The 52,697-nt window shown below is 27.7% G+C and carries 48 protein-coding genes and 1 pseudogene; 42 read left to right on the forward strand and 7 right to left on the reverse strand.

What is annotated here, in order from left to right:
- Positions 1–269: 269 nt before the first annotated feature.
- Positions 270–1,148, reverse strand: a complete 879-nt coding sequence (locus KGF39_RS00815) for a LysR family transcriptional regulator (RefSeq protein WP_227820822.1) — start codon at positions 1,146–1,148, stop codon at positions 270–272.
- A 122-nt stretch (positions 1,149–1,270) separates the two neighbouring features.
- Here KGF39_RS00815 and KGF39_RS00820 point away from each other — a divergent pair, with 122 nt between their 5' ends.
- Positions 1,271–1,615 carry a cupin domain-containing protein gene (locus tag KGF39_RS00820; protein ID WP_227820823.1) on the forward strand — a complete coding sequence of 115 codons (345 nt, stop codon included), beginning with the start codon at positions 1,271–1,273 and terminating at the stop codon, positions 1,613–1,615.
- Positions 1,616–1,845: 230 nt separating this feature from the next.
- Entirely contained in the window at positions 1,846–2,349 is a 504-nt protein-coding gene (locus KGF39_RS00825) for a hypothetical protein (RefSeq protein ID WP_227820824.1), read from the forward strand.
- 374 nt (positions 2,350–2,723) lie between these two features.
- Here KGF39_RS00825 and KGF39_RS00830 read toward each other — a convergent pair whose 3' ends face one another.
- On the reverse strand, positions 2,724–4,379 hold the full coding sequence (locus tag KGF39_RS00830) for an AAA family ATPase (RefSeq protein WP_227820825.1): 1,656 nt from the start codon (positions 4,377–4,379) through the stop codon (positions 2,724–2,726).
- 158 nt (positions 4,380–4,537) lie between these two features.
- On the reverse strand, positions 4,538–4,678 hold the full coding sequence (locus tag KGF39_RS00835; protein ID WP_227820826.1) for a hypothetical protein: 141 nt from the start codon (positions 4,676–4,678) through the stop codon (positions 4,538–4,540).
- Between the two features lie 891 nt (positions 4,679–5,569).
- On the opposite strand from KGF39_RS00835, the gene KGF39_RS00840 reads away from it, so the two are divergent.
- The 18 genes from KGF39_RS00840 (at position 5,570) to KGF39_RS00925 (ending at position 22,060) form a co-directional block, all read left to right on the forward strand.
- Positions 5,570–5,932: a response regulator gene (locus KGF39_RS00840; protein WP_227820827.1), complete on the forward strand. Its 363-nt coding sequence runs from the start codon at positions 5,570–5,572 to the stop codon at positions 5,930–5,932.
- A gap of 97 nt (positions 5,933–6,029) precedes the next feature.
- Entirely contained in the window at positions 6,030–6,614 is a 585-nt protein-coding gene (locus KGF39_RS20105; RefSeq protein WP_227820862.1) for a chemotaxis protein CheC, read from the forward strand.
- A complete protein-coding gene (locus KGF39_RS00850) occupies positions 6,611–7,096 on the forward strand; it encodes a chemotaxis protein CheD (protein WP_227820828.1) in 486 nt (161 codons plus the stop codon). The genes KGF39_RS20105 and KGF39_RS00850 overlap by 4 nt, the downstream gene beginning before the upstream one ends.
- A 42-nt stretch (positions 7,097–7,138) precedes the next feature.
- Complete coding sequence (locus KGF39_RS00855) at positions 7,139–7,657, forward strand: chemotaxis protein CheW (RefSeq protein WP_227820829.1); 519 nt, start codon at positions 7,139–7,141, stop codon at positions 7,655–7,657.
- A 135-nt stretch (positions 7,658–7,792) separates the two neighbouring features.
- A complete protein-coding gene (locus KGF39_RS00860; protein WP_227820830.1) occupies positions 7,793–8,752 on the forward strand; it encodes a diguanylate cyclase in 960 nt (319 codons plus the stop codon).
- Positions 8,753–8,777: 25 nt separating this feature from the next.
- Positions 8,778–10,481, forward strand: a complete 1,704-nt coding sequence (locus KGF39_RS00865; protein ID WP_227820831.1) for a methyl-accepting chemotaxis protein — start codon at positions 8,778–8,780, stop codon at positions 10,479–10,481.
- 56 nt (positions 10,482–10,537) lie between these two features.
- A complete protein-coding gene (locus tag KGF39_RS00870; RefSeq protein ID WP_227820832.1) occupies positions 10,538–12,664 on the forward strand; it encodes a chemotaxis protein CheA in 2,127 nt (708 codons plus the stop codon).
- Positions 12,665–12,676: 12 nt separating this feature from the next.
- On the forward strand, positions 12,677–13,117 hold the full coding sequence (locus tag KGF39_RS00875; RefSeq protein WP_227820833.1) for a chemotaxis protein CheW: 441 nt from the start codon (positions 12,677–12,679) through the stop codon (positions 13,115–13,117).
- Positions 13,118–13,152: 35 nt separating this feature from the next.
- Positions 13,153–13,956 (forward strand): CheR family methyltransferase, encoded by an 804-nt coding sequence (locus KGF39_RS00880; RefSeq protein WP_227820834.1) that lies wholly within the window; start codon positions 13,153–13,155, stop codon positions 13,954–13,956.
- Positions 13,957–13,995: 39 nt separating this feature from the next.
- On the forward strand, positions 13,996–14,577 hold the full coding sequence (locus tag KGF39_RS00885) for a CheB methylesterase domain-containing protein (protein ID WP_107595955.1): 582 nt from the start codon (positions 13,996–13,998) through the stop codon (positions 14,575–14,577).
- 120 nt (positions 14,578–14,697) lie between these two features.
- Positions 14,698–15,561, forward strand: coding sequence for a DUF3298 and DUF4163 domain-containing protein (locus KGF39_RS00890; protein ID WP_227820835.1), 864 nt, complete (start codon positions 14,698–14,700; stop codon positions 15,559–15,561).
- Positions 15,562–15,627: 66 nt separating this feature from the next.
- Positions 15,628–16,617, forward strand: coding sequence for an ornithine cyclodeaminase family protein (locus KGF39_RS00895; protein ID WP_227820836.1), 990 nt, complete (start codon positions 15,628–15,630; stop codon positions 16,615–16,617).
- A 93-nt stretch (positions 16,618–16,710) separates the two neighbouring features.
- A complete protein-coding gene (locus tag KGF39_RS00900; protein ID WP_227820837.1) occupies positions 16,711–17,322 on the forward strand; it encodes a hypothetical protein in 612 nt (203 codons plus the stop codon).
- A 435-nt stretch (positions 17,323–17,757) separates the two neighbouring features.
- Positions 17,758–18,537, forward strand: coding sequence for a DUF975 family protein (locus KGF39_RS00905; protein ID WP_227820838.1), 780 nt, complete (start codon positions 17,758–17,760; stop codon positions 18,535–18,537).
- A 243-nt stretch (positions 18,538–18,780) separates the two neighbouring features.
- Positions 18,781–19,140, forward strand: a complete 360-nt coding sequence (locus KGF39_RS00910) for a BlaI/MecI/CopY family transcriptional regulator (RefSeq protein ID WP_054272495.1) — start codon at positions 18,781–18,783, stop codon at positions 19,138–19,140.
- Between the two features lie 10 nt (positions 19,141–19,150).
- On the forward strand, positions 19,151–20,554 hold the full coding sequence (locus tag KGF39_RS00915; protein WP_227820839.1) for a M56 family metallopeptidase: 1,404 nt from the start codon (positions 19,151–19,153) through the stop codon (positions 20,552–20,554).
- Between the two features lie 214 nt (positions 20,555–20,768).
- Positions 20,769–21,179, forward strand: coding sequence for a hypothetical protein (locus KGF39_RS00920; RefSeq protein WP_227820840.1), 411 nt, complete (start codon positions 20,769–20,771; stop codon positions 21,177–21,179).
- Positions 21,180–21,781: 602 nt separating this feature from the next.
- Positions 21,782–22,060 (forward strand): hypothetical protein, encoded by a 279-nt coding sequence (locus KGF39_RS00925; RefSeq protein ID WP_227820841.1) that lies wholly within the window; start codon positions 21,782–21,784, stop codon positions 22,058–22,060.
- A gap of 430 nt (positions 22,061–22,490) precedes the next feature.
- On the opposite strand, the gene sleC is transcribed toward KGF39_RS00925, so the two are convergent.
- Complete coding sequence (gene sleC, locus KGF39_RS00930; protein ID WP_054272499.1) at positions 22,491–23,762, reverse strand: spore cortex-lytic germination protein SleC; 1,272 nt, start codon at positions 23,760–23,762, stop codon at positions 22,491–22,493.
- Positions 23,763–24,004: 242 nt separating this feature from the next.
- Here sleC and KGF39_RS00935 point away from each other — a divergent pair, with 242 nt between their 5' ends.
- The 8 genes from KGF39_RS00935 (at position 24,005) to KGF39_RS00970 (ending at position 31,927) form a co-directional block, all read left to right on the forward strand.
- On the forward strand, positions 24,005–24,715 hold the full coding sequence (locus KGF39_RS00935; RefSeq protein WP_227820842.1) for a PrsW family intramembrane metalloprotease: 711 nt from the start codon (positions 24,005–24,007) through the stop codon (positions 24,713–24,715).
- Positions 24,716–24,792: 77 nt separating this feature from the next.
- On the forward strand, positions 24,793–26,103 hold the full coding sequence (locus KGF39_RS00940) for an RsmB/NOP family class I SAM-dependent RNA methyltransferase (RefSeq protein ID WP_227820843.1): 1,311 nt from the start codon (positions 24,793–24,795) through the stop codon (positions 26,101–26,103).
- A 99-nt stretch (positions 26,104–26,202) separates the two neighbouring features.
- Positions 26,203–26,739: a signal peptidase I gene (gene lepB / locus KGF39_RS00945; protein ID WP_227820844.1), complete on the forward strand. Its 537-nt coding sequence runs from the start codon at positions 26,203–26,205 to the stop codon at positions 26,737–26,739.
- Positions 26,740–26,903: 164 nt separating this feature from the next.
- A complete protein-coding gene (lepB, locus tag KGF39_RS00950) occupies positions 26,904–27,440 on the forward strand; it encodes a signal peptidase I (RefSeq protein WP_054272503.1) in 537 nt (178 codons plus the stop codon).
- A 9-nt stretch (positions 27,441–27,449) separates the two neighbouring features.
- Entirely contained in the window at positions 27,450–28,205 is a 756-nt protein-coding gene (locus tag KGF39_RS00955) for a sugar phosphate isomerase/epimerase family protein (protein ID WP_227820845.1), read from the forward strand.
- Between the two features lie 75 nt (positions 28,206–28,280).
- Positions 28,281–29,948, forward strand: coding sequence for a nucleoside kinase (locus tag KGF39_RS00960; protein ID WP_227820846.1), 1,668 nt, complete (start codon positions 28,281–28,283; stop codon positions 29,946–29,948).
- Between the two features lie 388 nt (positions 29,949–30,336).
- Complete coding sequence (gene glsA, locus KGF39_RS00965) at positions 30,337–31,266, forward strand: glutaminase A (protein WP_054272506.1); 930 nt, start codon at positions 30,337–30,339, stop codon at positions 31,264–31,266.
- Between the two features lie 97 nt (positions 31,267–31,363).
- Positions 31,364–31,927, forward strand: coding sequence for a winged helix-turn-helix domain-containing protein (locus KGF39_RS00970; protein WP_227820847.1), 564 nt, complete (start codon positions 31,364–31,366; stop codon positions 31,925–31,927).
- A 331-nt stretch (positions 31,928–32,258) separates the two neighbouring features.
- Here KGF39_RS00970 and KGF39_RS00975 read toward each other — a convergent pair whose 3' ends face one another.
- Together KGF39_RS00975 and KGF39_RS00980 are read right to left on the reverse strand one after the other, a co-directional pair.
- Positions 32,259–32,750 (reverse strand): hypothetical protein, encoded by a 492-nt coding sequence (locus tag KGF39_RS00975; RefSeq protein WP_227820848.1) that lies wholly within the window; start codon positions 32,748–32,750, stop codon positions 32,259–32,261.
- A gap of 140 nt (positions 32,751–32,890) precedes the next feature.
- Positions 32,891–33,938, reverse strand: a pseudogene (locus KGF39_RS00980) (IS1595 family transposase).
- 379 nt (positions 33,939–34,317) lie between these two features.
- On the opposite strand from KGF39_RS00980, the gene KGF39_RS00985 reads away from it, so the two are divergent.
- Positions 34,318–35,154 carry a deoxyribonuclease IV gene (locus KGF39_RS00985; protein ID WP_227820849.1) on the forward strand — a complete coding sequence of 279 codons (837 nt, stop codon included), beginning with the start codon at positions 34,318–34,320 and terminating at the stop codon, positions 35,152–35,154.
- Between the two features lie 252 nt (positions 35,155–35,406).
- The gene (locus tag KGF39_RS00990) at positions 35,407–36,402 is read left to right on the forward strand and encodes an aldo/keto reductase (protein ID WP_054272509.1); all 996 of its coding nucleotides are present in this window, start codon (positions 35,407–35,409) and stop codon (positions 36,400–36,402) included.
- Between the two features lie 221 nt (positions 36,403–36,623).
- Here the strand turns inward: KGF39_RS00990 and KGF39_RS00995 are convergent, their stop codons facing one another.
- Complete coding sequence (locus KGF39_RS00995) at positions 36,624–37,028, reverse strand: RusA family crossover junction endodeoxyribonuclease (protein ID WP_009895581.1); 405 nt, start codon at positions 37,026–37,028, stop codon at positions 36,624–36,626.
- A 488-nt stretch (positions 37,029–37,516) separates the two neighbouring features.
- On the opposite strand from KGF39_RS00995, the gene queG reads away from it, so the two are divergent.
- From queG to KGF39_RS01055, 12 genes are all read left to right on the forward strand, one after another.
- Positions 37,517–38,431 (forward strand): tRNA epoxyqueuosine(34) reductase QueG, encoded by a 915-nt coding sequence (gene queG / locus KGF39_RS01000; RefSeq protein ID WP_227820850.1) that lies wholly within the window; start codon positions 37,517–37,519, stop codon positions 38,429–38,431.
- Between the two features lie 105 nt (positions 38,432–38,536).
- Positions 38,537–40,774: an ATP-binding protein gene (locus KGF39_RS01005; RefSeq protein ID WP_227820851.1), complete on the forward strand. Its 2,238-nt coding sequence runs from the start codon at positions 38,537–38,539 to the stop codon at positions 40,772–40,774.
- A 197-nt stretch (positions 40,775–40,971) separates the two neighbouring features.
- Positions 40,972–41,637: an endonuclease III gene (gene nth / locus KGF39_RS01010; protein ID WP_227820852.1), complete on the forward strand. Its 666-nt coding sequence runs from the start codon at positions 40,972–40,974 to the stop codon at positions 41,635–41,637.
- 212 nt (positions 41,638–41,849) lie between these two features.
- The gene (gene trmL / locus KGF39_RS01015; protein WP_107594122.1) at positions 41,850–42,320 is read left to right on the forward strand and encodes a tRNA (uridine(34)/cytosine(34)/5-carboxymethylaminomethyluridine(34)-2'-O)-methyltransferase TrmL; all 471 of its coding nucleotides are present in this window, start codon (positions 41,850–41,852) and stop codon (positions 42,318–42,320) included.
- Between the two features lie 34 nt (positions 42,321–42,354).
- The gene (locus KGF39_RS01020; protein ID WP_227820853.1) at positions 42,355–43,203 is read left to right on the forward strand and encodes a DegV family protein; all 849 of its coding nucleotides are present in this window, start codon (positions 42,355–42,357) and stop codon (positions 43,201–43,203) included.
- 288 nt (positions 43,204–43,491) lie between these two features.
- A complete protein-coding gene (locus KGF39_RS01025) occupies positions 43,492–44,496 on the forward strand; it encodes a BMP family ABC transporter substrate-binding protein (protein WP_227820854.1) in 1,005 nt (334 codons plus the stop codon).
- Between the two features lie 125 nt (positions 44,497–44,621).
- Positions 44,622–45,731, forward strand: coding sequence for a BMP family ABC transporter substrate-binding protein (locus KGF39_RS01030; protein WP_227820855.1), 1,110 nt, complete (start codon positions 44,622–44,624; stop codon positions 45,729–45,731).
- A 414-nt stretch (positions 45,732–46,145) separates the two neighbouring features.
- Entirely contained in the window at positions 46,146–46,907 is a 762-nt protein-coding gene (locus KGF39_RS01035; protein ID WP_054272516.1) for a DUF6873 family GME fold protein, read from the forward strand.
- A 29-nt stretch (positions 46,908–46,936) separates the two neighbouring features.
- On the forward strand, positions 46,937–47,728 hold the full coding sequence (locus KGF39_RS01040; protein WP_227820856.1) for a putative sporulation protein YtxC: 792 nt from the start codon (positions 46,937–46,939) through the stop codon (positions 47,726–47,728).
- A 164-nt stretch (positions 47,729–47,892) separates the two neighbouring features.
- Positions 47,893–48,495 carry a DUF445 family protein gene (locus KGF39_RS01045; RefSeq protein ID WP_227820857.1) on the forward strand — a complete coding sequence of 201 codons (603 nt, stop codon included), beginning with the start codon at positions 47,893–47,895 and terminating at the stop codon, positions 48,493–48,495.
- A gap of 759 nt (positions 48,496–49,254) precedes the next feature.
- Complete coding sequence (gene thrS / locus KGF39_RS01050; RefSeq protein ID WP_227820858.1) at positions 49,255–51,174, forward strand: threonine--tRNA ligase; 1,920 nt, start codon at positions 49,255–49,257, stop codon at positions 51,172–51,174.
- A gap of 166 nt (positions 51,175–51,340) precedes the next feature.
- The gene (locus tag KGF39_RS01055; RefSeq protein ID WP_227820859.1) at positions 51,341–52,423 is read left to right on the forward strand and encodes an Rpn family recombination-promoting nuclease/putative transposase; all 1,083 of its coding nucleotides are present in this window, start codon (positions 51,341–51,343) and stop codon (positions 52,421–52,423) included.
- The last annotated feature ends 274 nt before the right edge of the window (positions 52,424–52,697 follow it).

Genomic DNA, 52,697 nt, shown 5'->3' on the forward strand with positions numbered 1-52,697 from the left:
TATAAAATTTACAGTCTGGAAATATTTATGTATATTTTTTAGATAAAAAACACGGTAAAATCTTGATTATCCCCTAAAACACTGTATCTATCGCAATATCTAAGGATTAGAAACACTAATTTTACTACTTACGAATGAGCCTTGATATGCCGATAATCTGAGATTTGCAAAGATATGGTACAGCACATCAGTATTGAAACATCAAAATTGAATAAAGCATATAGACTAAGGAACGCCACAAAGAAGCGTTCCTTAGGTGTAAGCATTATTTATGATTCATTTAAGTTTTTTACTAATTCAACGAAATTAGTTAGATTCTGTGAAAGCCATTTATCTTTGTGATATATTAATTGTGATTCTATTATATAATGTGTTTGATAATCAATTTTCGCTAATTCTTTCTTATTTAACTCATTCTGAACAACTAACTGTGGTAAAATACATATTCCCAAATTACTTAAAACTGCTTGTTTTATAACTTGTAAACTGCTAGTTTCAAGAACGATTTTAGGATTTATGGAATACTCTAATAAATCTTTTTCAAACATTTTTCTGTAGCAACAATTTTTTCCAGTTAGAATAAGTTTTTGATTTTCAAAATCATAGATTGATACATTCTCTTTTTTTGCTAATTGCTGTTGAGGTGTGGAAAAAGCACAAATAGTTTCACTGATTCTTACAACAGTTTTTAAACTTGGATGATTAATAGGAGTATCTAATACATAAGCTATATCTATTGTATTGTCTGATAGTAAAGATATAATATCTGGTGTATCTAAAACATATAAGTATATTTCTACAGCAGGATATTTAGTTTGGTAAGATTCTATAATATATGGCAGTCTATATATGCAGATTGATTCAGAAGCACCTATAACTATGCGTCCTTTCTCATTGTTTAAAAAGTTCTCTTTTAATTCTTTTGACAGACTTAGTATTTTTTTTGCATAGGGGATTAAATCATGTCCAGCAGAAGTTAGAGTAATGTTTTTTCCAATACGTTCAAAAAGTCTGACATCTAATTCTTCTTCGAGCTGCTTTATTTGCGTTGTTACATGAGACTGTGCGTAGTGAAGATATTCAGCAGTTTTTGTAAAATTTTTAATTTCACTTAAAAGTAAAAATGTTTCTAAATGTTTAAGGTTCATTTTATCTCCTTTCAAACAATCTCAAATCAAGATTGTTTCAATCAAAATAATCTATTTTATCAATTCATTTTTTTATGCTAACATGAAAATATAAAATAATCAATGAAAAATGGAGGTTAGTTATGAAAGCTATAAATTTAGTAAAAGAAGTTAATGTGTTAGAAAATTTGTATGTTTATAAGAAAGTTGGATATTTGAATTCTCATGTTCTTAGCGTTGTTCAAGTTGAAAACCGTACCTTGGATTTTCATACACATGAATTTTCAGATGAACTTTTTTTTGTAATCGAAGGCAGTTTTAATTTAGAAACAGAAGCTGGAAAAACTAAAGTAAATGCTGGAGAATTTATTATTGTTCCTAAAGGTATGAAACATCGCCCCGTAGTTGAAAAATTAACAAAGTTTTTAATGATAGAGTTAGAGGGAACATTAAACAAAGAAAATAGTGGCGATTTATATGAAGACTAAAGTTACCTATGTATGAAAGAGTGTTAAATAAGCAAGTTATTCTGTTCATTAAAGATATGACGAGATATTGTGGTGAAACGTAGTATTATTTGTGAGAAAAATGAAGAGATTTCATGAGGATATTAACTTATGAATTTTGATATAGAACTATTGCTTCACAAATGATGACATGAAAAGCGAGGAGTTTTTTACTTGTTTTTGATATGCTTTATGTAAAGGAGGTAAATGTAATGAAAGATTTATTAGGATATGAAGAGTATAGTTTTGTAAGTTCTAAAGATAAGGAATTTATATTGGCTTTTAATGCTGAAATGAATAGGCTTGGTTATACTTGTAATCAAACAATAGGAGAAGGATATTGTTGGGGTCGTAAAATGATTATTTACACAAAAGCAGGAGTAAAAAGTAAAAAATCATATGCTCGGATTTATCTGCGTGAAAATGATTTAATTCTACGTATGTATTTCAGCAATGTGGATAAGCAGAGACAGGCTATTGAACAAGCCCCAGACTATATTCAGCAAGCTTTTACAGGAGATTATGGAGCTTGTAAACATTGTCATAATATGAAAGAGGATTGTTCATGTAACCATAGGAAAAGCTATACCATTCACGGCAAGAGATATGAATTATGCGACGGATTTGCTTTTTGGTTTTTTTCTCCAGATGTTACAAAAATCCCAGAATATATTAAGCTGTTTCTTGCCTTTTACCCTAAAAAGAGGAAAAAGTAATAACAAATTTTTTGTTTGTATGTTAACAGGAAAATATAAAATAGTGTCGATTTATATGAAGATTAAAGTTACTTATGTATGAAAGAAGGCTAAATAAGCAAGTTGTTCTAAGCATTAAAGATATGACGAGATATTGTAGTGAAATGCAGTATTATTTAAACAAAAGTATATCTATTGGCAGATGACTCTATTTTGTACCATCAATAAATAGAGTATCCTTTGAAATCTCTTTATTATCTACAAGAAAGTTTGTAAACTGTGCAAACAAATTTTTGCTTACTAGTGAAAAATGAATACTATGAAATCTTGCAATTGTTGAATGGTCTGGAGCATACAAGAATCCCAGGCTCTTTTGAACTTGGGATTTATTTTTTTTATTGTCCAAAAATCATTTCACATTCTTTATTGTAAAAAGAAATTCCGACTTTTAAGATATTATTTATTCCTAATGCTAATAATTCATTATCATACTTTTTATCATTTATCTGTTTTAGTGCTATTTTAGCATCTTTTAATAATAATTCTTCTTTATCAGATTTTTTAAATTCCATAATAATTCCTAATTCAGATGGATTTTTAGGTATTATAAGTAGGTCTGCCCTTCCATCTCCAGCTTCTCTATTTGACTTAATTATATAATTATCTGAAAGTAAAGCCATAATACCAATAGTAAATACATGGTAATATTGTTCGCTTTCATCTCCTTTTAAATCAAAATAACTAAATACTCCAGCTAATATTTCTTTAAATCCTTTTTTAAATGATTCTGTATCTCCTTTTATTAAACTTAAAACAATAGGAATATATTCTTCTATTTTCATATCAATATTAAACCATTTAATTATTTCATTTTTAAAGAAATGTAAAACTTCTTTGTTAGGAATTATTAACCCAACTTGCCCATAATCATATTCATTAGATATCTTTAAATATCCACTAAAATATAATAAACTCCAAGGAGAAGTTGATTCATCTGCAATATATCTAAATGCTATATTCTCATCAATAATATCTATTACTTCTTCTCCACTTATAAGTTTTTCAATACCATCCTTGTGCTTAATATTTACAAGCTCAACGACTATATCATTTGAACTTGTGTTTATCCAGTATGGTTTTTCAATGTAGTTACCATATTTAGTAGCGTTCTCTATATATTTCATAATTGACCAAGGATTATATATTTCCATATCTCCAAATTTGTAACCGTCATAGTAATCCTCTAATAACTTTACATTTCTATCTATGCCAAAATGGTTCAGTATTTTCTCTACCTCTTTTTTAGTAAACCCAAAACAACTTTCATAACCTTTATCCCTAATAGTATAAACACTTAAATTATTTAACCCTGAAAAAATACTCTCTTTTGCTACTCTAAGAACGCCAGTCATAATTACTTTTTTTACATGTATATTATCTTTTATTGAATTTGAATAAAATGCTTTCATAAAGTTTATTATTTCTTCATATACCCCCTCTGTATATGCTTTATTAACAGGAGTATCATATTCATCAATCAATAATATTGGTTTTTTACCAGTAGTTAAATGTAATGTCTCAGATAGATATGCTATTGATTCAATTAAATCAGAATCTTTATTAGAATCTAATATGTTCTCAAATTTTTTAGCTTTTCTTCCTGATAATTCATCTATTAGATAATCAAAACGATCCAGCTCATTTTTTATCTTTTTTACAACAAGTTCTTTTAAGCTTTCTAAATCATTTATATCACAACCATTAAAACTTATAAATATAACAGGATATTGCCCCTGTTCTTTCATAATATCTTCATGTTTTGAAATTTCTAAATTTCTAAAAAGTTCTTTATTTTCTTCAGCTTCATTATTATAAAAAAAATACTTAAGCATACTCATGTTTAAAGTTTTTCCAAACCTTCTTGGACGAGTTATCAATATGTACTTATTATCTTCCCATACTTCTTTTATAAACAAACTCTTATCAATAAAATATGCACCACTATTTATATACTCTTTAAAATCAGATGTTCCTATCTCAAAAAATTTCATATTAGACACCTCTCTTATTAATTATTTTAACCTAATTTAGTATTTATTAAAAGCTGATTATTTTTTACAGAATTTAACTTCTTTTAATTTGAAATTAATTCTCTTACAGATGTAAACAAAAAGCTATCTAGGCTAATAGAAAGCCCCTTTAAGTCTTTTTAAAATTCTTTATACATTTTTGTTATGTATTTGTTAGACACACCTCTATGATACAAAAATCTTATTATTGCTAACAACATAACTCTGCTAAAACCATTTTTCAAAACCTTACCACTAAATAATAGCTGAATCTCAAACATAATAAACACTCCCTTTTTATTTTTTATTTAAATAAATACCAAAATCAATCTCACATTTTAATATGAAGTCAGATATATTATTCATCATTTTAGCCATATTTTTATTTATAGCTTTTTTCCAAACAAAAGTATATCTATTAGCAGATGACTCTATTTTGTACCATCAATAAATAGAGTATCCTTTGAAATCTCTTTATTATCTACAAGAAAGTTTGTAAACTATGCAAACAAATTTTTGCTTACTAGTGAAAAATGAAGATGGAGTATTCCACCCATTTTTGATAAATATGATTAGTTAAAATAATCTATAAAGTTAAGTCTAATTTAATCGATAATACATGTATAGTAGTATAAATATTTATAACTAATAAATATTTATACTACTATACATGTTTTTATATAACTAAATAGGCAAGTAACTATCTATTAGAGATTAAGTAAGTGAGCCACTAGATATTAGAGGAGTAAAAGAGCTTGCCATTAAGTATTTAAAGTAGTATAAAGGGTTATTTTCATTTTTGGTAAATTACAAACTCGATATATTATAAAAATTAATATACTGAAATGATTTTAATTAATCTGAAAATTATTTTTTATAAAAATATAAAAAAGATATAAGCGATATTAATTTGATTACTTTTGACAACTTTTTATGTTTTTATACAATTATATTTTTAATAACTCGTCAAAATGCCAAACATATATTACAATAGAGATATAAGTTTTTTTATTGACAAATTGTGTTAAGATGGTTGAATATAATATGGCATAAATAATTACTTTTATTTATCAATGAAATGTATTTATTGTGTAGCGAAAAATAGTCAGATAGTATAGACAATAACTGAAAATAAAAGCATTTATTGTTGTACATATGGAGGAGTTAGTTTTATGGAAAATAAAATTTTGATAGTAGATGATGCTATTTTTATGAGGATGATGATTAAAGAAGCTCTGAGTAAAAGTGGCTATAATAATTTAGTAGAAGCAAATGATGGAGAAGAAGCTTGTAATATATTTAAATATGAAAAGCCTGATTTAATGTTACTTGACATTACAATGCCGAAAAAAGATGGTTTAGAGGTGCTAAGAGAAGTAAAAAAGTTAGATTCAAATGCTAAGGTTGTGATGTGTTCTGCAATAGGACAAGAAAATATGATTGTAGAAGCTATAAAACTTGGAGCGTTAGATTTTATAGTGAAGCCCTTTAAAACAGATACATTAGTCAAAGTTGTAAATAATGCCTTAAAATAAAATGTAAGTATACACCTGATATAGTGAAAAGTACATAAATGAAACAATAAAGGGAGGGGTTTATATTATAAATTATTTAGAACTTGATGATGCTCATATAGATGCACTTAGAGAAATTGGTAATATAGGCTCTGGGAATGCAATTACTGCACTTGCATCCATGATAAATAGTAATATAGAAGTATTAATACCTATGGTCAAGATACTTGAATATAATGAAGCGACAAATCTGCTTGGCGGTCCAGAAAACAAAGTAGTATGTATTTTACTTGATATGAAAGGCGATATTGATGGAATGTTTATATTTTTGTTGGACGAATCAATAACTCAACTCATGTTAAGTTATCTTTTTAATAAAGAAGAAGCTCTTTTGGACGAGATTGAAGAAATTGAAATTTCAGCAATTAAAGAAATAGGAAATATAATGGCAAGCTCATATATAAATGCTATTGCATCTATGTTAAACATGACTATAAGTATATCAGTTCCAGATATATGTATTGATATGGTTGGAGCTGTCTTAAATGTACCTATGATAAGATTTTCAGATGTGGGTGATAAAGTTTTATTTATAGAAAATAAGTTTAAAATGAGTGATAATTATTTTACTAGCCACATTTTGATGATTCCAGAAATGGGCTCACTTAGAGAAATATTAGTGAGATTGGGATTAGAAGTATGAATAGAGAAATAGTAGTAAACATTGCAGATATGAAGATAGCCTATAGACCAAATGTTTTGGTTACTTATGCACTTGGTTCTTGTGTAGGAGTCTGTTTGATAGATAAAGTAGCAGGAATTGGTGGAATGTTACATGTTATGTTGCCATATAGTAAAGATGCTATCAACATTGAAAATAAGTATAAATTTGCTGATACAGGAATAAATGAACTCATTAAGTCTATGGAAAATATAGGTGCAAATAGAATATATATAAAAGCAAAAATTGCTGGGGGAGCTAAGATGTTTTTAGGAAATAGCAATTCATCAATTGCAAGTATAGGATATAGAAATGTTGAAGCAGTAAAAAAAACTCTTTTAGGACTAAATATTCCAATAGTAGCAGAGGACACAGGTATGAATTATGGAAGGACAATACGTTTTTATATTGAAACAGGCGAATTAATTGTAGATTCAATAAATAAAGGTAAAAAGAAAATATAACATAGATTTTATAGAGAGTATATTTTAGGTGGGAGGTATTAAATGAGATTTCCAGATGACCCATATTTAGATTATAAGTTAGTTGATGAAGGAATTAAGTATCTAAAATTTAAAGTAGATGAGCAAGATTTTGGGATTGAACTTGAAAATGTAATAGAAATTATTGGAAATCAAGAAATTATATTTATTCCAGAACTCCCTACATATTCTAAAGGTATAATAAATCTAAGAGGAAAAATTATTCCAATAATAGATATGCGTTTGAGACTTAAAAAAAATGATTTAATTATTACCAATTGTACGTATATAGTAGTAATTGAAATAAAAGATTTAGTAGTTGGATTTGTGGTTGATAAAGTTGATGAGATAATAAGTTTAGAAAAAAGTCAAATATCACTTCCACCAAGGGTTACTCTCGAATATTCAGATTATTTTGTAAGCGGTATTGGAGAATTAGATAGTAAAATAATTACTTTACTAGATTTAGAGAAACTTTTGACCGATAAAGACGAAATTTTAATAGACAAAGTAATTAATGAATATAATTGTACTATCATATAGTACAAGGGTATAACTATAAGATTACTATAAAAATATTATGAAGGGAATATATGGAAATATAGTGGTATAATTATTAAGTACAAAAATTTTAAGCTATTAAAATTTGAATATATTATGTTTAAGAGAGGTTTGTATATGGAAAATAAGCAACAAGGAACAATTTTAGTTGTTGATGATAGTGTTTTAATGTGTGACTTAGTAGATAAAGCACTTACAAAAGATAATTTTAATGTGAAGAAAGCATTTAATGCAATAGAGGCAAAAGAGTTTCTTGAAGAATTTATACCAGACATTATTTTGCTTGATATAATTTTACCAGATAACTCTGGTTTTGATTTTTGTAAGGTCGTGAAATCTAATGTTCGCACAGCAGATATACCTATAATCTTTATAACTTCAAAAAATGCAGATACAGATATAGTAAGGGGATTTGGAGTAGGTGCAATAGATTATATGGTAAAACCTTTTAGTATGACAGAATTAAAAGCTCGTATTATGGCTCATCTTGAAGTAAAGAAATCTCAAGATAAATTAAAAAAGATAAATAAAGAACTAGAATCTTCTCTTGAAAAATTGAATAGACTCGTTGTAAGAGATTATCTTACAGGTCTTTACAATAGACGACACATAATTAATCAGCTTATGGAGCAAAGAAAAATTAATCAGTATAAGGGAACATCAATATCACTTATTCTTGGAGATATTGATGACTTTAAGGTTATTAATGATACTTATGGGCATGATGCAGGGGATTTTGTGTTGACAGTAATATCAAGTATAATAAAAAAGAATTGTAGACAAATTGACACTGTATCAAGATGGGGTGGAGAAGAGTTTTTGATAATGCTTACAAATACTTCGATAGAAGATGCTAAAGTCCTTTCAGAAAGAATTCGTAAAGAGGTAAAGGAATTTGACTTCAAGTATAAAGAAAATAAAATAAAAAGTACTATTACGTTAGGGGTAGTAGAAGTAAACTCAAATATATCCTTAGAAGAAAACATATCCTTAGCGGATAAAGCTATGTATGAGGGCAAAAGTTTAGGAAAAGATTGTAGTGTAGTAAGTACAATGAAAGGATTAAAGAAGATATAAACTTATTTTATAAAGGAGTACAAGTATGAAAAGAGAAGTAAGGCTTTCTAAATTAGCAATTCTATTGCTGATTATAATAGTATTGGCTGTTCTAGCAGGAATTTTTTCTTCTATTTCATCTTATAAAGCATTTGAAAAAGTGGAAAAAAGTATTAGTGATATGAATAATTTGAGGACTCAAAGTCAGTATATAAAAGATGCAACTAGAGAAGTAAGTGATGTATTAAGAAGATACGTTTTTACAGGTGAAAAAAAGGATAAAGATATTTATGAAAAAGAATTATATGGAAAAACAAGAGAGTCAGCTTTAAACAAGTTGGAAAGAATTGGTCTCACAAAGAGTGAGTCAAATAAAATCTTAGAAGCAAAAGAAATATCAGATTCTTTGGTTCCAACAGAACAAAGTGCTATAAAGGCAGTCGAAAGTAATGACAAGAGTACGGCTCAAAGTATAATTTTTGGTAGTGGTTATATAAACTCTCAAGAAAGAATGGATTCTTTAATAAATGAATTTCAAGAGGATATAGTTAATCGCTCAAATGCCGAAATTGTAGAAGTAAAAAAAGAATTGCAAAGTCTAATATTAAGAACAATATTTATACTTTCTCTATTGATGATACTAACAATAATAGAATATATAGTAATAAAATTAAAGATAGTGATTCCTATTAATAAAGTAGAAGAACACTTTTCAAGAATTGCATCTGGAGACTTAAGAACAAGTATAGATGTTGAAGAAAGTAAATCTGAAATAGGAATGTTGGTAGGTTCTGTTAAAAAGATGCAAAGTATGCTTTTAAATTATATAGACCTTATAGATAGTACGTTGACTAGTATTGCAAAAGGAGATTTAAGAGTAGAGATAGACCAAGAATTCATTGGAGATTTTAAATCAATTAAAAAATCTTTAGAAAGTATAATAAACTCTTTCAATAGTGATTTTTCTGAAATAAACTTATCAGCAGAGCAAGTTGCAAGTGCATCAGAACAGGTTGCAGCAGGTGCACAAGCTCTTTCACAGGGTGCTACTGAACAAGCTAGTTCAGTAGAAGAATTAGCTTCCACAATTAATGAAATATCAGATGGAATTAAGAAATGTGCAGATAGTGCTAGCCTTGCATGTGAGGTATCTGACCAATCAGCGTTACAAGTTGGTTTTGGAAGTAGATGTATGGATGATATGATGACATCAATGGGCGAAATAAGTGAAAAGTCGAGTGAAATATCAAAAATAATCAAAACAATAGATGAGATAGCATTCCAAACTAATATTCTTGCATTAAATGCAGCTGTTGAAGCAGCAAGAGCAGGTCAATATGGTAGAGGATTTGCAGTTGTAGCAGATGAAGTTAGGTCTTTGGCTGGTAAAAGTGCAAAAGCAGCTCAAAATACAGCGATTCTCATAGAAGAAGCTATTAAAACAGTAGAAAATGGTGTCAAAATTGCTAAAGAGACTGCAAATGCGTTGGATTTAGTAGTCAATGGTGTAGAAAAAACTACTAATTATATTAATGGGATTTCTTCTTCTGTACATAGTCAAGAAGTAGCAATTACACAGATTTTATCTGGAATAGAGCAAATTTCTATAGTAGTCCAAATGAACTCAGCAACAGCAGAGGAAAGTGCCGCAGCTTCAGAAGAGATGTCTGCTCAAGCACAAATTTTAAAAGAACTCGTAGAAAAATTTCATCTAAAAGAAAGTGAGATAAGAGAATCATCATGGATTTAAATTATGAAATGCTATATGGAAAATAGAAAATTATTTGTAGACCGTAGGTGATGAATATGAATTATATTGAACCGAGTATGAGACCAATGTTAGATATGTTTATATTTGAGACAAGTCTATTACTTGAACAATTAGATGAAATTATGATTCAAACAGAAAAAGAGAAAACATTTAGCCATAACAATATTAATGAAACTTTTAGAATAATGCATACGATAAAAGGTTCAGCGTCTATGATGGGGTTAGACAATATAGCTGCTCTAGCACATAGTGTAGAAGATTTGTTTTATGTCATACGTGAAGGAAAAATAAAAGTTTTAGACAATGACTTATTATTTGATTTAGTTTTTCAAGCTTTGGATTTTATAAAATGTGATATAGGTAAGTTACAATCAGGAGATTGTATATCTTCTAATTACTTTAATTTTATCAAAGGAATTGAAGACTATGTAAATACTTTAGAGTTATCAAATTCTATGAAATCAAAAGATAATATAAGTTTAGAAAGTACAGATGAGAAAGAAATTGTCGATTTAATTTTTTCATATAAAGAAGATTCTGATATAGTAAAAATAATCTTTGAACAAGGTTGTATGATGGAAAATGTAAGAGCTTTTATGCTTATTTTTGAACTTAGAGATTACTGTGAATTTCTAGAATTTTATCCTAAAGATGTAGAAACAAATGCAGAATCAGCAGAATATATTAAAAATCATGGATTTTATTTACAGTTTATTGCTAAAGATGATAGAATAATGGTTTATAGAACCATACAAGATAATATATATGTAAAAGAATATATAAATATCAGTAAAAAAGAAATAGAAATAAAAAATACATTAGATAATGATGAAGTAGAAAATAAATTAAAAGATAATAATGAGATAAGTATAAAGTATCAAAATAACTATATAAAAGAAGATGAATTACAAGAAGATATTTTAAATGAAAAAATTGACATAGAAAAAAATAATCTAAATGAAGAAAATGAACACTTGCCAATAAGTAAGCAGAGTATTATGAGTGTAAATTTAGAAAAATTAGATTTGCTTCAGAATATAGTTGGAGAAATTGTAATTATGGAATCAATGGTTGTAAATAGCGTAAATTCTACAGGTGTTGATATAGACCATTTTAATAAGGCAACAAGACAATTGCATAAACTTACAGATGAATTGCAGGATATAGTAATGTCAATGCGTATGATTCAAATTGATGGTGTATTTCAAAAAATGCACAGAATTGTACGAGATATGAATAAAAAGTTAGATAAAAATGTAGAGTTGATAACTATAGGAGCAGAGACAGAAGTAGATAAGAGTGTAATTGACAATTTAGCAGAACCCTTTATGCATCTTATAAGAAATGCTATGGACCATGCAATAGAGCCTATTGAAGAGCGTATAGCTAAAGGAAAAGAAAAAGTAGGAAAGATATTTTTATCTGCTGAAAATTTAGGTGGAGAAGCTGTGATAAGTATTTCAGATGATGGCAGAGGTCTTATGAAAGATAAGATTTTAGCAAAAGCTAAGCAACAAGGTATTCTTAAACATCAAAGCAGTGAATATACTGATGACGAGGTCAATTCTTTGATTATGACACCAGGTTTTTCTACAAAAGAATCTATAACTGAATTTTCTGGTAGAGGAGTAGGCATGGACATTGTCCGTAAAAGTATTGAAAAGGTTGGAGGCTCAATTGAAGTAAGAAGTAAACAAGATGAAGGCACAACATTTACTATAAAAATACCACTGACTCTTTCTATAGTAGAGGGTATGGAGTTTAAAGTTGGAGATTCACTATTTACTTTACCAATATCATCAATAAGGAGAACATTTAAGCTTACAGATTTAAATCAGATAATTGCAGAAAGTAATAAAACAGAGTTAATTATGATATATGGAGCATGTATTCCTATTATAAGGTTACATAAAATATATAATATTCAAACAGAGGTAACCAATTTGATGCATGGAAATATGATAATTATTGAAAATGAACGTAAAGCAGCATGTATTTTTGTTGATGAAATAATAGGAAATCAACAAGTTGTTGTAAAACCATTTCCAGTTTATTTTAACCGATTCAACATAAAAAATAATGGTTTATCAGGATGTACAATACTTGGAGATGGAAGTATAAGCTTAATTATAGATGCAGATAACATTATGGAAATATATTAGGGGATTTAAAGTATGTCTAAAGATGAAATTATCAAACAAGTATTAACATTTTATGTTAATGATGTTATTTATGGAATAGAATTAAAAAATGTGATTGAGACCATAAGATTTCAATCAATAACATATGTACCATGTCTTCCAGCGTATATAAATGGAGTTATTAATTTACGAGGAAGAATAATACCAGTTATAAATATACATATAAAATATAATCTTCCTGAAACTGATTATAACGAAAGAACATGTATAATAATTACAGAGGTTGATGAGTATCAAGTTGGAATTATTGTAGATAAAGTTGTTGATGTTATACCTATAGATAATTTAAATTTATTAGAGACAACTGATTCTAGCAACATAAATATTAATAAAGATATAAAAGAAATTGCAAAAATTGGAGATAATTCTATACTAATTTTAGATATTCAAAAGTTTTTGATTAATAGCATGTAGTTAGTTTTGACAAATTAGTAGGAGGAAGTTTTTGCATGATAAAGCTCACTGATGAAGAATTTATAATTCTTGTAAACCATATAAAAAAAGAATATGGAATTGATTTAAGTAAAAAAAGGGCATTAATTGAAGGGCGCTTATACAATACAATGATAGATAGAAAATTTAGCTCTTTTAGTCAGTACACGAATCTATTATTCAAAGATAAGACAGGAAATGAAGCTATAAACTTAGTAAATAGATTGAGTACCAATCATACATTTTTTATGAGAGAACCTCAGCATTTTGAGTTTATACATAATAGTATACTTCCTTTTTGGGAAGAAAATAATAAACTAAGAAACTTGAATATATGGAGTGCAGGCTGTTCTAGTGGAGAAGAAGCATATTCAATAGCTATGACTTTAGATGATTATTTTGGTTTTAATAGAGATTTGTGGAATATTAAAATTATAGCTACAGATATTTCAATGAACTCACTTGAAAAAGCTAAAAGAGGTATATACACAGAATCAAATGTTAACAATGTTCCTGAGCTATGGAAGAAGAAGTATTTCATAGATAACAAAGATGGAACATTTAAAGTTTGTGATAAGATTAGAAAAAGTGTAATTTTCAAGCCATTTAATTTAATGAATGATTTTTCATATCAACATTTTGATTTAATTTTTTGTAGAAATGTTATGATTTATTTTGATTTAAAAACTAGGGAAGAACTTATAAATAAATTTTATAATGTAACCAAAAAAGATAGCTTTTTGTTTGTAGGACATGCAGAGATAATTAACAGAAGTAATACTAAATATAAATATGTAAAACCTGCTATCTATAAAAAATAAAAGAGTAGTTTTGATATATGATTTTGTGGAGGCGGTAGTGTGGAACATTTTAATAATATGGTGATTGCTATAGGTGCATCTGTAGGTGGTACAGAGGCAATACTTGAAATTATAAAAGACTTACCAAAATCGACACCAGGGATTGTTGTAGTTCAACATATGCCAGCTATGTTTACTTATATGTATGCACAACGGCTTGACAAGCAGTGTATTATGAATGTAAGAGAAGCTAAAAATAATGACAGAGTCGAACAAGGAACTGTACTAATTGCACCTGGAGATTATCAGATGAAATTATGTGTAGATAAAGAAGGATATTATGTAACTTGTGAAAAAGGTGAAAAAATAAGTGGTCATTGTCCATCAGTAGATGTTTTGTTTGATTCAGTTGCAGAAGTAGCAGGTAAAAATTCAATAGGAATAATACTTACAGGTATGGGTTCTGATGGAGCAAATGGACTTTTAAAAATGAAAGAAAGTGGTTCATTTACAATTGGACAAGACGAAAATTCCTGTATAGTATATGGAATGCCAATGGTGGCTTTTGATAGGGGTTCTGTTGTGTTACAGTTACCACTTAATGAAATTTCAAACTGTTTGATAAGACATATTAATATTTAAAAACAAAAAGATTAATTTTTTACAAATAAAAATTAATCTTTTATTAAATTATATGGATAAAAACCCCTAGAAACTCCAAATATAATAAGAGAGATTTATATTTAGGAGGAAAATAATAATATGAAATTTTTTAAAGTCGATATGAAAGTTAAAGTTTTAAGATATGTATTTGTTTTAACCTTGACTATAATAGTTGTTTTGGCAATTAAACATGACTATAAATATAATAATTTAGGGAAAGATGCTTTAATTAATCTAAATAGTAATAAAGAAGCAGTGAGTGTTATGAGTAATCAATCATTACCAAAGGATACTACAAATAGTAAACAAACTTTATCAGTAAGTACAATAGGAAGTAAAACAATAGTGAAAAATGATGAATATCTAGAAAGTACTATAAATATGCCTGTAATAACAAATTCAAATAAGATTGTTGAAAGGTCTACAAATGATAAAATAAAAAATGATATATTTGAATTTTATAATAAATCATATAAAGAAGCAAAGCAGTATCTTAAGGATAATCCTGATGAGGAAAATAAGTTTGTTGCAAATGTGGATTTTGAGCTTAAAAAGAATATAGACTCTGCCCTTAGTATAAAAGTAAGATATTATACTTATAGTGGTGGAGCGCATGGATTTTATAAAGATATAGCATATAATGTGGATATGAGAACTGGAAAATTTTTAGAATTAATGGACTTATTTAAAGATAATACTAAATATAAAGAAGTTATAGATGAAGAAATTAAAAGACAAATAGCTGAACTTGAAAAAAAGGATGAAGAAAATATCGGAATATACAATTTTAAAGGTATAAAAGAAAATCAAAACTTTTATTTGCAAGATGAGAATCTAGTTATATATTTTGATTTATATGATATAACTCCATATGCAGCAGGAATCCCAGAATTTTCAATAGATAAAAAACTAATAAGCTCTATGCTAAAACCAGAGTATGTAGATTTATTTAATTTGAAATAGAAGTTTAAATTAAATGTTATGCTATAATATTTAACATAGAGACTTATTAAAATTGGGGGTATAAAAATGCTACTTTTAAAAAAAGACGACATAGAAAAAGTATTTACAATGAGAGATGCAATTGAAGCTGATAAGGAAGCTTTTAGAATTTATTGTGAAGGAAAGAGTGTAAATCCCTTGAGAACCAATATACCAGTTCCAAGTCAAGATGCTAGTATGTTATTTATGCCAGGATATGTAGAAGAATTGGGATGTGGGGGAATAAAAATTGTATCTGTATTTCCTAAAAATGCTCAAAAAGGTAAGCCAGTAATTCCAGCAACAGTACTACTATTAGATGGTGAAACTGGAGAAGTAAGTGCAGTATTGGATGGTACTTATGTAACTCAAATTCGTACTGGAGCAGCATCTGGAGCAGCTATAGATGTATTGGCTAAAAAAGATTCTAAGATTGGAGCTTTAATAGGTCTAGGAGGACAAGGTGAGCCACAACTTGAAGCTATGATAGAAGCTAGAGATTTGGATGAAGTAAGAGTTTTTAGTAGGAACAAGGAAAGTAGAGAAAAATTTGCAGAAGAAATGAATTTAAAATTAAGTAAATATAATACTAAAATATTTGCAGTTGAATCATCTGATGAAGCTATAGATAATGCAGATGTAATAGTTTTAGCTACTCCATCAAAACAACCAGTACTTAATGGAAACTTAGTAAAAAAAGGAGCTTTAGTAAGTGCAGTAGGTTCATATATGCCAGACATGCAAGAGTTGTGTCCAAATTGTTTAACTAGAGCATCTAAGATATTTTTTGAATCAACAGATGCAGTTTTATCTGAGTCAGGAGATATATTAATTCCATTAAAAGAAGGTAAGATAAGTAAAGATGATTTTAGTGGTGACTTAGGAAATGTTATAAATGGAACTATTCCTGGAAGAGAAAATGATGATGAGATAATTGTGTTTAAAACTGTCGGAATAGGTGTACAAGATGTCGTAACAGCAAAAAGAATATATGATAAAGCAAAAGAAAAAGGAGTTGGAATAGACTGGAAGTGGTAAATTTTTCAAAATTAAGTCTATAATTAGACAAAATTATGCTATAATGTTGATAAATAAATTTTTTTATTATCTTAGTTGAGGGAGGATATTTTTATGAAAGTGGTAAAAAAGTTAATATTATCTTCGATTATGGCTCTAGTTTTAGTTCTAACTATAGGGTGTTCTAATGCAGAAGAGAAAGTAAAGTCAAATTTTGAGGCTAATTTAGCTGCACTGGAAATGTATAAATATGACGAAAAGGGGATTTCTGACGCATTAACAGAAGTTGAATACAGACAGATTCAAACTTATAACAACAAGGATAAAGTTTCAATGATTACTCAATTGACACCTCTTTATGGTAAAGAAAATGCTGAAAAGATATATGACACGATTGTTAAATTAATTCAAGGTGTTGAAAAGACAGTAACAGTAGAATCTTCTAGTAAGGATAAGATAACTTTAAAAGTTGTAAGTAAAGCTTTAGATACTAGCAAAGTAATGGATGAAGCAAATAATTTAGTAAAATCTTATGTAACTGATGAAAAGAACTATAATAAAAAAGAAAAAGAAGTTCAAGATGATATGGCAAAAATGATTATAGACCTTTACAATAAGAAACCAACTAAGGAAGTTACAACTATGATTACATATACTAAAAAAGATGGTAAATGGCAACCACCTAGTAATATACAGAAATTATGTGAAGGAATATATACAATTTAATTTATTTTAAAGACACAAAAACTATCTTTTAAGCATATAATAAAATGTTTGGAAGATAGTTTATTTTATTTTTAAAATATAAATTATATTTTATAAGTGATTTATTTTATAAATAATTTATCTTGCTAAATAGTAAATAATTTATCCTATTAAATAATAAATAATTTATCTTACTAAATAATTTGTTTACTAAATAAAGTACAATTAACATAGTTTATTTTATTATTTATTGTATAATCAATCAGATTTATTTGATATATTTGGTAACATTGAATATATAAAACTAGGAATATAATTATGATATATCATGATAAAACATGGTGAATAATTGTGTGTTATATAGTCGAAAATATGATATATTAATATTATTACTATACGTTAAAAGTTTATTTATATTTTAAAAAGTTTTTTTATAAAATGAAAAGGGTGTTTTTTATGGTATCAAGGCAAGAATTAAAAAGAGCATCTAAAGCTCAATTGTCTGGAAACTGGGGTACATGTGCAATTGCTATGGCAGTATATATTGCACTTATAGTAGTAATATCAATCGTAGGATTGCCTTTTGAACCTTTGACTACTATTATAGTAGCTGTAATAGCTTTTTGCTTTGCAGCAGGATTTACATGTATGTTCTTGAAAATTACTAAAGATGAAAAGGTCAAAATAGGAGATATCTTTGTAAATGGAAGAATTTATTTAAGAAGTTTTGGGTTTTATGTGTTAGAATCAATTGCTGTTTATATTTATTCTTTCATAATCACAATTATAGGAGCATTTTTATCATTTGGAGTTTTATTTACTAGTGGAGCAATTGAATATCTATCAAGTGATAGTATTGGAATAGGAACTATTATTTCTACTGGAATAACTCTAGTTCTTATAATACTTGTTCTTATGTTACCAGTTTATATATTGTTATTATATGTTTCTCAAGCTACTTTCTTAATTTGTGAAGATAAGGATAATATGGGCGTATTTAAAGCAATAGGTGCTAGTTTAGATATGATGAAGGGAAATGTACTTAAATTATTTGTACTAAACCTTAGTTTTATAGGATGGTATATACTGTCAATATTTACTTTGGGAATAGGTCTATTATGGCTAATTCCATATGTAGGAGTTACTAACTGTAATTTCTATAGACAATTATTAAAAGAAAATCCAGATGTAGAGGATGTATTATTGGATAGAGAAAAATCTTACTCTATGTATTAAGATAGTTTTACATTTAAATAAAATATAGTTTTAATTAAATATTAATAAAATATAAATTTAATTAAACATAAATTTAATTAAACATTAAAGTATAACATTGACGAAACTGTCTTTTATAAGAATTTTTTTTAAAGGCAGTTTTTGTCATAAAAAAATAAATGGTTGACACAGTATAGACTACTGTGATAGTTTTTGATTATAGTAATGACTATTGTGATAACTATATTTGAGGAGCGATTTTATATGGAGATAAAATTATTTGATTCAGAACTTAAAGTAATGGAGGTTCTATGGGAGAGAGGAGAAAGTAAGGCTGGAGAGTTAGTAAAAATTTTAAAAGAAGAAACAGGATGGAATAGAAATACTACGTATACAGTTATAAAAAAATTAGTGTCAAAAGGTGCAATAGAGAGAATTGAGCCAAATTTTGTTTGTAAAGCTTTAATAAGCAAAGAAGAAGTACAAAAGCAGGAAACAGAAACTTTAATTAATAAAATGTTTGGAGGGTCTTCAGAAAAATTTCTTTCAGCTTTTATTAATAAAGAAAATCTTTCAAGTGATGATATTACAAAACTTAAACAGATTGTCGAAAAATTAAAGTGAGGTAAGATTTATGTTCATTAAATTGTTAGAAATGAGTTTTACTTCTGGAGTATTACTTTTAATTGTTATTTTTATAAGAGCATGTTTATTTAAAAAATTACCTAAAAAGGTATTTGTATTATTATGGTTGATTGTCTTATTCAAACTTCTAGTACCAGTAAGTTTAAATTCTGGTTTTAGTATTTATAGTATAATTGAATCGACTTTTGATGTAGAATTGAGTAGTACATCAGCTGAAGATTATACTCTTAAGAAAGCTAGTGACTCTATAGGTAAAAACAATTCTGACAAGTTTGAAATAATGTCTAGTATTGAAAATATTATGATTTTGGAAATGTTGGGCATTTTGTCTTTTATAGTTACTCTTATATTTAGTATATTTTTATGCTCTAAATATATTAAAATAATTAATCTTTTTAAAACTTCAATACATATAAAAAATCATGATTTTATTAAGAAATGGATATGTGAGAATAGGTGCTTTAGAAGATTTATTGTTTGTATATCTGAATTTACTAGGACGCCACTTACCTCTGGTATTTTAAAACCACGAATTATTTTGCCAAAGCAAATGGACTATGCCAACAATCAAACTTTAAACTTCGTTTTGACTCATGAAATGGTTCATATTAACAGCTTTGATAATATGTTGAAGTTGTTCATGCTTGTAGCTCTTGTTATTCACTGGTTTAATCCCTTAGTTTGGGTGATGTTTTTTTTAGTAAATAAAGATATAGAATTTAGTTGTGATGAAAAGGTTATGAATATAGTTGGTGAAGAATATAGAGCTGATTATGCAACTACACTGATAAGTCTGGCAGAAGAGAATAACCCATTTTCAATGCCAATTTACAATGGATTTGGAAAGACAAAGATAGAAGAGAGAATAGTCAATATTATGAAATTTAAAAAGTCAACTTATGTTACTTTTTTAGTTTCAACTGTATTGATTTGTGGGACGAGTCTTGTTTTTGCAACAGGAAATAAAGAGATTAATGAAGTCGAATCTTTTGATTTAACAAAAAATGAGCAAAGTAGTAAAAATAAATTTTCATTAGATAGTAAATCAACTGATTTATATTCTCCAAAAGTAGATTCAAATATTTCTTTTGGTAAATCTAAAAGTGATGGAGATGTTTCTTTTACCACAGCAAAAATATCTGTAAAAAAAGCAAGTGAATCTGAAGGTTATTATGAAGAAACATATATAAATAAACCAAGTAACTCTAAGAGTGAAGAAGAAATATCTGTAAATGAATTAAGTAAATTTAGTGATGATAAAGATATATCTTATGCTGATTCAACAGAATATTCAATTCAGAAAAGTGGTTATGATGAGGGTAGTTTAGTCATTTTAAGAAAAGGGAATTTGTTGTCAGTTAATAAAGTGCAGTATAAAACTTCTATAAAGTAACTATAAATCTTAGTAAAACAAAGGATTTAGAATTAAAATACTATCTCAAAATAATTAAGTTTATTTTGAGATAGTATTTTTTATTATAAAATTTTATAAAATGCTTGACACAGGTGTGACTATTGTGATAGTCTAAAGGTGTAGTTAATAACTATTGCAATAGTCACTATCAACTACACTACCCAAATAAATCTCTAAGAAAGGAAGAGTGATTATGAAAATAAGAAAATCCCTTATAAGCACAATGATGGCATCTGCTATAGTATTAGGAGGAACAGGAGCAGTATTTGCAAGTGGAAATGATTCATCTAATATTGCTTTACCTGAACTTAAATCTCTAATAAAATCAGGAATAACTGACCCTGCTGAATTAGAAAAGTATGGAGTTGAGCATTATACTTATGAAGAATATGCTAAACATATTCAAGAATTAAAAGACTATGCTAAAGACCCTAACGCAGTTAAAGATGTAAGTCAAAAAGACCTTGAAGAAACAATTAAGAAAATGGAACAAGAATTAGAAAAGATAAAAACTGAAGGATTAAAAATTATGAAGCCCATTACTATAGAAAATGAAGATGGGTCTCAACTTTCAATTGCTTATAATTATGCAGCAATTGACTAGTGCTAAATACAATCTCTAAGATATCTTAAAATCCTAAGTAAGCATGATTAAATACATTTGGCTACTGTGATGATACAAACATGTAGTTGATGATTATTTAAATAATTATCAACTATACTACCAAAACAACACTTAAGCTTGTTAAAATGAAGTAAGAAGAGTATTAAAAAATTTAGACAAATGTGATTAAACATATTGAGTGAGAGTAAAATCAATAAGACTCAAATAAGTAATAAAAAAGATACAGTCTAAGTTAAAAATACGTAAAATAAAAGTAAATCGAGTCAAAGTAAAAAGTATTAAACCCAATTTATAATGTTAACATTTTTTAATGTATGTTAAGAAATGTTAACATTATTTTTTTTATTCAAAATAATAATGTTAATATTCTGAAAATTCTAATGAAAATTAAATGTTATCTATTAGACTCATTAAAAGTTAAAGAAAATTATCAATTTAGTATTTTTAAGATTGGTTTAAAAAATTTTAAACTTCTTGGCATAGCAATTGCTTAATACATAAGGTAATAATATGATTTTAAATTTGTGGAGTAATTTTATTATTATTTATAAGGGGGGGGAGAGCACTTGCAACTATGAAAAATGCTTGAAATAATGCATAAGGTTATGGACTGTTTTATAGATAAAAAATATGAAGTTGAAAAGGGGATTAAGGTAACACTTAAAGATGTGGTAAATATTGTGGACTGGAATGCCTACCTTGGTTTTAGTGTTTTAAAAACTATACTATTTTTCTGGATACCGTGTCATACAATTGTATTCTTGTTCCCTGCTGAATATAGAGTAATTGCTTCTGCATTTGCATCTATAGCTTTAGGTCTAATCTTAGCTTTAGCTAATAAATCTAAAGTTGCAATTTAAGTTTATTGATGAAGAAAGAAGTATCATCTAAGCTAGGAATAATCTTTTAAAATAATATTATTTATATTTTAAATAAGAAGCAGTGCTTTAAATAAGGAGTAGTGTTTTAAATAAGAAGTGATATTTTAAATAAGAAATAGTGTTTTAAATGAAAAGTAACCTCTTCATTAAAGTAGCATTTTATTAGACCTAAAAATAAAGATAATATTTTAAAGAAATCTAAATTGCTAAGTTCTGCTTTTAAGAAGCTTAAAATCCCCCATTTAAAGTTTTAAGGTTCTAAAACAATAAGTTATAACTATAAAAATGGCTGTTAAGACTACAATACTTATAAGTAAAAATACTTATGGTATATTAGTTCATAACAGCCATTTTTATTTTAAATAAATAATTTTAGTCAATAATCTGAGTTTATAGCTTAAATCAAACCTTAAATTAAAGGATTTAAAGAAGCTATTCTAGTTGTAGCTACATAAACTCTAGATATTTCATACCATGTTTTAAAATCTACTACTCCGCTTTGAGGTAAACCAAAGATTCCTTGGAATATCCTAACAGCATTTTCTGTATCTGTTCCATATATACCATCTTCTCTCACTTTTGGTACAGCTGGATAAGAGTTAGATATAGCATTTAACTGATTTTGTATAGTTCTAACATATTGTCCAGAAGAACCAACCTGTAGTGTAGTACCAGGGAATGATACTGGTACACCACTTACTATAGGTGCTCTTTCAAATATTATTTCATCTCCATAGAAATATCTTAGTATACTTTCATAATCGTATCCTTGGTCACCTAAGTCCTTACTACCCCATTGAGTCATTTGGTCAGGACATTGAGATTTCTGTCCATCACAGTATTGTGCTAATAGTGGCTGTCTTGATGTAGGAGGTCTTTTTATAAATGTATTGAATATAGCATCTACAACTACGTTAATTGGTTCAAATAAGTTTCTATTATTTATAAATTTATGGTCGTATGCTGTTGTTGAGGTTATTGTAAAATTATATCCTTTATTTCTATACCATTCAGTGAAGACTCTATTTAAAGTAAATGATATTATAGCTATTACATTTGCATAGATTGTCTGCTCAGGCCAAGTTGAATATATTTCAGATGATGCTATATTTTTAATGTACTCTTTGAATGGAATCCAATAGTTTGGAGCTGATGAATCTTCTGGTAAACCATCATGAACTACTATAAATTCAGGCACTACAGGGTTATCTAATACAACGAAACCAGTAGGAGGTGGTAATGGTTTTAAGTTACTTTCTGGAATCTTAGGAGGATAAGTACCATATAAAGTATGTTCTCCTATGTCAAAAATCAACTCGCTTTGTCTTGAGAAAGAACGCTTACTTCTTGTTCTAGGAGACATGGGAACTCCCTGTCTTGCTTCAATTGTAGCTAACAACTGTGTTCCTTCTATGACAACTGTTTCATATCCATCTGCTATGGCTTCTACTATATACTGGCTGTAAGGTCTAACATCAGATGGCTGTAGAGAGTAATCTACATCTGGTGCTGGTAATACTAACCCAGTCACTTGACCAGATTCATTACTTCTTAGGTTTTGGTATAAAGTTGAAGAGCTTTGGCTACCATTAGACATTGAATATATATTTACTACTGCATTTTGAATGGGTCTATTGTTAGTAGCGTCGATTATGCTTACTGTTAAGAAACCATCTTGCATCAAATCACCCTTTCTTTAAATGAATTTAGTTCCCTTATATTTCAAGATATGAATATAGCTTGAGATTTGTTAAATAATATAGATATAAATTTAAATTTTTTTAAGTATTTTAGTATATTTGTATTTAAGTAATTTAAAATAATTTAATGTATATTTTAGGGTGTATTTAAAACAAAATAAGCTAAAAATAAGTAGATGATATAAATCAGAAATGAATTAAAATTTTGAAAGGAAAATAATCTATGAAGCTGGATTTATTTTTATTATCAATAGTTCCTATATTGATAGGTATGTTTTGGATAAGGTCTAAAGATAGATATTGTAGAGAACCTCTAATTCATTTAATTAAATTTTTTTTAATAGGTGCTTTTCTAAGTGTTATAATTATACTTTTAGAAAATTTACTGATAAAGGTTAATGTATTTGATGGATATTCAGAACTAATCTATGTATCATTTGTAGTTGCAGGACTTGTAGAAGAAGGTGTAAAAGCTCTGATACTAATTCCTGCACTAATCAAAGAAAAACATTTTACTGAAAAGCTAGATGGGATTATTTACTCTGTATTTTTAGCTTTGGGATTTGCAACAATTGAAAATATAGTTTATATTTTTTCTGAGAGTAGAAATCTAGCACTGCAAGTTGGTATTAATAGAGCAGTTATCTCTATACCAGCTCATGTAATGTTTGCAATTACTATGGGTTACTATATTTCTAAGTATAAATTTGAAAAAAACAAAAATAAAAGACGTGAGTATTTATTTATGGCTGTGCTACTTCCAATTTTATTACATGGAGTTTTTGATTTCATATTGATGATAGAATATAGATGGGCTATTATATTACTTATAGTTTATGTAATAATTTTGTGGAAGATAAATCTTGATAAACTTGAGAAATATATGAATCACTCTAAAAAAGTATTTTTCGGTAATCTTAAGAAAAAGAAATAAAACTTTAGAGAAAGGCATAAACAATTAAAAATAATAAATGACAAACAAGCGAAGCAGATTGAAGGGGGATTATAGATTTGACAAAGTTACCAAAAGAGTTTTTAGAAGATGTTGAAGAGATACTACAAGATGAATACGATGATTTTATAAAAAGTTATGAAGAAGATAAGACTACTGGTCTTAGAATAAATACACTAAAAATTGATAAGAAAAAACTATTCGATTTAGATTTATTTGAGTTGAGTCAAATACCATGGGCAGAAGAGGGTTTTTATTATGATGATAAAATTGATAGACCTGGTAGAAATCCACTGCATGAGGCTGGAGCATACTATTTGCAAGAACCTTCTGCCATGATTGTAATACCAAAGGCAGATATTAAAGAGGGTGAAAAAGTTCTCGACATGTGTGCTGCTCCTGGTGGAAAATCTACATATATACTCTCTAAACTAAATGACACAGGTCTATTGGTTTCTAATGAAATTAATGCTAGTAGAATTAAGGCTTTAGGGGAAAACCTAGAGCGATTTGGAGCGAGAAATTGTATTATAACAAATACTGATTCTAATAGCTTAAGAAAGACGTTTAATGGGTATTTTGATAAGGTAATTATAGATGCACCTTGTTCTGGGCAAGGTATGTTTAGAAAGGACGAGGTTGCCATATCAGATTGGAGCTATGCAAAGGTAGTAGAATGTCAATCCATTCAAAAAGAAATTATAAGAGATGGATATAAAATGTTAAAGAAGGATGGTATTTTAATTTACTCAACTTGTACTTTTTCAAGAGAAGAAAATGAGCATGTTATAAATGAATTTATTAGTGAATATCCATATGCAGAACTTATTGAGATGGAAAGATTATGGCCTCATAAGATAAAGGGAGAAGGACATTTTGTTGCTAAAATAAAAAAATCAGAAGAAGAAGAGTGCAATGTCAAAGAATTAAAAATAAAAAATTTAGATAAAGAAATAAAGGATTATAGGGAGTTTGAAAAGAAATTTTTAAAGGTTGATTTTTATAGTAATAAAAAAAATAAATTTTATTTAAGAGGAGAAAATTTGTACCTACTTCCTGAAATATATCCAGATACGAAAAAACTAAAAGTATTGAGATACGGTTTGCATTTAGGGGTTTTAAAGAAGAATAGATTTGAGCCTTCTCATGCACTATCTCATTATTTAAAAGTTGAAGATGTAAAAAATGTTGAAAACTTCAGTGTACAGAGTGAATCAATTCTTAAATACTTAAAAGGGGATGTTGTAAATTCTAATGAGAGTAGAGGATGGGTTTTGGTTTCGGTTGAAGGTATACCTTTAGGTTGGGGAAAAGAATCTGCTGGTGTAATTAAGAATCATTATCCTAAAGGTCTTAGAAAAGTATTTTAAACTAGTAGAAAAAAGAAGTATAATATTTATATTGTAAGTTTATGGTAGATTATTTTGCTATAGCTTGACTTATTATTTAACACAGAGGAGACGATTTTAGTGGGTGAAGCAGTTAAAAAAGAAGTTGTAGAATGGATAAAAGTGATTGTCATAGCTCTTGTTTTGGCATTTTTAATAACTCGTTTTATAGTGCCAACAATAGTCAAAGGAGAATCAATGTATCCTACACTAGTTGAACGTGATTACCTAATAGTTAATAGAATTGCGTACAAAGTAGGAGAGCCAAAATACAAAGATATAATAGTATTCAAAACCGACTTAACAGAGGAAAATGGAAAGAAAAAAGACTTAGTAAAAAGAGTTATCGGGGTTCCTGGTGACCATGTAAAAATACAAGACTCCAAGGTATATGTAAATGATAAATTGTTAGATGAGGTTTCCTATATACATAATAATCTCACTGATGGAGATATTGATATTGTAGTTCCAGAAGGAAAATTATTTGCTATGGGAGATAATAGAGAAAAAAGTTTAGATAGTAGATACGATGAGGTTGGATTGGTCGACGAGCATACCGTTTTAGGAAAAGTTCTAGTCAGATTGTATCCATTTTCTAAGATAGGGACTATTGACTAAACATATAAAATTTGGAGCAATCGCTGATTAACTGAAATCACCAGACCATGCACAATAGTTGTCTATATAAAAAGACAACACCTTATTTAGTAGACTTATCTAAAAGATAATGTTTAAGAAGCATTATCAATAAAGATAATATAACTATAAAGGAGAATTTGTGAATGAGTGAAACTATTAAAGAAGAGATTGTAGAGTGGATAAAAATAATTATTACTGCACTTTTTTTTGCATTTATTATAACTCGTTTTATAAAACCAACATTAGTAAATGGAGAATCAATGTACCCAACACTTAAATCACACGACTATTTGGTAGCAAACAGAATGACATATAAATTATCAGAACCAAAATGTGGAGATATAATGATATTTAAGACTGACTTATTACAAGAGAATGGAAGAAAAAAAGAGCTTGTAAAAAGGGTTATAGGCGTACCTGGTGACCATCTAAAGATTAAAGATTCTAAGGTTTATATAAATGGCAAGTTATTAAATGAAGTTTCATATATACATGATAATTATACTGAAGGCGATATTGATATGGTGATTCCTAAGGGAAAAGTATTTGCGATGGGAGACAATAGAGAAGTAAGTTTAGACAGTAGATATAAAGAAGTGGGATTAGTAGACGAAGAAAATATTAAAGGAAAAGTTATTTTAAGGGTATTTCCTTTTACAGATATAGGTATTTTTGAGTAGGTGATGTGTATGGCAGTTGGTATAGCATCCTTATTATTTAATATTGAGGATGCTTTAAATATTTGTAAAAGTATAAAGCAAATAACTCATTTAGAGATTGGAATTGACAATATATCTGAATGTGGAGATTTATGTAAATATAAAGATGTAATTTCTGAACTAGGATTATCTGTAGGGATACACTTTCCTATGGAGTTAAATACTTGCGAAAACATAGAATATATAAGAGATTCATGGATAAATTTTATTGAGAAGATAGAATTTGAGCTTAAAGGGTTTGATATAAGGTATTTTAACCTTCATTTGGGATATGTTATGACAAGTAGAGTTAAAAAGAATAGGGACAAATATTTAGAAAATAGTGTGGATTTTTTAGATAAATTAAATACAAATTCGTATGTATGTATAGAGAATACTTATTCAAAAGGTGGAGATTTTTCAAATATTGGAAATATATCCTACGATTTTGAATATATATTTAAGAGGATTAAAAATTCTAAGATTTGTTTTTGTTACGATACTGGACACTGTTTAATTGATGAGGATGATTATGTAAAGAACTTAAAGGATAAAATAAGACTGATACACTTAAGTGATAATGATGGTATCAATGATACACATATTGGTATAGGAAAAGGAATTTTATCTGAAGAGGGGATTAAAGAGGTCTTAAAATTAGATGCAGAATATTTAGTATTAGAAATAAATTACGAAGACATTGAAGATACTATAAGTAAATTGAATCATATTGTAGGAGAGGGTTAAATACCTCTCTTTAACTTGTTGATATGCCTCATTGATTAAAATTTATATTCATCAAAAGGAAGGAGAGATGTTGAAGTGAAAAAAATAAATTTAAAAATAGACGGAAAAGATAAGGAATATTCATTGGAAGAAAATTCACTTGGAATAAGACTGGGTGATATAGCAAAAGAATTCTGTGATGAGCATAAGGGTTATATAACACTTGCAGTTGTAGACAATAAATTGAAAGAGCTAAACTGTAGAGTGAAGAAGGATTGTGAGATAAATTTTTTAGATACTACTAACGAAGATGGAGAGAGAGTTTACTTTAGAGTCATGTCATTTGTATTTGTAATGGCTTGTAGAGAGATATTCTGGAATAGCAGAGTTACAATAGAACATTCACTATCTGATGGGCTATACTGTGAGGTTCATATAGATAGAAAACTTGAAGAAGTGGATGTTGAAAATATAAAAAACAAGATGAAAGAGATAGTAAATAACGATTATGTTATAGAGAAGATTGAAGTTACAAGAAACGAGGCCATTTCTATATTTGAAAACAATGAAATGTATGAAAAGGCAGAGCTTTTAAAATACAAAGAGTATGATAGTACTAAAGTATATAAGTGTAGAAACTATATAGACCATTTTTATGGATATATGTTACCATCAACTGGTTATATAAAATCATTTGATATTAAGCTTTACAATGGAGGTGTTATAATTTTAGGTCCTAGTGAAGAAGATAAGACTCTTCCTATGAAATTTGTACTTCAACCTAAGCTATCAAGTGTATATTATGAAGCAGAAGAATGGTCAAGACTTATGGGAATTGATAAGGTAGTATCTCTTAACAAGATAATAGAAAACAATGAGTATGGAGATATAATAAGAACTTTTGAAGCATTGCATGAAAAGAAATTATCTCAAATAGCAGACATGATAAAAGACAACAATAAGAGAGTAGTTTTAATAGCAGCTCCATCTTCATCTGGAAAAACGAGTTTTGCTCACAGATTATCAATACATCTTAGAGTGAATAATTTAAGTCCTATTTCGATTTCTTTAGATGACTATTTTATAGATAGAAAGCATACTCCTTTAGATGAATATGGAAATTATGATTTTGAATCAATTTATGCTATAGATTTAGATAAATTTAATTTAGACTTAAAGAGACTTTTAGCAGGTGAAGAAATTGATGCTATAAGATTCAATTTCAAAGAAGGTAAGAGAGAATATACTGGCAAAAAAATAAAGATAGACTCAAATCAACCAATTATATTAGAAGGTATACATGGGCTAAATCCTATTTTAACATCATCTATACCAGATGAAGATAAATTCAAGATATACATAAGCGCCCTTACTCAAATAAATTTAGATGACCATAATAGAATTCCTACTGCTGATTTGAGAATGATAAGAAGAATTGTTAGAGACTATAATTTTAGAGGATATAGTGCTGATAATACTATCTTACAATGGGCATCAGTTAGAAGAGGAGAAAAGAAGAATATATTCCCATACCAAGAAGAGGCAGATGCTATATTTAACTCTGCTTGTGTATATGAATTGGCAGTTTTAAAACGATTTGCGAAACCTTTGTTGGAAGAGATAAAAGAGGATAATCCTGCTCACATTGAAGCGACTAGATTGCTAAAGTTTTTACAGTATTTTGTTGAATTAGATGATACTTCTGATATACCAGGTATTTCAATTCTTAGGGAATTTATTGGAGGAAGTAAAATAGTTGATTAATATATGTGTGATAGGTTATTTTACAAAGATTAAATAGCATAGCAAGTAGTGTGATTAGCATATGTGAAGTATATTAAGTATTAATTGGAGAATTAAATTAATACAGATTTTAAAGTTTGAGTTGATATATAAAAAGGCTTGTTTTATACTTTTGTATGAACCAAGCTTTTTATTTTAAATTTTACTTTCTATTTAATATTTTTGTTAACTTATGTGATTACTCTTTAAAAGAGTAAAAGTTACTAAATTATTAAACTATTTAAATTGTTTGAAAAATGAATTGATTCTTGTAGAAAATAGTTTTAAAGTATAATTTTTTTTAACACTGTTTTATTATACTATAAATCTGTGCTAAAATAGAATATATAACATAATATAAGAGGTGCCTATGAATACGTTAGATGAGACATTATTAAAAGAAATTATAAGTTCTAATAAGAAGTATACTAATTATGGACAAGTCGCTAGTTACATACCAGAATTAAAAAACGCTAGAAGAAATGATTTAGGAATTTGTATTATAGATAGCGAAAATAATCTTTATAGTGCTGGAAACTGTAGCACAAAGTTTACTATACAAAGTATTTCAAAACCTATTGTGCTTGCTATGGCACTTATGGACAATGATTGGGAAGACGTTTTTTCAAACGTTGGAATGGAGCCAAGTGGAGACCCATTTAATTCGATAATGAAACTTGAAATTAATGACACAAAAAAACCCTGTAATCCAATGATAAATGCAGGGGCTATAGTAACTACTTCTCTTATAAATGGGAGCTGTTTGGAAGAAAAAGAAGAAAGAATGCTTAGTTTTTTTAGAAAATTAGCAAAGAATGATAATATAGGAATAAATTATGATGTCTATAAGTCTGAAAAAATGACTGGTGATAGAAACAAAGCAATGGCTTACTTATTGAAAAGTGATGGATTTATCAGAGGTAATGTAGAAGATGTTTTAGACCTTTATTTTAAACAATGCTCAATTGAAATAGATTCTGTAGATTTGGCTAGAATTGGCGTAAATCTTGCTAATTATGGCGTGGATATAGAAAATGGTGAGCATTTAATGAGTGAAATGGTTTCTAGAATTGTCAAAACATTTATGATGACTTGTGGAATGTATGATGCTTCTGGGGAATTTGCTATTAAAGTTGGAATTCCTGCAAAATCTGGAGTTGGAGGTGGTATAATGGCTTCTGTGCCAGGGCGTATGGGTATTGGTGTTTATGGACCTGCACTTGACAAAAAAGGAAACAGCGTCGCAGGAGTTAAGGTTTTAGAGGAGTTGTCAAATAAACTCAAATTAAATATTTTTTAAAATTTTAAGAAAGGATTTTTTTGACAACAACATATAATTTAATATATAATTAAATTGTAAAGAAGTATGAATTAAATAAATTTTTTAGGAGGGGTCAATGAAAGAGGTATTGGTATTACGAGATTTGGAGTGCATAAAGGCTATTGCTCATCCACGTAGAATAGATATTCTAAAAGCATTTGACAAATCGCCATTGTCAGCAAAACAATTATCTCAATTATTGGAAGAACCTCATGCAAAAATAAACTACCATATAAAAATGTTATACAAAGTTGGTATTTTAGAATTAGTTGAGGAAAAGATAAAGTCGGGGATTGTGGAAAAATACTATTATCCAAGTGCAAAAAATGTGGTTATAGGGAATAGGATACTTAATTTTTCTTTAGACAATGGGGAAGAAAAAGAAGAATTGTACATATCAAAATTTGAAAATATGAGTGAAGTTTTTTATAAGGCAGCAGAGGAAGATGTTTTAGAAAATGAAAATATAGTTGATTATCATGATATTTCTCTTACTCATGATGAATTAGTTGAACTTAGTGACACTATGAAGTCAAAGATAGATGAAATTTTAAATAAAAGACAACACAATGTTGAAGGTTCTAAGTATGATATAGCTATGGTTGTGATTCCTACACTTGAGGAAGAATGTCCTAGTTAGAACTATTAATTATGGATTAATTAAAAACATAAGATTAGAGATTGAACATCAAAATTTACTTAATAATCAAAAAATAGTTTTTGGTATGATTTGGTATGAGTAAATAATGATTTTTAATCTCTATTTTTTTGTCTCCATATACCTATTGTATTTGTAAGAGAGATATAATATATAGGCTATGTTAGCCCTCTTCGTGATAAATATGGCATAAAAACAACCACACCTTAGACTTTTCAATACATTGAATTCTAAGATGTGGTTACTTCTATAACTTACTATAAATTGTTCGTAATATATTAATATTGTGAATTTCTACACTAATTTTTCTATTTTATATACTTTCTAGTATTACCCATACAAGTTGCCTTTGTTGATTATTAGGTGTACCGTTATATGTACCGTCATACACAAAGTTTACTTTGATGTTATTTTCATTATCTACATACTTATGAGATTTTAGTCCTTGCTCTTTATCATACCAGTATTCTTTATAATTAGTTCCTAATATATCTGTAATTTGGTCAATATCTTTAAATTTATTTTCTTTACCTATTGATAAAAGATTATACTCTAAAATATTTAACCATATTTTATCTACATAATTATTGGTATTTGTTTTAATTTGCAACTCTTTAAACTCATAATTATATTCATTGTCAATCTCATCTTTTGCTTCATATTTCGATAAATCCAACGTATAGATAGATTGTCCTAATGATATATTATCTATTTTGATACTATTCAAATCTGTACCTTCTACAGATGTACAACCTATAAGCATTAATAATGCCATACTAATTATTGCTAAATATATTTTCTTCATATTGATATCCCCTATAATTTAATTAAATAAAGTTCACTTCGCATTATATAACAATTGCGAACTTGATTATATTATACAAAATATTCAATTATTTTCCAATTACAAAATGGTTTCATTGATTTGAAGTAAAGTTCCTTATTTTAGGTTAACTCAATGAATCTATTTCTAATAGTGGCTCTAGTTACATATGTATCTTTAGTAGCTACATTCACTAGCATATCTTTAATTCGGTCACCCTTTTTATTCTTCTTACTTAGTTGGAGAAATTTAAACCAAGCCAAATAAATTGTTTATATATTTTGTAGATACACCATTAAAAGGCATTAATCATCTCTTAAAGCTACTATGAAGAGCATTTATATGCTGTAAATGGTAAACACTATCTATCATTGATTTTCCTCTAGGAACTTGCTTTAATTCTATGTTCAACTTGTCTTTTATTTCTACATATGATTTATGTGAATCTACACAAAAAGTAGCCTCTTCACATATTTTATTGTCAAAGAAGTCAACTATTTGATTTGTTGTAATTCTACCATTACAAACTGCACCCATAATGATATTTCCTTTTCTATCAATTGCTGTCTCTATACAAATCTGCTCTTTTGATATTCCTCTTTTCTTCTTATCATTTTTACCTTTACCTCTTTTTCTAGGGTTTCTAGGCATTACAAATGTAGTACTTTTAGAATGATTTCCTTTAAAAGACTCTTTAATAAAGCATTCGTCAACTTCAACTATACCTTCAACTTTATCATTTTTTAATGATAGATTGATTACATCAAGTATCCTATGACGCATGTAGAAAGACGTTTTAACACCTACACCGACTTCTTCAGCACATTTTCTTATAGAAAGTCCTAATATCATTAATTCACAGTATTTTAGCCATTTATCTAAGCCTAATTTTGTATTAGAGAATGGAGACATAGTAAACTCATCAAAACTTGTGCGACAACGTTTACAGATATATCTTTGTCTTCCGTTAGATTTACCGTTTTTATTTACATCCTTACATTGACATTTTGGACATTCGTATCCCTTGGAAAATCTACTTTCTTTAACATTATCTCTAATTTCAGAAGAATTAAATAAAGTACTTAATACTTCTTGTGCTACTGAAATTAACTCTGTAAGTTCATTCTTTTTTAAATCTTTTATCATAGCTTTTATATCTATTTTTGGCATAATATTAGGTATCCTTCCTGCAAATTAATTGAAATATAGTTTATATCTAAATTATAGCCTATTTTAGATATAATTAATCACGAAGTTAGCTAACATAGCCAATATATAAAATGTATACACTATCTAAGAAGTGCTTAGATAATGTATATAAAGTATGTAAGATTATAATATTTGAAATTTATTAAAATGGGTATAATTAAACTGTAAATATTAAAAGTTAATGTAAATGGTAGAAATATATTAAAAAAGGATTTAGATTAGTGCAAAAGCACTATCAAATAGGAATATCCATCTTCAAATGTTGATTTAAGGTAGTTAAGGTGGAGTAGTTCAAAATTAAAATTGAGTACAAGTTGGAGTACAAATAAAGGAGATAAATATGATTAAATTAGGAACACATCTTTCAATAGCAAAGGGATTTGCCAAGGCAGCTGAGACAGCTGTATATATTGATGCAAATACATTTCAATTTTTTAGTAGAAACCCAAGAGGAGGAAATGCTAAAGAATTTGATGAAAAAGATATAGCTAAATTTCAAGAGATTAGAAAGACAAATAATTTTGCACCACTACTTGCACATGCTCCATATACTATGAATTTAGGTGGCACAAAGGATGATGTATACGAATTTGCAACAAGAGTGATAGATGAGGATATAAGAAGGATGGACTCATTAGGAATTGAATACATGTGCTTTCATCCAGGCAGTCATGTAGGTGGTGGAGTAGATTTTGGTATAGATAGGATAGTAAAAGGATTGAATAATGCAATTAAGGGTGATGAAAATATAACCATACTTCTTGAAACTATGTCAGGAAAAGGTACTGAAATAGGCTTTAAGTTTGAGCAATTAAAAAGTATAATAGATAAAATTGAACACAAAGAAAAAATAGGTGTGTGTCTTGATACATGTCACATTTTTTCAGCTGGTTATGATATAGTGAATGATTTGGATGGAGTCTTAGAGGAATTTGATAAGGTCATAGGTATAGACAGATTGAAAACTGTTCATCTAAATGATAGTATGATGCCATTTGGAGATAAAAAAGACAGACATGCTCCTATAGGGGAAGGGAAAATAGGATTAAAAGCATTGATTGATTTTATGGAACATCCTAGTCTAAAACACTTACCATTTTTCTTAGAAACTCCTTTTGATGATGAAGGTCACAAGAGAGAGATTAAGATGATAAAAGAAATACTATCTAGTAAATAAAACTTTATTAAAGATAAGTGAAATACTCCACCCTCAACGTAATTAGGGTGGAAATACAATAATGAAATATACCAATTTAAATTAAATGGATAGGAACAATATAAATTGTATACAAATGAACTGGATATAAAGTATGATTATATTATGAATAGTATGTAAATATATTGCAAAGATTCTCATAATTTGTTGTATAATTAAAGGTAACATATTTATATTATATAAAAATTAATTAAAAGTTAGGTGGGGAAAGATATGAGAAATTTAGGCAATACAAATATGAAAATAAAGAGAGTTGGTTTTGGGGGAATTCCTATACAAAGGATTACTCAAGATGATACTAACTTAGTTATAAATGAGTTAGAAAAACAAGGAATAAACTTTATTGACAGTGCAAGAGGGTACACAATAAGTGAGGAAGCAATTGGAATTGCTATTGAAGGAAAAAGAGATAAATTTTTCTTAGCTACTAAAAGTATGTCTAGAGATTATGATTCAATGAAGAGAGATGTTGAGATAAGTCTAAACAATTTTAAAACTGATTTTATAGATTTATATCAATTCCATAATGTTAAAGAAGAGGAATATGATAATCTTTTTAAGGATAAAATGGCTTATAGTGCCCTTTTAGAGGCAAAAGAGCAAGGTAAGATAAAGCACATTGGTATAACTAGTCACAATCTAAAGACTATAGAAAAAGCTATAGAAGATGGAAAATTTGACACTATACAATTTCCTTATAATATAGTTGAAGAGCAAGCAGATGAAGTATTTAAAAAAGCTCATGAAAAAGGCATTGGGATAATAGTAATGAAACCTCTAGCTGGAGGAGCTTTAGATAATGCTAAATTGGCTATTAAGTATATACTATCTAAAGATTATATAGATGTAGTTATACCAGGTATGGAGAGTGTTGAACAGGTTAGACAAAATGTCTCTGTACTTGAAAATCTTGTACTAGATGAAAAAGATAATAAGGAAATTGAAGAAATAAGAAATTCTTTAGGTAAAAAATTCTGTAGAAGATGTGAATATTGTATGCCTTGTGCTGTAGGAATAAATATACCATTGAGCTTTTTATGTGAAGGTTATTATACTAGATATGGATTAAAAGAGTGGGCTAAAGAAAAGTATGAGGTTATGGATGTTAAACCTACTGAGTGTATTGACTGTGGGCTTTGTGAGAGCCGATGTCCATATGAACTTCCTATAAGAGAAATGCTAAAGACTGTTGTCGAAAAGCTAGGATAGATTTTATTTATTGAAATCGGTGTAGTAAATTTACTCCGATTTCTTTTTATTGGATATAGTCTTATATACAAATATTAAATTTACATAGTTACAGGTATTATATAAATTTAATATTTGTTTAATATTTGTGTGAGGATAGATATAACACAATTATTATTGTTGTATTAGCATAGTTTCAGATACTAGAGCATCAATATAATGTCAAATAACACATGAAATCTTTATTTTTCAAAGATATTATAGGATATATCATATTTAGATACTGGATAAAGTTCAATTTCAACCCTAGGGTTATCCTTATCTATAAAATCAAATAAAAGTACTGGTTTAAGCTGTTTATCATTTTTTATTATTCCACTTTTTTCAATACCATCACAAATACTCTTTGGATAATTATGTAAATCCCCCATTCTCTTGTTTGGGAAGAATAATTTTAAGACTGTTATTAGATTTTCTTCGACAGTTTCTCCTTGATACTGTTGGTTTATAAAACCTGCAATCATGTTTTCGTATGCAAGATACTTAGAATATTTTCCCTTTGAAGGCATCCATGCTTGACCATTTATATTATGAAGCTTAAAATTAGATTTACTAATAGGTCTACCTGGAATTGTTATTTTAATCAAATTGTTCACCATCCTTATACATTATTTATTATAATCTGTATATGATTTAAAATCAAATTCTTGTTTAAAGTGTTTTTACAAAGTTACTTTGTAAACTTTTCTACTTTAGGTATGGTAATATAAGACAAGTGTTTTATCTACGAATTTTAAAATCTGCTATAATGCTATATATACCTACATTAGACCTTCATAACACTAATGAATGTAAACTTAGTGGAGAGAATAAAAATAGGACTGTATAAGTCGAGTAAAGACTTAATAATAAACATTGATGTAAATGGAATTGGATAAATTTGCTTGAATTATTTTTGTTTAGTTTTCTTAATAAACAATAATGTTAATGGAGTATTAAATATAATAAAAAATCTTCTTATTTTATTTATAGGGAGAATGTCAAAATATAATTAATAATATTTGAAGTTTTAGAGCCTAGATTAAATAAGTTAAAAAGCTTAGAAAGATTAAATAGATTAAAAAGGAATAATTTTATGAATAATAAGGAATTAAAAGAATTTTGTAATTTGATAGGATTAAAATGTGTAGGGATAGCTGGTGTAGATAAGTATGATAATCTGAAAAAGATACTTGAAGATAGACATCAAAAAGATTATTTGACTGGTATGGAAGAGGTAATCATTGAAAACAGAATTAACCCAAGAAATATAATGGAAGATGCTAATTCTATAATAGTGTGTGCATTTCCATATCATATAAATAGACAAGAAAAGAATGAAAATTCAAATTTATCAAGATATTGTCACGGTAAGGATTATCATATTGTAGTAAAGGACTTTTTACAACAAATTTGTGATTATATTTCTGAAAAAGTAATAGATTTTGAATATAAGATATTTGCTGATAATGGACCATTAGTTGACAGGTATTTAGCTTATTTATCAGGAATAGGATATTTTGGAATAAATAACAATATCATAACTGATGAATATGGTTCTTATGTATTTATAGGGTATATAGTAAATAATTATAAGTTTGAAGAAGATAAACCACTAGAAAAAAGTTGTTTTAAATGTGGTAAGTGTGTAAAATATTGTCCGGGAAATGCTATATTGGGAAATTATGATATGAATCCTAAGAAATGTTTATCATATATAACTCAAAAAAAAGGAGATTTGTCAAAGGAAGAAAAAGATGTTTTAAAGAATAGCAAAAAGATATTTGGGTGCGATATTTGTCAAGAAGTGTGTCCGCATAATGTTGAAATACCAACAACTCACATTTTGGAATTTAAAGAAAATATAATAGATTATTTGGATTATGATGAGGTACAAAATATTTCAAATAAAGAATTTAAAAGAATATATGGGGATAGAGCTTTTAGTTGGAGGGGGAAAAATATAATAAAGAGAAATATGGAAATAATTTTAGATAAGTATGATGACTAATAATAAGAGTCTGTTTCATATACTTTAATGTGTATTTACTTTAACACTTGTTGTGTAAAAGTCATATTATATCATTAAAGTTAAATATGGGGAGGCGGGGGAATATTGAAATATAATAATACATCTGAAATAAATCCACTAGATTGTATACTGGGTCAAGAAAGAGCTGTAGAAGCTATGGAGTTAGGTTTAAAAATAAATAATCCAGCATACAACATATATATATCTGGTGAATCTGGAACTGGCAAAAGTACCTATGCTTTAAAGGTTTTGAATGAATATGCATCCCAAAAAAATACGCATAAAGACTGGTGCTATATATATAATTTTGAAAACCCTAGAGAACCTATTATAGTTGAGTTAGAAAAGGGGTTTGGAAAAGAACTTAAGAAAGATATGGAGAAATTAATTGAAAGCCTTTTAGAAGATTTTAAAAATGCATTTGAAAGTGAAAGTTTTGAAATAGAAAAAAATAAACTTTTGGACGAATATGAGATAGAAAAAGATATGCTTTTAAAACAAATCAAGAAATATGGAGAAGAAAAAGGATTTAAATTAAAACAAAGCAAAATGGGAATAGTTTTTATTCCTTTGAAAGAAGAGGAAGAAGAAAGCGACGCATCTGATGAAGAGTTTTACAAAGCTAAAAGAGAACTAGAAAATATGGCAATACAGGTCGTATATAAAATTAGAAACTTAGAAGAAATAGCTGAAAAAGCAGTGTTAGATCTTGAAGAAGAGATAGCTAAGCTTGTAGTAGAACCTCATATTAAGACACTGCGTGAAAAATATGAAAATTATGATAAAATTCAAGTTTATCTGGAAAATATAAAGAAAGACATAATAGAATATATGTACTTATTTTATTTAGATGAAGATGAATTAAAAGATAAGTATGATAAAGAACATTTTATTAAATACAAAATTAACCTATTTGTAGACAATGGAAGTTCAAAAAATAAAGAATCAGCACCTGTTGTAGTAGAGATAAATCCAAGTCCAGCAAATCTATTTGGAAAAGCAGAATATGATTATGCAAATGGAAATATAAAGACTGATTTCACGAAGTTATTATCAGGAGCATTTCATAGGGCTAATGGTGGTTATTTAGTAATTTACGCAGACCAACTACTAAAATATACAATGTCTTGGGAAATTCTTAAAAAGACTTTGCAGACAAAAAAAGTAATACTTGAAACACAGACAGCAATTAAACCAGAAAATATGCCACTAGATGTTAAATTAGTATTGATTGGAAGCCATTATATATATGATATTTTGTATAGATACGATGAAGATTTTGAAAAATATTTTAAAGTATTTGTAGATTTTGATAGCGAAATGGATAAGAATGAAAACAATGAAGAGGGAATAGCCAGATTTATAGCATCTCAATGTAATAAGAATAATTTAAGACATTTTACTAAATCAGCAGTTGAAGAGGTTGTTAAATTCAGTACTAGATTATCAGGTGATTTAGAAAAACTATCAACTAAGTTTAATAAAATAATGGAAGTTGTAATAGAAGGAAGTGCTTATGCAGAGTTTAGGGATTCAGAGTATACAGAGCAGTGCGATGTTAAAAAAGCAATAAATGAAAAGAGAAAAAGAATTAATAGAGTGGAAACACATATGGATGAATCAATTAAAAATGGCTTTACTTTAATAGAAACAGAGGGAAGAAAGGTTGGAGTAATAAATGGTCTGTCAGTCTTAAGTACAGGAGAATACTCTTTTGGTAGAGTTTCAAGGATTACAGCAACCACTAGCCCAGGAAGTAAAGGCATAGTGAATATAGAAAGAGAAGTAAATATGAGTGGCTCTATACATAACAAAGGAGTGCTTATATTAGGGGGCTATCTTTCAGAGAACTTTGCACAGGATTTACTATTGTCATTAAATGCATATGTTTGTTTTGAACAAAATTATGGTGGGATAGATGGAGATAGTGCGTCTTCTGCAGAATTATATGTATTATTATCCTCTCTTGGTGGAGTACCAATTAAACAAAATATTGCTGTTACAGGTTCTATAAATCAAAAGGGCGATATACAAGTAGTTGGTGGTATAAGTGAAAAGATAGAAGGCTTTTATTCTATATGTAAAACTAAAGGGTTAAATGGTGAGCAAGGTGTCATAATTCCTAAGAAAAATCAAAGAAATCTCGTTTTATCAGATGAAGTTAATGATGCAGTGCGAGATGGAAAATTTAAGATATATACAGTTGAAAGAGTGGAAGAAGCTATAGAGATATTGACAGATGTTAAATTTGAAGAAATAAAGAAATTAGTAAAAGAAAAATTAATATCATTCAGTAAAATACAAACTTTGTCAAAAGAATAAGTTTATTATAGAATTTACTGGGTATTTATGTATAATAAAAAGCAAGAACTTTAATAGGTTTTTGCTTTTTTTGTGAAATATATATATATTAAATTTTTATTTTGTATGTTTTATATATTGATGTTTATTTTTTGTTGATATAATTAAACTATGTATAAATAGCGTTTTATAAATTCGTATTTTAAAGGGGGATACTTATGAAAAATGTAAATCTAAAAGAGATAAATGAAAAAGATGTAAATAAGATTTTAGATGAGTTAGAAAAATTGTACCCAGATGCTAAATGTGAGTTAAATTATGGGACAGCCTTTGAGCTTTTAATAGCAACTATTTTATCAGCACAATGTACTGATGTAAGAGTAAATAAAGTTACTTCAGAATTGTTTAAAAAGTATAATACAGCAAGAGATTTTGCTGATTTGAGTATTGAGGAAATTAGTAAGGAGATAAAGAGTTGTGGTCTTTACAAAAGTAAATCTCAAAAAATAAAGGATACATCTGAACAGCTATGTGAATTATATGATGGTGAAGTACCTGATAGCTTAGAAAAGCTTATAAAACTACCTGGTGTTGGAAGAAAGACGGCGGGAGTTGTACTTAGTAATGCCTTTAATCATCCAGCAATAGCAGTAGATACTCATGTATTTAGAGTTAGTAATAGAATTGGAATAGTGGATGAGCCAAATCCTCAAAAAACAGAATTTGCACTTATGGAAGCTATACCAAAAGAAAGATGGTCACATTCACATCATGTATTAATTTTTCATGGAAGAAGAATGTGTAAAGCTAGGAATCCAGAATGTAAAAACTGCCCAATAAAAGAAGATTGTAATTATTATAAAGAACTTAATGAAACGAAATAACTTTTAGAAAGTAATTTGTGTAAGAGGAATTTTCTGATATAATAATACTTGTGAAAATGTTAGATAAAAAACTATTATATATTTAGATAAAAATTATTATATATAATGAAATAAAAATTATTATTAACATTATATAAATAGTATAATATTATTGTTATTCTGTTTATAAAATAAAATTTAATAAATAAGAGCGATACTTAGGGAGGATTAAAATGTCATTGAATATAGTATTAGTAGAACCAGAAATACCTCAAAATACAGGAAATATAATAAGAACATGTGCAGCAACAGGTTCAACTTTACATTTAGTAAAGCCACTAGGTTTTTCATTGGATGACAAACATCTAAAAAGATGTGGGCTTGACTATTGGGATATAGCTGATATACAATATTACGATAGCTTTGAAGAATTACAAGAAAAGTATCCAGACAGTAAATACTTTTTTTCTACAACAAAGGCTAAACAGTCACATTCGGATGTGAAATATGAAGAAAATTGTTTTATAGTATTTGGTAAAGAAACAAAGGGATTGCCAGAGCCTTTGTTGAAAGCAAATATGGATACTTGTATTAGAGTACCTATGTTGGATGTTGAAAAAGCTAGGTCATTAAATTTATCAAATTCAGTTGCTATTGTAGTATACGAGGCTTTAAGACAAATAGGATACCCTAATATGAGGTAGTTTAACAAGCCTAAATGAGAAAGGAGCATACTTAATGAAAAATCTAAAGATAATCTGTGACAGTTTATCGGACGTGCCAAAAGATTTGCTAGATAAATATGATATAGATATTGTTTCATTAACAGTTATATTGGAGGGAAAAGACTACAAGGATAGAATTGATATATCTGGAGATGAATTTTATAAAAGGCTTAGAGAAGAAAATGTATATCCAAAAACTTCTCAAGCTACTTATGCCCAATTTAAGGAAATTTTTGAGAAATATATAAATGAAGGTAGAGAAATACTTTATATAGCAGGTTCTGCCACAGCTACAGGGACATATCAAAGTGCTGTAATGGCAAAAAATGATGTAGAAGGTAAAATATATACATACGATTCTAACTTGCTTTGTATGGGAACTGGTTTACTTGTTATAAAAGCAGGAGAACTTGCAAGTGAAGGAAAGTCTATTGATGAAATATTGACTGTTTTAGATGAGTTAAAAGAGAAAGCTTTTGTTATATTTTCAGTAGATACACTAGAATATTTACAAAAGGGAGGAAGAATATCATCTACTAAGGCAGCAATAGGAAGTATATTAAATATAAAACCGATTCTTGAAATAAAAGATGGACTAGTTTCGCAAATATCTCAAGTAAGAGGAAAAAAGAATGTAATTTCTAAGATGATGGAATTGATAAAATCAAATTGTGGGGATGATTTATCAGACCAAATTGTGTATATAGGATATAGTGATGATTTTAAGGAAAAAGAACAATTATCTAAGGTTATGGAAGATGAATTAAGACCTAAAGAAATTAGATTTTTCCAAATTGGTGTGTGTATAGGTGCACATGCTGGTCCTGGTGTTACTGGTATCATATGTCTAAAAAATAAATAATATATTTTTGAATAGTAATTATTTATTTTTTTATTAAATTAATATAATATATTAAATATTGATATGCTAAATTGGATTTATTTTTGATAAAATTAAGTGTTGATATATTAGGTTTAGTTTTTAGGGAAGTGTGTAAATAGATAAGAATCTATTGCACACTTTTTTATAGTAAGATTTATTAAAAAAATTTCAAAATATGCTTGCAAATTGTATATAAAAAATTTATAAATAAGATGTAAAAGTAAATAGGATGTAAAAATATCGTAAATGTATGAGGAGTGAAATTTAATGCGTTTCAAAAAAATATTGGTAATGATATTAACTGTAGCAATGACAGCTGGAATGTTGGTTGGATGTGACAATAATTCAAGTAATAATCCTAGTTCTAACAAAAATAATAAAAATAATATAAACAATGAAAATAATTCAAAAAAATCTGTATCTATGATACTAGATATTGAAGGAACAAATAATGAAGATATGAACAATTCAGCTTTATTAGCATTAAACAATGCTCAAAAGAAATTTAATATAGATATAAACAAAGTGGAGTCAGATGATTCATCCACTTTTGATAATAGTATAGATATCTTATGTAATGACAATTATGATTTAATTATAGCTGTAGGAGCTAGATTTGCAAAACCATTGGAGAAGATAGCAAAGAAATATCCAAAGCAACAATTTGCAATTGTAGATTATGAGTATGACAAGCAACCTTCTAATATAACTTCAATTTCTTATGAAGACAATAAATCTGGATACCTAGCTGGACTAATAGCTGGAAAGATGACTGAAAGCAATAAGGTTGGTTTTATAGGAGGAATAAAGGGTTCTAGTAGGGATAAATTTGAAGCAGGTTTTAAAGAGGGTGTTAAATTTTCTAATAGTAGTATAAAGGATATTTCAGTTGAGTATGTAGATGTTTTTAAGGATAGTAAATCAGTAGAATCTATAGCTAAAAAGATGATGGATAATGGAGTGGATATTATTTTTTCTACTACTGAAGACGATTCAAAAGCTGTAATAGATGCAGTCAGGGCAAAAAATAAAAAAGTTATAGCAACAAATAAAGACCAACATGAGTTAGCTCCAGAAAATGTTATAGGTTCTATTGTAAAAGATTTTGAGAATCCTACTTATAATTTGATACAAAGTTTTGTAAAAGGAAATTATAAAGGTGGAAAAGTTATAGAAAACACAGTTGAGTCTGGAAGTACTGGACTTGCCAAAAATAGCTCTCAAAATATTCCTCCAGATGTGTTAGAATATGTTAATAAGAATAATAAATAATCTATTATGATGGCTAAGAATACTCATAACTTTAGTCATGAGGTAAATTGGCTGTTATAATAGACATATAGAGAAAGTCATATATAGAGGTAGGTCAGACCTATCCAAGTCAGGGAGTGGATTGTGTGAAAATAAAAAGTATATTGATGGCTTGCTTTGTTATAGTATTTACAATTTTTATATTAGTTATATGTAATTTTGATTTTGGGTTTGATAAAGTAAATAGAGATAATTCTAATATAAATAGTGCTAAATCGAAACAGAGCAAGTCTAAAAGTTTACCAACTTCATCAGAGAAAGATAAATCAAATAGTAAAAATGAAGAAGAAGAGTCAGAAGATTATGATTCATATGTAAGAAAAACTGTTGGAGTATTATTAGATACTGAAAACTTAAATAATGAATCATATAATAATGATGTACTATCAGCCTTAAAAAGAGCTGATGAAGATTTTGATATTAGAATAAAACTTGAAAAGCCAAAGACTTCTAAGAAATTTAAAGAAAGTATAGAAAAGCTATATAAGTCTGAACCAGATTTGATAATAGCAGTTGGAGTTAGATTTGCAGAACCAATCAAAGAAGCTGCTACTAAATATCCAAAACAGCAATTTGCAATAGTTGATTATGCTTATAAAGTTCAACCAGCTAATGTAATCTCGGTATCATTTCAAGATAATGCTACTGGATATTTGGCAGGACTTATTGCAGGTAAAATGACTGATACTGGTAAAGTAGGTTTTATAGGAGGAATTGAGGGTTCTAGTAGAGATAAATATGAATCTGGATTTAGAAAAGGTCTTAAGACTTCAAATAAAAAAGCTGAGTTACTGGTTAAGTATTCAAATGTATTTGAAAATCCTGAATCAGCTAGAACTATTGCAAAGGAAATGAGAGATTCTGATAGAGATGTTGTATTTTCAGCAACGGAAGATGATAGTAAAAGAGCTATTCAAGTAGCAAGAGAAAATGGTGGCAAAGTTATAGCTATTAATAAAGACCAATATGATATGGCACCAGATAATGTAATGAGTTCAATTGTAAAAGATGTAGAGCAACCTGTCTATGAATTGATAAAGAATGTTATAAAGGATGGTTTTAAAGGAAAGAAGGTAATGGAATTTAAAATAAAAGATGGAGAAATTGGGTTGACTCCAAAAAGCAGTAGAAACATACCACCAGATGTTTTAGAATACATAAAAAAAGAGTATAACAAGGTGAAAGATACATATTAATTATTGATGTAGAAGATATAAAAGTGTATTTGACTAAGTTCAGATTGACTATACAAAATATATTGATTAAGTTTAGACCAACTATAAAAAGATATATTTATTAAATTCAAATTAATTATACAAAATATATTGATTAAGTTTAGACTAACTATATAAAAGGTATATTAATTAAATTCAGAGTAACTATACAAAATATACTGATTAAGTTTAGACCAACTATAAAAAGTTGTATTTATTAAATTTGGACTAACTATACAAAACTATACTAATTAAGTCAATATTAACTATATAAAAGTATAATAATAAGTGTGTGAGCAGAAAAATTCTGCTGCACACTTTATTTATATTCACATAAAAAATTTATAAAAAAAAAGAAAAAGGAGTAAAAAAAAAAAAAAGAAAAAGGAGTAAAAAATGGAATTTACAAGAGAGCCATTTATACTAGATGACGATTTGTGTCTAGCTTTGGTGGACAAAAGAATTAGTTATCTAATGGAAAATGAATTAAAATTAAGAAATATAGAGATAATAAAAACAATAGAATGTAAAGAATTATATGAAAGTATAAAATATCACCCAGATATATGTATTTGTAATTTAGGAAAAGGAGATATAATTATTGCGCCGAATGTATATAATCAATACAAAGAGTTATTAAGTAGATATAAATTTAATATAATTAAGGGAGAAGCTAATTTATTAAATAGATACCCTTATGATATACCTTACAATATTGCTATAGTTGGTGACTATGCTATACACAATTTTAAGTACACTGACAAAGTAATATTAGATTATATTGAAAATAATAAACTTAAAAAGATAAATATAGAGCAGGGCTATTCTAAATGCTCAATCTGTATAGTAGATAGAACATCTATAATAACATCAGATAAAGGTATTTGGAAAAGTATGAAGAATACAGAAATAGAGTGTTTATTAATAGAAAAAGGTCATATAAATTTATTTGAGATGAATTATGGATTTATAGGTGGATGTACAGGGTTAATTTCTAAGGATAAGCTAGCTTTTTGTGGAGATGTTAAAAAACATCCTGACTATGAACGTATAAAAAGTTTTGTAGAAAGTAAAAACAAGGAGATAGTTACACTTAGCAGTGAAAATTTACTCGATATAGGTTCTATAGTTCCTCTCATGACAAGAAAGGAGCGATAACTTTGGTTGAGAAGGATAATATTTCTTCTATGAAATTTTTGAGGAATAATAATGTAAACGATAGATTAATATATACGAATGACATTGTAGAAGTAGTAATAGATTCTGCAAAGCAAGAAGTATTAAATAAAAAAATACTTAGTGGTACTAAAGCTGAACAAAGAGCTTTAAATATTGATGAAATATCAACAGAAATAACTAGTATGATAATAAGTATAATGAAAGAAAAACTTTTAAAAGAATACATTCTAAAATGCTATGGGCGTACATATCCTGAAGATAAAAATAATATATACATATATTCACTGAACATATTTGCTAAAAAAGAGATTTTTATGAGAGAAACAGTATTTACGAGGGTGAGAAATTATATAGAAGAAAATGATTTTATAAATGTAGAAGGTTTTATTAGATTTAGAATGAGAGAATTTATGAAATATATTTCTGCTATAGGTGATATTGCAGTTGAGGAGTATTTAATAAAGAAAGACCAAGATGAGTTTATAAGAGTTTTAAAATACTTTATAGATACTCAAGAAGAAAAGATAGATTTGCTTAAAGTTCATATAATGGAAGATAACACATTTATTTTATACGATAAAAATGGAAATAAAATAGATAGCATAGATGATGAAGAAATCATAAATATGGTAATAAGAGAAAATTTAAACTATGAGGACTTTTTGATAAGTACCTTATTAACTCTATGTCCTAAAAAAATAGAAATATTGGATTTATTAAATAATAATTGCTCAAAGGAAATTATAGATACTGTAGAGGCAATTTTTGAAAATAAAGTTAGTATAATTATGGAAAACTAGAATCTAAAGATATAAAACTAAAAAAATTCTTTTTAAATCGACACAAAAGACTTATAATTGTATATAAAGCTATAATATAGCTGGAGCTATTAACTATAAAAAATATTTACTTGATTAATGTAATCTAGCTGACAAATATACAATTGATAAGGAGTAATTTTATAATGGATAATTTAATTAGGATACTGATATTAGCTGTTATTGGTGGATTTATAGGTTATGTTACGAATGTAGTTGCTATAAGACTAATATTTAGACCAATAGAGCCTATTAAAATACCTATTTTAAATATAGAAATAATAGGTCTTATACCAAAGAGAAGAGCAGAAATAGCAGCGAATGTAGGAGAAATAATTCAAGAAGAATTTCTTTCTATGGACGAAATACTTGCAAATATCATTACTGACGAAGATAAGGAAGAAGTTGTAAGATACATAAAAGCAAGGATAAAAATTATAATACATGATAAAGTTTCATTTATACCGAGTGGTATAAAAAGCATGATACAAGATTATCTAGGAGAGATAATTGAGTCTGAAGTTAAGCAAAGTATAGATGAATTGAGTAAAAATATAATAAATAAAGCAAATGAACGTATAGATATACAAAAAATGGTTGAAGATAAGATTAATGAACTAGATTTATTCGAATTAGAAGAAATAATAATAAGAATAGCTAAAAAAGAATTAAAACATATAGAGATTTTAGGTCTTGTATTAGGGTTTTTAATAGGTATAGTTCAAGGAGTGGTTACTATATTTATTTAAATATATGACAATTAGCATTTATTTAAGTATATGGTACTTATTGACTGCATTTAAATATGAGCTGTATTAATTATTAACTATGTTAAGTATTGACTATGTTAATTATTAATTATATTAATTATTGATTGTATTAATTATATTGTATTAATTATTGATTGTATTTAAGTATACAAAACCTAAAAAGTGTACAAAAATTAGAAGTTAGTTTTAATAAAAATTAGTTTTAGCATTTGTCTAGTCATATCTATCATGCATGTAGATACGTTTTAAAAATTTGAAATTGATGAAAATATTATAGTATTACTATCAATCAAAAGATTAATTTAATATAAAAATATAGGAATATTGGTTTATAGCTGATTAGGGTGAAAAATAATGGGTAATTATTATATTACATTAATGTTGATTGATGTATAACTATCTGTTATAATGAAAATATATTAAAAATCATAGTGTTGAAGAGGAAGAGTAGATTAGAAACCATTCTCAGAGAATTTGGGTCTATGGCTGAGAGCCCATGTAACAGGTCTATTTGAAAACTACCTTGGAGCTGAGTTTATTAGCAGTATTTGTATTTATAATTTATATATACTATATGTGAAAGTGCTCGGGTGACGACCTTATAGTCATCAAGAGGGTCGTATACACTTGTATACACCAACTTGGGTGGAACCACGAATTAATATCGTCCCAAATATACTTGGGACGATTTTTTATTACAAAAAATCTAAAAATTATTTCAATAAGGAGGAAAAAACAATGATTAAAGTTGCTTTAAAAGATGGCTCAATAAAAGAATTTGAAAATGCTGTTTCTGTTATGGATGTAGCTAAATCCATTAGTGAGGGATTAGCTAGAAATGTGGTAGCAGCGTCTGTGAACGGAGAGGTTGTAGGTCTGGACCACATTATAGATACTGATTGCGACTTAAATTTATTTAAGTTTGAAGATAAAGAAGGTAAGGAAGTTTTTAGACATACATCAGCACATATATTAGCTCAAGCTATAAAAAGACTTTACCCAGAAGCAAAACTTGCTATAGGACCAAGTATAGAAAATGGATTCTACTATGATATAGATTTAGACCATAGATTAGTTCCAGAAGATTTAGAAAAAATAGAAGCTGAAATGAAAAAAATAGCTAAAGAAGATTTAAAAATAGAAAGATTTGAACTTCCTAGAAATGAAGCTTTAGAGCTTATGAAAGAACAAGGAGAAGACTATAAGGTAGAACTTATATCTGACTTACCTGAAAGTGAAATAATATCTTTCTATAAGCAAGGTGATTTTACTGATTTATGTAGAGGACCACATTTACCATCTACTAAAAAAGTTAAAGCTGTTAAATTACAAAGTGTAGCAGGTGCATACTGGCGTGGCGACGAAAAAAATAAGATGCTTCAAAGAATCTATGGAACTTCTTTTGAGAAAAACAAAGACTTAGAAGAGCATTTACATTTATTAGAAGAAGCTAAAAAGAGAGACCACAGAAAATTAGGTAAAGAATTAGGATTATTTATGATACCTGAAGAAGGTCCAGGATTTCCTATGTTCTTACCAAAGGGTATGGAACTTAAAAATGAATTATTAAAATTCTGGAGAGAAATACACAGAAAAGCTGGATATATTGAGATAGAATCTCCAATTATATTAAATAGAAAATTATGGGAGACTTCAGGTCACTGGTATCATTACAAAGAAAATATGTATACAGTTAAAATAGATGATGAAGATTATGCTATAAAACCTATGAACTGTCCTGGTGGATTAATTTATTATAATTCTCAATTACATTCATATAGAGATTTCCCAATGAGAGTTGCAGAGCTTGGTAGAGTTCATAGACATGAGTTATCTGGTGCGTTACAAGGATTAATGAGAGTTAGAGCATTTACTCAAGACGATTCACATATATTCATGTTACCAGAGCAAATTAAGGACGAAATAAAAGGAGTAGCTAACCTAATAGATGGTATCTACAAAACTTTTGGATTTGAATATAACCTAGAGTTATCTACAAGACCAGAGAATTCTATGGGAAGCGAAGAAGAGTGGGAAGCAGCAGAAAATGGATTAAGAGAAGCTTTAGAAGAGTTAGGTCTACCATATACTATAAATGAAGGTGATGGGGCATTCTATGGACCTAAGATAGACTTCCACCTAAAAGACTGTTTAGGAAGAACTTGGCAATGTGGTACTATCCAATTAGATATGCAACTTCCAAGACAATTTGATAACACTTATATTGGACAAGATGGTGAAAAACATAGACCAGTTATGATTCATAGAGTTGCTTTTGGTAGTATAGAAAGATTTATAGGTATATTAATAGAACATTATGCTGGCAAATTCCCAGTTTGGTTATCTCCAACTCAAGTTAAGATACTTCCTATATCTGATAAATTTATGGATTATGCAAATGAAGTTAAGAAAGAGTTATTTGATAAGGGTATAAGAGTTGAACTAGATGATAGAGCTGAAAAAATTGGATTTAAGATAAGAGAAGCTCAGCTTGAAAAAGTTCCATACATGTTAATAGTAGGTGAAAAAGAAGTAGCTGATAATAGTGTTTCTGTTAGATCAAGAGATAAAGGTGAAATAGGTAGTATTAAATTAGATGAATTTATAGCTAGTATTTCAAAAGAGATTGAATCAAGAGAAAGTATTATTCAAAACTAATATATAAGATATTAATAGATAAGATAAATTTAATCAATATGTTTATATAGTGATTAAATTTATAAAAAGATGAGTATAATTAGAGGTACAGTTAATCATATTTTTATGATAATGTACCTCTAGTTTTTTGTGTGGTAGATTTATTAATAAATAGTGAATCAGTTTAATGTCAAGAAATGATGGATACAAAATTAAAACATCAAAAGAGTATAAGAGAACTATAATTGAAGAAAAGGATAGAGAATGGACCAAAAAATTAAATGACATACTTAGTAGAAGTGATTTTTCTAATGACGAGTTAGATAAAATCAAGGAGTTAATTCCAACAGAGATTTTGACTAGTGAAAATGTTGGTGAAGTTGTGACTGAAGATGGATATGCTAAGCCTGAGTATGATGAGGTATTTAAATCATTGTTCACTTTAGATAATGATTACGATTTACTTGTAAATTTTATAAATGATATTCTCAAAGATGCTCCATATGCTAATAGGAATATCAAACCGTTTACTAAAATAAAAAGAATAATTAGAGTTGAAACTGACCCAACAATTAATTACATTGGAGAGAAAAGACCTAGACTTGATATTTTGGCTGAAGATGAAGAAAGTAATCATATAAATATTGAGATGCAAAGAGCTCTTGAGAGTGATTATTTGGAAAGAGCTGAATATTATCTTAGTCGTGTACATGGTAGAAAGTTAAAAGAAGGTAAAGAATATAAAGAAATTGGAAAAACTCTTGGAATACATATACTAAATCATGTAAAATATAATCACATAGAAGATTATGTAAATTGTATGAGATTAACGATGGATGGACATCCAGATATTTATTCTAGTAAAACTGCATTATATTTTATAGAGCTTCCAAAAATTCATAAATCTAATTATATAGTAAATAGAATTATACTGTGGGGAAAACTTATTAGTAATCCTTCTAGTTTGGATGTAAGGGTTGTAGCTAAGAATGATTCTATTATTAAAAGAGCACTTGATAGATTAAAAGAATTAGGTAGCAATGAAGAATATTTATTAAATCTGAAAAGAGGTGCTTACATTATGAATAAAAGTAGAAATTTTAAAGAAGAGATTGAAAGAGAAACAGAAACAAGAGTTGCAAAAGAAAAAGATTATAAAATAATTATAATGTTGAAAAAAAATGGTTTTAAATTAGATGATATATTAAACAAATTTAATGATTTTGACTTAAGCGAAGATGAGATAAAAGAAGTTTATGAAAATAATTGATGTATAAATAAAAGGTGAACTTACGTAAGTTCACTGAATCTGGAAATATTTATGTGTATTCTTTGAATAAAAATTTATTTTTTAAGTGATAATTAAGTATTTATTTGTAAGGCTATGGCTTTAAAAATCATAGCCTTATTTTAATATTTTTCTATTTTTACAAAAATTATTACCCATTTAAGAAAATTTCTTGATTTTTTGAAATATTTCTTTCTTAATTTATAGTTAAATTTATTTCTTAAAAATAAATACTTAAATGAGCTAAAATTTGAGT

The organism is Clostridioides sp. ZZV14-6345 (assembly GCF_020657775.1).
Taxonomy (GTDB): domain Bacteria; phylum Bacillota; class Clostridia; order Peptostreptococcales; family Peptostreptococcaceae; genus Clostridioides; species Clostridioides difficile_D.

Bases quoted from the DNA above. Each gene is read 5' to 3' on its own strand.
- KGF39_RS00815 (WP_227820822.1), bottom strand. From the start codon at position 1,148: ATGAACCTTAAACATTTAGAAACATTTTTACTTTTAAGTGAAATTAAA.
- KGF39_RS00820 (WP_227820823.1), top strand. From the start codon at position 1,271: ATGAAAGCTATAAATTTAGTAAAAGAAGTTAATGTGTTAGAAAATTTG.
- KGF39_RS00825 (WP_227820824.1), top strand. From the start codon at position 1,846: ATGAAAGATTTATTAGGATATGAAGAGTATAGTTTTGTAAGTTCTAAA.
- KGF39_RS00830 (WP_227820825.1), bottom strand. From the start codon at position 4,379: ATGAAATTTTTTGAGATAGGAACATCTGATTTTAAAGAGTATATAAAT.
- KGF39_RS00835 (WP_227820826.1), bottom strand. From the start codon at position 4,678: ATGTTTGAGATTCAGCTATTATTTAGTGGTAAGGTTTTGAAAAATGGT.
- KGF39_RS00840 (WP_227820827.1), top strand. From the start codon at position 5,570: ATGGAAAATAAAATTTTGATAGTAGATGATGCTATTTTTATGAGGATG.
- KGF39_RS00850 (WP_227820828.1), top strand. From the start codon at position 6,611: ATGAATAGAGAAATAGTAGTAAACATTGCAGATATGAAGATAGCCTAT.
- KGF39_RS00855 (WP_227820829.1), top strand. From the start codon at position 7,139: ATGAGATTTCCAGATGACCCATATTTAGATTATAAGTTAGTTGATGAA.
- KGF39_RS00860 (WP_227820830.1), top strand. From the start codon at position 7,793: ATGGAAAATAAGCAACAAGGAACAATTTTAGTTGTTGATGATAGTGTT.
- KGF39_RS00865 (WP_227820831.1), top strand. From the start codon at position 8,778: ATGAAAAGAGAAGTAAGGCTTTCTAAATTAGCAATTCTATTGCTGATT.
- KGF39_RS00870 (WP_227820832.1), top strand. From the start codon at position 10,538: ATGAATTATATTGAACCGAGTATGAGACCAATGTTAGATATGTTTATA.
- KGF39_RS00875 (WP_227820833.1), top strand. From the start codon at position 12,677: ATGTCTAAAGATGAAATTATCAAACAAGTATTAACATTTTATGTTAAT.
- KGF39_RS00880 (WP_227820834.1), top strand. From the start codon at position 13,153: ATGATAAAGCTCACTGATGAAGAATTTATAATTCTTGTAAACCATATA.
- KGF39_RS00890 (WP_227820835.1), top strand. From the start codon at position 14,698: ATGAAATTTTTTAAAGTCGATATGAAAGTTAAAGTTTTAAGATATGTA.
- KGF39_RS00895 (WP_227820836.1), top strand. From the start codon at position 15,628: ATGCTACTTTTAAAAAAAGACGACATAGAAAAAGTATTTACAATGAGA.
- KGF39_RS00900 (WP_227820837.1), top strand. From the start codon at position 16,711: ATGAAAGTGGTAAAAAAGTTAATATTATCTTCGATTATGGCTCTAGTT.
- KGF39_RS00905 (WP_227820838.1), top strand. From the start codon at position 17,758: ATGGTATCAAGGCAAGAATTAAAAAGAGCATCTAAAGCTCAATTGTCT.
- KGF39_RS00910 (WP_054272495.1), top strand. From the start codon at position 18,781: ATGGAGATAAAATTATTTGATTCAGAACTTAAAGTAATGGAGGTTCTA.
- KGF39_RS00915 (WP_227820839.1), top strand. From the start codon at position 19,151: ATGTTCATTAAATTGTTAGAAATGAGTTTTACTTCTGGAGTATTACTT.
- KGF39_RS00920 (WP_227820840.1), top strand. From the start codon at position 20,769: ATGAAAATAAGAAAATCCCTTATAAGCACAATGATGGCATCTGCTATA.
- KGF39_RS00925 (WP_227820841.1), top strand. From the start codon at position 21,782: ATGCTTGAAATAATGCATAAGGTTATGGACTGTTTTATAGATAAAAAA.
- sleC (WP_054272499.1), bottom strand. From the start codon at position 23,762: ATGCAAGATGGTTTCTTAACAGTAAGCATAATCGACGCTACTAACAAT.
- KGF39_RS00935 (WP_227820842.1), top strand. From the start codon at position 24,005: ATGAAGCTGGATTTATTTTTATTATCAATAGTTCCTATATTGATAGGT.
- lepB (WP_054272503.1), top strand. From the start codon at position 26,904: ATGAGTGAAACTATTAAAGAAGAGATTGTAGAGTGGATAAAAATAATT.
- KGF39_RS00955 (WP_227820845.1), top strand. From the start codon at position 27,450: ATGGCAGTTGGTATAGCATCCTTATTATTTAATATTGAGGATGCTTTA.
- glsA (WP_054272506.1), top strand. From the start codon at position 30,337: ATGAATACGTTAGATGAGACATTATTAAAAGAAATTATAAGTTCTAAT.
- KGF39_RS00970 (WP_227820847.1), top strand. From the start codon at position 31,364: ATGAAAGAGGTATTGGTATTACGAGATTTGGAGTGCATAAAGGCTATT.
- KGF39_RS00975 (WP_227820848.1), bottom strand. From the start codon at position 32,750: ATGAAGAAAATATATTTAGCAATAATTAGTATGGCATTATTAATGCTT.
- KGF39_RS00985 (WP_227820849.1), top strand. From the start codon at position 34,318: ATGATTAAATTAGGAACACATCTTTCAATAGCAAAGGGATTTGCCAAG.
- KGF39_RS00990 (WP_054272509.1), top strand. From the start codon at position 35,407: ATGAGAAATTTAGGCAATACAAATATGAAAATAAAGAGAGTTGGTTTT.
- queG (WP_227820850.1), top strand. From the start codon at position 37,517: ATGAATAATAAGGAATTAAAAGAATTTTGTAATTTGATAGGATTAAAA.
- nth (WP_227820852.1), top strand. From the start codon at position 40,972: ATGAAAAATGTAAATCTAAAAGAGATAAATGAAAAAGATGTAAATAAG.
- trmL (WP_107594122.1), top strand. From the start codon at position 41,850: ATGTCATTGAATATAGTATTAGTAGAACCAGAAATACCTCAAAATACA.
- KGF39_RS01020 (WP_227820853.1), top strand. From the start codon at position 42,355: ATGAAAAATCTAAAGATAATCTGTGACAGTTTATCGGACGTGCCAAAA.
- KGF39_RS01025 (WP_227820854.1), top strand. From the start codon at position 43,492: ATGCGTTTCAAAAAAATATTGGTAATGATATTAACTGTAGCAATGACA.
- KGF39_RS01035 (WP_054272516.1), top strand. From the start codon at position 46,146: ATGGAATTTACAAGAGAGCCATTTATACTAGATGACGATTTGTGTCTA.
- KGF39_RS01040 (WP_227820856.1), top strand. From the start codon at position 46,937: ATGAAATTTTTGAGGAATAATAATGTAAACGATAGATTAATATATACG.
- KGF39_RS01045 (WP_227820857.1), top strand. From the start codon at position 47,893: ATGGATAATTTAATTAGGATACTGATATTAGCTGTTATTGGTGGATTT.
- thrS (WP_227820858.1), top strand. From the start codon at position 49,255: ATGATTAAAGTTGCTTTAAAAGATGGCTCAATAAAAGAATTTGAAAAT.
- KGF39_RS01055 (WP_227820859.1), top strand. From the start codon at position 51,341: ATGTCAAGAAATGATGGATACAAAATTAAAACATCAAAAGAGTATAAG.